This window comes from Thermophagus xiamenensis, from assembly GCF_900112795.1.
GTDB lineage: Bacteria > Bacteroidota > Bacteroidia > Bacteroidales > Marinilabiliaceae > Thermophagus > Thermophagus xiamenensis.
The window spans coordinates 115,344-173,014 of record NZ_FONA01000001.1; the positions used below are offsets into that span (position 1 = coordinate 115,344).

General features: G+C 37.1%; 46 protein-coding genes, 1 tRNA gene and 1 pseudogene (2 of these 48 cut by a window edge). 30 read left to right on the forward strand and 18 right to left on the reverse strand.

Annotation, left to right across the window (positions count from 1 at the left end; genetic code table 11):
- The 4 genes from argC to argR form a co-directional block, all read right to left on the reverse strand.
- A protein-coding gene (gene argC / locus BM130_RS00440) for an N-acetyl-gamma-glutamyl-phosphate reductase (protein WP_237706115.1) crosses the window boundary here: on the reverse strand, positions 1–31 show its beginning. 938 nt of this gene lie to the left of the window's left edge; only the first 31 of its 969 coding nucleotides appear in the window; it begins with the start codon at positions 29–31; its stop codon lies beyond the left edge, outside the window.
- Between the two features lie 56 nt (positions 32–87).
- Positions 88–1,305, reverse strand: coding sequence for an argininosuccinate synthase (locus BM130_RS00445; protein ID WP_010527250.1), 1,218 nt, complete (start codon positions 1,303–1,305; stop codon positions 88–90).
- Between the two features lie 303 nt (positions 1,306–1,608).
- Complete coding sequence (locus tag BM130_RS00450; protein ID WP_010527249.1) at positions 1,609–2,316, reverse strand: GNAT family N-acetyltransferase; 708 nt, start codon at positions 2,314–2,316, stop codon at positions 1,609–1,611.
- Between the two features lie 129 nt (positions 2,317–2,445).
- Complete coding sequence (gene argR, locus BM130_RS00455) at positions 2,446–2,925, reverse strand: arginine repressor (RefSeq protein WP_010527248.1); 480 nt, start codon at positions 2,923–2,925, stop codon at positions 2,446–2,448.
- Between the two features lie 496 nt (positions 2,926–3,421).
- Between argR and carB the strand changes: the two genes are divergently transcribed.
- Entirely contained in the window at positions 3,422–6,646 is a 3,225-nt protein-coding gene (gene carB / locus BM130_RS00465) for a carbamoyl-phosphate synthase (glutamine-hydrolyzing) large subunit (RefSeq protein WP_010527246.1), read from the forward strand.
- A gap of 1,173 nt (positions 6,647–7,819) precedes the next feature.
- Entirely contained in the window at positions 7,820–8,371 is a 552-nt protein-coding gene (locus BM130_RS00470) for a hypothetical protein (protein ID WP_010527245.1), read from the forward strand.
- A 358-nt stretch (positions 8,372–8,729) separates the two neighbouring features.
- Here the strand turns inward: BM130_RS00470 and BM130_RS15865 are convergent.
- Positions 8,730–8,844 (reverse strand): annotated as a pseudogene (locus BM130_RS15865) (transposase); the annotation flags it as partial.
- A 522-nt stretch (positions 8,845–9,366) separates the two neighbouring features.
- On the opposite strand from BM130_RS15865, the gene BM130_RS00475 reads away from it, so the two are divergent.
- From BM130_RS00475 to BM130_RS00555, 16 genes are all read left to right on the forward strand, one after another.
- Positions 9,367–10,326, forward strand: a complete 960-nt coding sequence (locus BM130_RS00475) for a hypothetical protein (RefSeq protein ID WP_010527244.1) — start codon at positions 9,367–9,369, stop codon at positions 10,324–10,326.
- 173 nt (positions 10,327–10,499) lie between these two features.
- Positions 10,500–11,222 carry a GNAT family N-acetyltransferase gene (locus BM130_RS00480; protein ID WP_010527243.1) on the forward strand — a complete coding sequence of 241 codons (723 nt, stop codon included), beginning with the start codon at positions 10,500–10,502 and terminating at the stop codon, positions 11,220–11,222.
- A gap of 184 nt (positions 11,223–11,406) precedes the next feature.
- Positions 11,407–11,991 carry a hypothetical protein gene (locus tag BM130_RS00485; RefSeq protein WP_010527242.1) on the forward strand — a complete coding sequence of 195 codons (585 nt, stop codon included), beginning with the start codon at positions 11,407–11,409 and terminating at the stop codon, positions 11,989–11,991.
- 160 nt (positions 11,992–12,151) lie between these two features.
- Complete coding sequence (locus BM130_RS00490) at positions 12,152–13,120, forward strand: 5'-nucleotidase (RefSeq protein WP_074964206.1); 969 nt, start codon at positions 12,152–12,154, stop codon at positions 13,118–13,120.
- 169 nt (positions 13,121–13,289) lie between these two features.
- Positions 13,290–13,871, forward strand: coding sequence for a hypothetical protein (locus BM130_RS00495; RefSeq protein ID WP_074964207.1), 582 nt, complete (start codon positions 13,290–13,292; stop codon positions 13,869–13,871).
- 125 nt (positions 13,872–13,996) lie between these two features.
- Positions 13,997–14,578 carry a hypothetical protein gene (locus BM130_RS00500; RefSeq protein WP_010526989.1) on the forward strand — a complete coding sequence of 194 codons (582 nt, stop codon included), beginning with the start codon at positions 13,997–13,999 and terminating at the stop codon, positions 14,576–14,578.
- A 577-nt stretch (positions 14,579–15,155) separates the two neighbouring features.
- The gene (locus BM130_RS00510; protein WP_175560413.1) at positions 15,156–15,365 is read left to right on the forward strand and encodes a hypothetical protein; all 210 of its coding nucleotides are present in this window, start codon (positions 15,156–15,158) and stop codon (positions 15,363–15,365) included.
- Positions 15,366–15,855: 490 nt separating this feature from the next.
- Positions 15,856–17,526, forward strand: coding sequence for a glycosyltransferase family protein (locus BM130_RS00515; RefSeq protein WP_010526986.1), 1,671 nt, complete (start codon positions 15,856–15,858; stop codon positions 17,524–17,526).
- A 15-nt stretch (positions 17,527–17,541) separates the two neighbouring features.
- Positions 17,542–18,951 (forward strand): bifunctional class I SAM-dependent methyltransferase/glycosyltransferase family 2 protein, encoded by a 1,410-nt coding sequence (locus BM130_RS00520; protein WP_010526985.1) that lies wholly within the window; start codon positions 17,542–17,544, stop codon positions 18,949–18,951.
- A 222-nt stretch (positions 18,952–19,173) separates the two neighbouring features.
- Entirely contained in the window at positions 19,174–19,656 is a 483-nt protein-coding gene (gene coaD / locus BM130_RS00525) for a pantetheine-phosphate adenylyltransferase (RefSeq protein WP_010526984.1), read from the forward strand.
- Between the two features lie 55 nt (positions 19,657–19,711).
- On the forward strand, positions 19,712–21,160 hold the full coding sequence (locus BM130_RS00530; RefSeq protein ID WP_010526983.1) for a TlpA family protein disulfide reductase: 1,449 nt from the start codon (positions 19,712–19,714) through the stop codon (positions 21,158–21,160).
- A gap of 259 nt (positions 21,161–21,419) precedes the next feature.
- The gene (locus BM130_RS00535) at positions 21,420–23,141 is read left to right on the forward strand and encodes a T9SS type B sorting domain-containing protein (RefSeq protein WP_074964210.1); all 1,722 of its coding nucleotides are present in this window, start codon (positions 21,420–21,422) and stop codon (positions 23,139–23,141) included.
- 103 nt (positions 23,142–23,244) lie between these two features.
- Positions 23,245–24,150: a PorP/SprF family type IX secretion system membrane protein gene (locus BM130_RS00540; RefSeq protein WP_010526981.1), complete on the forward strand. Its 906-nt coding sequence runs from the start codon at positions 23,245–23,247 to the stop codon at positions 24,148–24,150.
- 11 nt (positions 24,151–24,161) lie between these two features.
- Entirely contained in the window at positions 24,162–25,574 is a 1,413-nt protein-coding gene (locus tag BM130_RS00545; RefSeq protein WP_029626524.1) for a PKD domain-containing protein, read from the forward strand.
- A gap of 8 nt (positions 25,575–25,582) precedes the next feature.
- Complete coding sequence (locus BM130_RS00550; protein ID WP_029626523.1) at positions 25,583–26,560, forward strand: hypothetical protein; 978 nt, start codon at positions 25,583–25,585, stop codon at positions 26,558–26,560.
- 4 nt (positions 26,561–26,564) lie between these two features.
- Positions 26,565–29,759 carry a ligand-binding sensor domain-containing protein gene (locus tag BM130_RS00555; RefSeq protein ID WP_254771970.1) on the forward strand — a complete coding sequence of 1,065 codons (3,195 nt, stop codon included), beginning with the start codon at positions 26,565–26,567 and terminating at the stop codon, positions 29,757–29,759.
- A gap of 19 nt (positions 29,760–29,778) precedes the next feature.
- On the opposite strand, the gene BM130_RS00560 is transcribed toward BM130_RS00555, so the two are convergent.
- From BM130_RS00560 to rsfS, 5 genes are all read right to left on the reverse strand, one after another.
- A complete protein-coding gene (locus BM130_RS00560; protein WP_010526977.1) occupies positions 29,779–30,438 on the reverse strand; it encodes a phosphatidylserine decarboxylase family protein in 660 nt (219 codons plus the stop codon).
- Positions 30,439–30,469: 31 nt separating this feature from the next.
- A complete protein-coding gene (locus BM130_RS00565) occupies positions 30,470–31,276 on the reverse strand; it encodes a phosphatidate cytidylyltransferase (RefSeq protein WP_010526976.1) in 807 nt (268 codons plus the stop codon).
- 87 nt (positions 31,277–31,363) lie between these two features.
- Positions 31,364–32,008, reverse strand: a complete 645-nt coding sequence (locus BM130_RS00570; RefSeq protein WP_010526975.1) for a LutC/YkgG family protein — start codon at positions 32,006–32,008, stop codon at positions 31,364–31,366.
- Positions 31,980–34,142 carry an ATP-dependent zinc metalloprotease FtsH gene (gene ftsH, locus BM130_RS00575; protein ID WP_010526974.1) on the reverse strand — a complete coding sequence of 721 codons (2,163 nt, stop codon included), beginning with the start codon at positions 34,140–34,142 and terminating at the stop codon, positions 31,980–31,982. The genes BM130_RS00570 and ftsH overlap by 29 nt, the downstream gene beginning before the upstream one ends.
- A 28-nt stretch (positions 34,143–34,170) precedes the next feature.
- Entirely contained in the window at positions 34,171–34,551 is a 381-nt protein-coding gene (rsfS, locus tag BM130_RS00580; protein ID WP_010526973.1) for a ribosome silencing factor, read from the reverse strand.
- 521 nt (positions 34,552–35,072) lie between these two features.
- On the opposite strand from rsfS, the gene BM130_RS00585 reads away from it, so the two are divergent.
- Positions 35,073–35,813, forward strand: a complete 741-nt coding sequence (locus BM130_RS00585; RefSeq protein ID WP_010526972.1) for a biotin--[acetyl-CoA-carboxylase] ligase — start codon at positions 35,073–35,075, stop codon at positions 35,811–35,813.
- Between the two features lie 3 nt (positions 35,814–35,816).
- On the opposite strand, the gene BM130_RS00590 is transcribed toward BM130_RS00585, so the two are convergent.
- Positions 35,817–36,221: a hypothetical protein gene (locus BM130_RS00590; protein ID WP_010526971.1), complete on the reverse strand. Its 405-nt coding sequence runs from the start codon at positions 36,219–36,221 to the stop codon at positions 35,817–35,819.
- On the reverse strand, positions 36,218–36,856 hold the full coding sequence (gene pyrE / locus BM130_RS00595; protein WP_010526970.1) for an orotate phosphoribosyltransferase: 639 nt from the start codon (positions 36,854–36,856) through the stop codon (positions 36,218–36,220). The genes BM130_RS00590 and pyrE overlap by 4 nt, the downstream gene beginning before the upstream one ends.
- Positions 36,857–36,863: 7 nt before the next feature.
- Here pyrE and BM130_RS00600 point away from each other — a divergent pair, with 7 nt between their 5' ends.
- Together BM130_RS00600 and BM130_RS00605 are read left to right on the forward strand one after the other, a co-directional pair.
- On the forward strand, positions 36,864–37,499 hold the full coding sequence (locus tag BM130_RS00600) for an NUDIX hydrolase (protein WP_044138518.1): 636 nt from the start codon (positions 36,864–36,866) through the stop codon (positions 37,497–37,499).
- Between the two features lie 5 nt (positions 37,500–37,504).
- Positions 37,505–38,116 carry a hypothetical protein gene (locus tag BM130_RS00605; RefSeq protein ID WP_044138527.1) on the forward strand — a complete coding sequence of 204 codons (612 nt, stop codon included), beginning with the start codon at positions 37,505–37,507 and terminating at the stop codon, positions 38,114–38,116.
- 6 nt (positions 38,117–38,122) lie between these two features.
- Here the strand turns inward: BM130_RS00605 and BM130_RS00610 are convergent, their stop codons facing one another.
- Positions 38,123–39,226: an AI-2E family transporter gene (locus BM130_RS00610; protein WP_010526967.1), complete on the reverse strand. Its 1,104-nt coding sequence runs from the start codon at positions 39,224–39,226 to the stop codon at positions 38,123–38,125.
- Between the two features lie 463 nt (positions 39,227–39,689).
- Here BM130_RS00610 and BM130_RS00615 point away from each other — a divergent pair, with 463 nt between their 5' ends.
- Positions 39,690–40,472: an ADP-ribosylglycohydrolase family protein gene (locus tag BM130_RS00615; RefSeq protein WP_010526966.1), complete on the forward strand. Its 783-nt coding sequence runs from the start codon at positions 39,690–39,692 to the stop codon at positions 40,470–40,472.
- Positions 40,473–40,493: 21 nt separating this feature from the next.
- Here the strand turns inward: BM130_RS00615 and lon are convergent, their stop codons facing one another.
- From lon to BM130_RS00635, 4 genes are all read right to left on the reverse strand, one after another.
- Positions 40,494–42,923 (reverse strand): endopeptidase La, encoded by a 2,430-nt coding sequence (lon, locus tag BM130_RS00620; protein ID WP_010526965.1) that lies wholly within the window; start codon positions 42,921–42,923, stop codon positions 40,494–40,496.
- A gap of 805 nt (positions 42,924–43,728) precedes the next feature.
- Complete coding sequence (locus BM130_RS00625) at positions 43,729–43,992, reverse strand: type B 50S ribosomal protein L31 (RefSeq protein ID WP_010526964.1); 264 nt, start codon at positions 43,990–43,992, stop codon at positions 43,729–43,731.
- Between the two features lie 411 nt (positions 43,993–44,403).
- Positions 44,404–45,597, reverse strand: coding sequence for a hypothetical protein (locus tag BM130_RS00630; protein ID WP_010526963.1), 1,194 nt, complete (start codon positions 45,595–45,597; stop codon positions 44,404–44,406).
- 202 nt (positions 45,598–45,799) lie between these two features.
- Positions 45,800–46,489 (reverse strand): DNA alkylation repair protein, encoded by a 690-nt coding sequence (locus BM130_RS00635; protein ID WP_010526962.1) that lies wholly within the window; start codon positions 46,487–46,489, stop codon positions 45,800–45,802.
- A 113-nt stretch (positions 46,490–46,602) separates the two neighbouring features.
- Between BM130_RS00635 and BM130_RS00640 the strand changes: the two genes are divergently transcribed.
- From BM130_RS00640 to BM130_RS00675, 8 genes are all read left to right on the forward strand, one after another.
- A tRNA-His gene (locus tag BM130_RS00640) sits at positions 46,603–46,678 on the forward strand.
- Positions 46,679–46,820: 142 nt separating this feature from the next.
- A protein-coding gene (gene prfB, locus BM130_RS00645) for a peptide chain release factor 2 (protein ID WP_138956854.1) occupies positions 46,821–47,928 on the forward strand; the annotation gives its coding sequence in 2 pieces (ribosomal slippage) (positions 46,821–46,883 and positions 46,885–47,928; 1,107 coding nt in all).
- A gap of 27 nt (positions 47,929–47,955) precedes the next feature.
- On the forward strand, positions 47,956–49,353 hold the full coding sequence (fumC, locus tag BM130_RS00650; protein WP_010526960.1) for a class II fumarate hydratase: 1,398 nt from the start codon (positions 47,956–47,958) through the stop codon (positions 49,351–49,353).
- A 209-nt stretch (positions 49,354–49,562) separates the two neighbouring features.
- Complete coding sequence (locus tag BM130_RS00655; protein ID WP_010526959.1) at positions 49,563–50,174, forward strand: hypothetical protein; 612 nt, start codon at positions 49,563–49,565, stop codon at positions 50,172–50,174.
- Between the two features lie 441 nt (positions 50,175–50,615).
- Positions 50,616–54,350, forward strand: coding sequence for a methionine synthase (gene metH, locus BM130_RS00660; protein WP_074964213.1), 3,735 nt, complete (start codon positions 50,616–50,618; stop codon positions 54,348–54,350).
- Between the two features lie 100 nt (positions 54,351–54,450).
- Entirely contained in the window at positions 54,451–55,410 is a 960-nt protein-coding gene (gene metF / locus BM130_RS00665; RefSeq protein WP_010526957.1) for a methylenetetrahydrofolate reductase [NAD(P)H], read from the forward strand.
- A gap of 334 nt (positions 55,411–55,744) precedes the next feature.
- A complete protein-coding gene (locus BM130_RS00670) occupies positions 55,745–56,215 on the forward strand; it encodes a regulatory protein RecX (RefSeq protein WP_010526956.1) in 471 nt (156 codons plus the stop codon).
- Between the two features lie 8 nt (positions 56,216–56,223).
- The gene (locus BM130_RS00675; protein ID WP_010526955.1) at positions 56,224–57,606 is read left to right on the forward strand and encodes an LPP20 family lipoprotein; all 1,383 of its coding nucleotides are present in this window, start codon (positions 56,224–56,226) and stop codon (positions 57,604–57,606) included.
- On the opposite strand, the gene BM130_RS00680 is transcribed toward BM130_RS00675, so the two are convergent.
- Positions 57,603–57,671, reverse strand: partial view of a lysylphosphatidylglycerol synthase transmembrane domain-containing protein gene (locus tag BM130_RS00680; protein ID WP_254771971.1) — the 3' portion only. The gene runs 810 nt beyond the window's last position; only the last 69 of its 879 coding nucleotides appear in the window; its start codon lies beyond the right edge, outside the window; the stop codon is at positions 57,603–57,605. The two genes, BM130_RS00675 and BM130_RS00680, sit on opposite strands and share 4 nt — an antisense overlap.

The following is a 57,671-nucleotide window of genomic DNA, read 5'->3' on the forward strand; positions in this document are numbered from 1 at the left end:
CCCCTCCAATTATACCTACTTTAATCATCATTAAACCTTAAAAATTCGTTTTATAAAAACACCATCAGTTAAACATTATGCCAGAAATTATCCATTGTTATTACCAGTTTCCACATCAAAACCGTTTACCTTATTAAAAACCTTAAGGTAATTACTCATTAACTTGGTAAAACCTTTAACATCATTGCCATCCCACTCTTTATTCATTTCACCGTAATCGCCAAAACCACTATTCATCAGGTCATGTTGAGAACGGATACCAACAGTTTCGAATCGATAAGGATGAAGTTTAAGAATAACGTCACCTGAAACATTTGCCTGTGAATGTTCCAGGAAAACTTCAATATCCCTCATAACAGGTTCAAGATACTGTGCTTCGTGCAAGAGCATCCCATACCAGTTGGCCAGTTGTTCTTTCCAGTACATTTGCCATTTGGTCAACGTATGTTTTTCCAGCAAATGGTGGGCTTTAATAATCATCAGAGGGGCGGCAGCTTCAAAACCTACACGACCTTTAATTCCAATAATAGTATCCCCCACATGAATATCTCTCCCAATGGCATAATCGGCACCAATGGCCTCTACCTTTCTAATGGCATCAACAGGATTTGGGAATACCTGTCCGTTAACAGCCTTAAGTTCACCTTTTTCAAAGGTAAGGACAAGTTCTTCGGAACCCTCTTTTTTTAGTTGTTTAGGATAGGCCTCTTCAGGTAATGCCTGGTCGGTAGTAAGAGTTTCCTTTCCACCTATGCTGGTACCCCATAACCCCTGATTAATGGAATAAGCTAACTTAGTCCAATCTTTTTGAATACCTCTTTTTTTGAGGTATTCAATTTCTTCCTCGCGAGATAATGTAAGGTCGCGAATCGGAGTTAATATCTCAATTTCAGGCGCCAAAATCTGAAATGTTAAATCAAACCGTATCTGGTCGTTACCGGCACCGGTACTCCCATGCGCAATATACTGAGCACCAATTTTTCTGGCATAATCAACAATGGCCATAGCCTGAAATATCCGCTCAGAAGAAACCGACAACGGATAGGTATTATTTTTAAGCACATTCCCATATATCATGTAGCGAATACAGTTACGATAATATAAATTCGTTACGTCGAGGGTCACATGTTCGGTAACGCCCAGTTGTTTGGCACCATTTTCAATTTCCTTAAGCTCATCTTCACCAAAACCTCCGGTATTGGCTATAGCTGAATAGACGTCAAGTCCCTTCTCTTCTTTTAGGTATTTGACACAAAATGATGTATCTAATCCACCACTAAAGGCTAGTACTACTTTTTTATTCATCCGTATAATATTTACTTAAATCATTGGTCGGATGGAACTCGCATGACATAGAGTTTTATACATTCTCGTTTGTGAAAATCTCTCATCGTCATGATCGTTTCATCCGTATAAATTTTACATACTTCATTGATATATTGCTTCTTGAAAGTAGTCATTAGTGGTTAGTCGATAGTCATTAGTTATTGAACACTAACCACTTGTTGACTAATGACTAATCACTTCTTCTGCCTTCTGCCTGTGCACTTCTGCCTAATAAATTGTGAGCAACCAACTTGGTTATTCTCGTTTCATCGGTATAAAAAATTAAGTGAACAAAGCGGCGAACAAGCTTTTCAACAAATTTCTCTTATTCTTATTATTCTTGTTTTTGCTGTTACCATTTGCTTTTAGGAACACAAATTGCTTAAATCGCAACCATCGTCCATAAACGTTCAATCGCTTAGGGGGCAAGGGTTCGGGTTTATTATCTTTAGCCGGGTCGAAAAGCATCCCGGTGCAAAGGCAGTGCTTTCGATTGGTTCGCATCAATATATCGTAATTAACGCAACTCTGACACCCTTTCCAGAACTCCTCATCGTCAGTTAATTCCGAAAAGGTAACAGGTTTATACCCCAACTCGGAATTAATTTTCATAACGGCCAAACCGGTGGTAAGACCAAATATCTTAGCATTGGGATATCTTTTTCTGGAGAGTTCGAAAGCCATTCGTTTAATACGTTTGGCGAGCCCTTGACCCCGGAATTTCTCTGCTACAATAAGTCCCGAGTTAGCGACAAACTTCTCATGTCCCCATGATTCGATATAACAAAATCCGGCAAATTCGTCACCACTAAGGGCAATAATAGCCTTGCCTTCTTTTATTTTGTTTCGGATGTAATCAGGATTTCTTCTGGCAATTCCTGTTCCGCGCACTTTAGCGGCTTGTTCTATAGTAGACAGAATAATATCTACATATGGCAAATGCTCATCCGACGCTATTTGTATCTTTATATTATTATTTTCTTTAATCATTAACAGAAAATTAAGTTTTGGATTTCAAAACAACAACCTAATGGTTCTTGTCTTAAGAAATCATTCAGCAAACCTTCACAAAGAAAAACAACAAACACCAACATAGGCATATGGAATTAGCCTATATCATCACAACAACTTTTTTTTAATTCCAGGCATAAATGCCGATAATGCATTCAGAACATCAGGTCGAGAAACGCCTTCTTTACAAATCAACAGAATTGTATCATCACCGGCAATAGTTCCAATAATTTCGAAAGGCGCCTGGCTGTCAATAATCGAGGCAATGCTATTGGCAAAGCCGGGACGCGTTTTCATAACAGCCATGTTGCCCGAAAATTCTATAGATTCCAGACCATTAACGGGGAATACATCTTCATTACTTTGGTCTCCACCCGAATCCTCATCTTCTGGCAATACATATGCGTATCCTCCCTCTACATCAGGTCGTTTGGCCACTTTAAGAGCCTTTAAATCACGGGAAAGCGTAGCCTGAGTAGTTGAAAACCCCTCTGCTTCAAGCAAGTTTAGCAACTCTTCCTGACTACCTACTTTATGTTTTGAGATCAATTGCCTGATTAGATTTAATCTCTGGGTTTTTATTCTCATATCATTTATGAACAATAAGCATTCTTCTTAAAAATTTCTCTCATTCTAAATATTTTTATGGAATACCAACATTGCATTAATCCTCAGAAAACAGCAACAGCAAACATCCAACCGCACCACAAGAATAAATATTCAAAACTACTGCAAATTTATTCATATTTTATAAATATCCAAAACAACACCTCATTTTTTGTATTTTTTATCAAAAAACAAAAAACTATAAAAAGCACTCCGTTCAAAACACAAGGGATTTCAAAGAACAACAATTCCTTTTCCCACAATTAATATTTATGCAATTTTATACATTTCTTATATGGATATTAATGAAGAATAATATACCTTTGTATCCCCAAAAGGGCAGAAACACCATTCTTTCCGAAATACAAACAAATCAATGAAACGAGTATGACTCAGAAGGTTTGTCACAACAAAACAGACATAAACATTAAGTCATGCGAGTTCCATCAGACCAATAACATAGAAAAATTTTATACTGATGAAAAAGGAAATAAAAAAAGCGGTTATTCTGGGTTCGGGAGCTTTAAAAATAGGAGAAGCAGGCGAGTTTGACTATTCCGGTTCACAAGCATTAAAAGCCCTCAAAGAAGAAGGGATTGAAACCATCCTTATCAACCCCAATATTGCAACCGTACAAACATCAGAAAAAATAGCCAACAAAATATATTTCCTTCCTGTCACACCTTATTTTGTGGAACAGGTTATCAAAAAAGAAAAGCCTGATGGTATCCTGTTGGCCTTTGGCGGTCAGACCGCCCTCAACTGCGGCATCCAACTCTACCAACAAGGAATTCTTGAAAAATACAACGTAGAAGTTTTGGGAACCCCCATCCAGGCAATTATCGACACAGAAGACAGGGAAATATTTGCGGGAAAATTGGCAGAAATCAATGTCAAAACCCCCAAAAGCGTTGCAGTAACTTCGGTAGAAGATGCAGTGGCCGCCGCAAAAAAAATGGGATATCCCATCATCATTCGGGCGGCCTACACACTGGGTGGCATGGGTAGTGGTTTCTGTTCAAATGAAGAAGAATTGATCAAGAGGGCCAACAATGCACTTTCTTATTCCAATCAAATATTAGTAGAAGAATCGCTCAAGGGATGGAAAGAAGTGGAATACGAAGTGGTACGTGACAGTTATGACAATTGTATCACGGTATGTAATATGGAAAACTTTGATCCCCTGGGCATACATACCGGCGAAAGTATTGTGGTAGCTCCCTCTCAAACACTTACCAATTCAGAATATCACAAATTACGTGAGCTGGCCATTAAAATCATCCGACATATTGGCGTTGTGGGTGAATGTAATGTTCAATACGCATTAGATCCCAATTCAGAAGATTACAGAGTTATTGAGGTTAATGCCCGGTTATCACGTTCCAGTGCCCTTGCCTCTAAGGCAACAGGCTATCCATTGGCCTTTGTTGCTGCAAAACTGGGCTTAGGATATGGATTATTCGAACTTAAAAATTCTGTTACCAAGACTACCCCTGCCTTTTTTGAACCCGCACTTGATTATATAGTTTGTAAAATTCCACGCTGGGACTTAAACAAATTTACAGGCGTTTCCAAGCAAATTGGCTCCAGCATGAAAAGTGTTGGTGAAATTATGGCCATTGGTCGCACTTTTGAAGAGGCAGTACAAAAAGGACTTCGTATGGTTGGTCAAGGCATGCATGGTTTTGTTGCCAACCATCCGTTAAAAGATATTGACCTGGCCAAAGAACTTGCTGAACCAACCGATCAACGTATTTTTGCTATATCGGAAGCTCTTCAAAAAGGTTATTCCATTGATGAGATTCACGACCTAACGAAAATAGATAAATGGTTTTTAGACAAATTAAAGAACATCACTGACCTTAAAGAAGAATTATCGGGATATGATTCTATTGAATCGATACCCGATTCGCTACTTAAAAGAGCCAAGCAAGCAGGATTTTCGGACTTCCAGATAGCTCGCATAGTGCTTCAGCCCCAGGACAGCGAAATGGAAGAAAACCTTTTAAAGGTTAGAGAGTACAGAAAAAAGAGGAACATTCTTCCGGTAGTCAAACAAATTGACACTATGGCCGGCGAATTCCCTGCCCAAATCAACTATCTTTATTTGACTTATAATGGGGAATACCATGATATTACCTTCGAACAAGATGAAAAATCTGTAATAGTGTTAGGATCGGGGGCTTACCGAATTGGGTCGAGTGTAGAATTTGACTGGTGTAGTGTGAACGCCATTGACACCATTAATCAGCAAAACTACCGGTCGGTAATGATCAACTATAACCCCGAAACGGTAAGTACCGATTATGACGTTTGTCACCGTCTCTTCTTTGACGAGTTAACCCTTGAACGGGTATTAGATATCTGCGAGCTTGAGAACCCCAAAGGGGTCATCGTATCGGTAGGAGGGCAAATCCCCAACAACCTGGCTATGCGTTTGTTCCGAAACAACGTTCCCATTTTAGGTACTTCACCCAAAGATATCGACCGGGCTGAAAACCGAAAAAAGTTCTCTTCCCTCCTCGACAGCTTAAATATAGACCAGCCCAGATGGAGCGAACTTACCACCATCGAAGACATTTACAAATTCATTGATAAAGTGGGTTATCCCGTATTGGTTCGGCCCTCTTATGTTCTATCCGGTGCAGCCATGAATGTGGTTTCGAACGAAGAAGAACTGGAGCACTTCCTGGAACTGGCAGCCAAAGTATCGAAACAATATCCGGTAGTGGTATCGGAATTTATTGAACAAGCCAAAGAAATTGAAATTGATGCGGTGGCACAAAACGGAGAAATGATTGCCTATGCAATATCAGAGCATATTGAATTTGCCGGGGTTCATTCTGGCGATGCCACTATTGTTTTCCCACCGCAAAAACTCTATATCGAGACTATTCGTCGTGTTAAACGAATAGCCCGCCAAATAGCCGGTGCACTGAATATTTCAGGACCTTTCAACATGCAGTTACTGGCCAAGGATAATGACATAAAAGTAATAGAATGTAACTTAAGAGCTTCGCGCAGTTTTCCATTTGTTTCAAAAGTCCTAAAAATAAACCTAATTGACATGGCCACCAAAGTGATGCTGGGATTACCTGTTGAGCGACCTGCCAGAAGCTTGTTTGAACTGGATTACGTAGGGATAAAAGCTCCACAGTTTTCATTCGCCCGTTTGATTAATGCCGACCCTGTTCTAGGCGTCGATATGGCTTCGACCGGTGAAGTTGGATGCATTGGCGACAATTATTATGATGCCGTACTTGAAGCTATGCTTGCCGTTGGATACAAAATCCCAGAAAAAAACATTCTCATTTCATCCGGACCATTAAGAAGCAAAGTAGAATTATTACAAAGTGCACGGCTTCTGATGGAAAAAGGATTTAATATCTATGCTACTGCCGGCACCCATAAATTTTTCAAAGAAAACGGCATAAAATCAACACTGCTACACTGGCCCGACCAACCGGATATGAAACCCAACACCATGGATTATATCCGCGAAAAGAAGATTGATCTGGTTATTAACATTCCTAAAAACCTTACTAAGGGTGAACTTAAAAACGGTTACCGAATACGGCGTGGTGCGGTTGATTTTAACATCCCGTTAATTACCAATGCACGACTGGCCAGTGCCTTTATCTACGCGTTTTGTAAAAAGGACATCAAAGATATTCCCATCAAAAGCTGGGATGAATACAAATAGCAGAAAGAAGACTTGTTTATTGTTGAGGGTCCCTCAATCCATGCCTGAAACAGATGGTTTCTGATTTAGTGGGCTTAAACAAAATTATACGATGAAAGACAAAGGCAGAAGAAGTGGTTAGTCATTAGTCAACAGTCTTTAGTGACTAGTGTTGATTAACTAATAACTAATGACTAACCACTAATTACTAACTACTAACGACTAATCACTAATTACTAATCACTAATTACTAATCACTAACTTTAAGTTCCATTCGGACAATGAGTTAAATAAATTATAATTAATACTCCCTAATATTCTCGATAATTTCGGAGTTGAAAGTCTGCATAAAGGTCGGAAGCCCTCTCACAAAGGTCGGAACGCTTCGCACAAAGGTCGGAACACTTCGCATAAAGGTCGGAAACCCTCGCACAAAGGTCGGAACACTTCGCATAAAGGTCAGAACACTTCGCACAAAGGTCGGAAACCCTCGCACAAAGGTCGGAGACCCTCGCACAAAGGTCGGAACACTTCGCACAAAGGTCGGAGACCCTCGCACAAAGGTCGGAACGCTTCGCATAAAGGTCGGAAACCTTCTCACAAAGGTCGGATACCTTCTCATAAAGGTCGGAGAATATTAATAATCATCAAAAGGTTGCCAATATCCAGGACAACGAAACTGAATCAACTATTGGCGGAAATCTAAAGTTGACATATACCACTTTTCCTGAGGGCGGGGCTGGATATAAATGGATATAAGTGGAAATAAACAGAAATATGTTGTGGGTGGGACTCGCCGTCTCCTCTGCGTCATTACGTCTCTGCGTTTGGGAACCGGGACAAAACCATAACCTAAAATCTGTAACCGGGCAGGACGACGTTTGCCACTCTTCTCCCTGTTTACAGAAAGTTTCAGGTTGTCCCGAAGATAGATGTAAACCCTCTTCCATAAGAGACTTACACTCTCCGAAAAAAAATACTCCCCCACTCTATGCCTCCTTGAAAAAATTTGTATTTTTAATCTTTTCTAAAACTTCGAGTGTGGGTGCGCTGCTGCTCATGTAGGGCACACACAAGCGGTCATAGTGCATAGCCTGCCGCAGGCGCAACACAAGCTACGCACCATACCGCGTAACCGTTGGCATTCATGCAAAGTACATAACAGAAAAAATTTAATCTATAAATAACCTATTAATGAAGAGAACAGCATTATTATTTGTCATTTTTATTAGTTTAATAGCAAAAGGACAAGAAACTAGTAATGAATTAACAAGCGTATTTAGAATTAACGCACTAAACCCGGGACTTGAATTGGAAACGCCTATTTCAATGAAATCAACATTATCAATAAACTCTGGAATTGGAATACATGGAAGCAATAAAAACCTGAATATCACAACAACCGGAGTTACTTATTTCATTTCTCCATTTGTTGATTTAGCTTACAAGAAGATATATAACAGAAAGAATAGAGACTTAAAAGGAAAAACACTTGATTATAATTCAGGAAATTTTTGGAGTCTAAGGCTATTAACAAGCTTTAAAGAGTTTAAATCAAAGAACATATACAGATATGACGATATTAGTTTTGAGTTTGGTCCAACTTGGGGAATTCAAAGAGCATATAATAAAATGCACCTTCTCTTTGATGTCGGTCCAGCATATTACTTTGACACTAAAGGGAACAGTGGATTCTTTCCGTTTATGATTCAACTAAATATTGGTTTCAATGTAAAGAATTGGTAATACATTGCAACAAAGCCAAAAAACACGAAATGCCAACAATAACTATTGGTGACATAGAGAAATCAACTCAGACATTGGATGAAATAAATAATAAACTAAAAGAAAATTACGCCAGCCAATATATAGGACTATGAGCACTCACCACGCCCCTACCGATTACCCCAGATTAAACTACATCCCGGCAGACTACAACTGAATATTATGGCCTTACAGTCGTTTTTTATGTTTTCGGGAAAGAATGCGCCTACTTGCATTGTGCTGTTTTTAACCTTTGGGGCTTCAAAAAAGAGTGCTTGTTGTAACTCAAAAGTTAAAGATTAGCTCCTTTTTGGCTTAGAACCCACCTTTCAGGCGATACAATACCGGACCGGCGGCGTACGTAACCATCCGGCATGACATGCAAACAGAATCGACGCAGAAACTCTTCTCCTTTGAGTGGTACCGTTTTTTTGTACCCTATCCCGGTAGTCTTTTCTCAAAATGAAAAACAAACAAGGCAATGCGCCGGATGTAATTGTCTTGCGTACTTCCGCTCTGACCACGAAGCTCCATCTTATGCTCCGGCTTTAAATTCAGGAACAAGTACCATGGCCGGCTCAACAATCGTTAAGCCTGTCTTTCATCTCATAACTGTATTATTTTAAGGTGAATAATTCAGATACTACCATTTGTAACTAAAATAATTTATGCTATTTTTGGTATGGGCTGTCGCGTAGGGATTTAGTTCAACAAGCGGTCATAGTGCATAGCTTGCCGCAGGTGCAATACAAGCTACGCACCATACCGCGTAAACGTTTTAGGTCATGTTCGAGTACCACAACAGAAATTTACACACACGTAAGCAAACGAACTCTTGCAAATATAAAAAGCCCTTTAGACCAAATTACAGAACATAAACAACTCAACAACTGACAATTAAACAAATATAGACAAAATAGATATAAACACAATTTGCATTTATACATACGTTGTGCGTTATTGAGAAACCAAGATAGATGAGTAAAACTAAATTCAATAAATCCGTATTCTTTATTGATAATAAAGGAGCAAAAAGATTTCTTTTTAAGTGCATAAATTATGGTGATAATGATAACTTAAAGTTTATTTTCAACTTTCCAAACAAAGGAAAATCTATAATCTTTTCACCTGATGACAATTCTTATCCTGACAATATAGAAATTAGGTCATATGCGGAATTAAGTTATCATCAGGATGGTAGTTTATTGTGGAAGTTTCCAAAAAGAAAGGGAGGACAACCTCAAAATTACTACAATCCTCATGGAGTAGGTAGTAGAAGAACTGATTTAGATAACATTAAACTATGGGAACCAATAGTTCAAGGAAATATAATCCGTTATAAGGATTGTATAAATGAAGAAACCATTGAATCAGAAGAAATAGTTGATTGCAAAGAAATATTTGATGGCACTCCTTTTGAATATTACGTGTATTTAGGAAACTTAGCTTATGCGAATCCACCAAATAATAAGAATGGTGAATATATTCATAGAGTTAATGATGTTACCGAAAAGCTTGATATGATTTTGTGGTTTAGAAAATCCGAATTTAACGGATTGCATCATATGATTGGGGAAATACCTGTAGTGAATGATAATAATAGAGTAAAGATTATTGAACCAAATTTTCCATTGGACCATAGTGGAGCATTTGAAATAGATTTAGGTTTTTTGAACAATGCAGCATGGAATGCAGAGATTGTTAATGAACACATGAAGCTGAACATGAATGTTTTAGTCAATTCTCAACCTAATACCCTTGTTTGCAAAACATTATTAAAGTATAATCCATATTTAAATCAAATTAAAGAACTATTGGGATACAATAAGTGTGTAGCTATTTCGCCAATATATCAACATCAAAAATTGGACATTAGGCTAGGTGGCATTTTAAAAAAGGAAAATGATTCAGATACATTTATAATTTTAACCATTTAGACAAAACAATAACGTACAACACGCGGTCATAAAACATTGCTCGGATAGTGGTATATTTGAACGAAATAACATTTAATCAACGACTTATCGGGCCGATAAGTTTGTGCTTTGAAATGCGCAACGTCTCATACCGCCATCCGTTATGGGTTATAAATAAATGAAACTACCTACTTATGAAAGAGGATTATAAAATAAATTTAGAGCCTTCGGAATCTGACTTAAAAGAGATTGAAAACTGGCTGCTAGATGAGAGTAAAAAATATGACGACGGATTTTATTGTAACTGGAATATTATCGAAAGATCATATCATAAAAATGAAGTCATAAGTTTTGAATTAAATGAAAAGATTATTGGTTTTGTCGTATGGAGTCAAAGAGAGATTTATACTGAGATTGATATATTGGAAATACATCCAGAATTTAGGAGAAAAGGATTAGGAAAAATCTTCTACGATAAAATTGAGAAATCATTTAAAGAAAGAGGTTCTCTTGCAATTAAACTTTTCTGTGAACCAAAAGAATCTGAAAAGTTTTGGCGAAAAATGGGTTTTATTCAATTTCCAATAAGAGGTTATTCTGAATCAAAGCTCACTTTTTATAAACCATTAATTGATTCTTGTAAACCGACAGATAAATCTAATGACTTAAATAAAATTGAATTATGGGATGTTGAACCATATCAAGCAAATAAAAAAGAGCCACGTTGGATTTGGGAAATTAAAATGGAGAATAACAAACTTATATATCCGATAATACAACCATGTAATGTAAATTGGAATGTTCGTTGGACGAAAAATGGGAAAATTATAAAGGAGGCCAAAGTAAAATACTTTTCGAGAGAGAATCCCATTGAATTTAGTCCTTTTATGTATATTGAATATTTAAATGAAAAATAATTACAACCCATAACATTTTATAAATTCTATGGCGGCTTCTGTGCCATGCCAACTGCGGCTTTCCGCATTTTGGCTCTGTCTGTATTCGGACAGAGATTCAGCTCGAAAGCCGCCACATAACTTATAATTTTCCGTTAGCATTTATTGTAAAGACAGACTACCTTAAAACTAAAAAAGTTAGATAATGACAAATCAGGTAACAGAAAGAATTCAAATTATAGAAAGATTTAAATCTATTTATAACTGGAAAGGAAAAACGGAAGAAAAAAGGTTTAAAGCTCTTAAATACACCTCATTGCTTGATTATGGACTTATGATGGTTTTACTTGCTTTTTCAATTTTAGCTTCAGGGTTGACTTCATTTCATGTTAACTCGATTATAAGTGGTAATTGGGAAAAATCTGGACTTCTAGTATTGATGACAATGTCTCTATCAATTAGGGCACCATTTGGATTTATTGAATTAATACTAAAGAAACATTACAAAGAAATTAAAGATTTAAAAATTGACTTTGACGATAAACTTAATCATGACTTAGAATTCTTAATTTCAAAATTTAATAACCGAAATAAATATCTCTACATAACAGGACTTCCTGCAATATTGATTTTAATTGCAGCTTTATTGCAAGTATTTGACCTGAATCCATATTGGGACAATTTTGCATATTTTGTAGGTGGAGTAAGTGTTTATATTTTAATTCGTATCAATTACGATATTATTAGACTAAAAAGGAATTTAAGAAAAGTAAACCTTTTAAAAAGATAAAAAACAACAAAATACTAACACACGTAAAACATTGGGGCTTGGGTGGTTATTCATACATTCTGCCGCGCATCAAGTTCGGTGAAACTGGACAGGTAAGTAGCCCGCAATCCCCAACGATTTCGTACCGCAATCCGTTATAGCCAAAATAAATTAAGACAGCATGCCTATTGATTTTTCAGATATTTTAGTTATAGGAGTCTCAAGTAGAGCACTTTTCAACCTCGAAATTGAAAATAAGATTTTTGAAGAAGAAGGAATTGTCGGTTATCGAAAGTATCAACAAGAACATGAGGACAAAATTTTAGATCCAGGCACAGCATTCTATTTGGTTCAGAGTTTGTTGCATTTGAATAAGATTTCTAAAAAGAGAATTGTTGAAGTTGTAGTCATGTCTCGTAATAGTCCAGAGACTGGTGTAAGAATAATGAATTCACTAAGGAAACATAAACTAGATATCACAAGAATAGCTCTTAGTGGTGGTGAACCATTATCTCCATTCATAGATGCATTTGATATTGACTTATTTTTAAGTAAAGATGCAAAAGACGTACAAGCAGTGATTGATTCAAAAAGTTGTGCTGCAGCATATATTTATGAGCCGCCAACGGAATTTAAACCTTTAGATAATAGAGTTAAAATTGCTTTTGACGCAGATGCTGTACTTTTTTCTGATGAGTCAGAGGCTAGATACAAAAAAGAAGGAATGGCTGCCTTTCATCAATATGAGTCAGAACATGAAGACGAACCATTAGGAGAAGGTCCATTTGCCACATTATTAATCAAACTTTCTAAGATTCAAGAGGAACTAACTACAACAATAGAGCTTTCTCCATTGAGAATTGCAATTGTTACAGCAAGAAATGCACCTTCTCACATGAGAGTGATTAAGACATTACGAAAATGGGGAGTATATGTTGATGAAGCATATTTTTTAGGCGGACTTTCAAAAGATAAAATACTAAAAGCTTTTGGAGCACATATTTTCTTTGATGACCAAGATGTTCACCTGACAAAATCCTCAAAAGTTGTTCCTTCAGGGAAAGTCCCTTATGCATTTGATTCTCCATTAAAAGAAATAAAACCCAAAGAAATAAAACTAGACAAATCAATTAAAACAAATGACAAATAATCAAAATTCAGGCTATAACAATGTATAAAAATAATACCCGAGATAGTAGTAAATTCAAGGGTTGTAGCCCGCTTCAAAATTGTAGCGGTTTGATAAGTTTGAAGCCCGCAATCGCCTACTTTGCATATACTAAACGTTATAGGTAATTGCAAAATAAAAATAACAGTATATGAAAATACCGAATTGGTTAAAGGTAGTTTGGTGGATTATTCTAATCGGAATTACCACACGAACACTTCTTTTAAGAAACGAAGACATAATTTCAGGAAAATCTGTTCCATTTGATATTTTCGTATTTATAATTTGGGTTGCTTTAATGTTAGCTCCATTATTTCAAGAGATAAATATATTTGGTATTAAGCTTAAACAATCAATAGACGAGCTTAAAAGTCAGATTAACGAAGTTAAAAATGAGATTAGTAATAAAAACACTTTTAACCCGACAATAAATCTGACACCAACTGCTGATAATAAAATACAAGAATTAGAAGATAAGTATTCTAAAATACTTGACAACATACTCAAAAACAAAGGGATAACTTCTCAAACAGAACCTCAAAACACATTTAATGTTCCTGAATCTAATCAGTTTCTATTTGCGACTCGATTTCGAATAGAAACCGAGTTAAGACGAATTTGGGAATATTCAATAGGCAATAACCAAGAAAAAAGAAGAACCTCAGCAATTTCAATATTGAGAGATTTAACAGACAATCGGATTATAACAAAAGATGTTTACTATCCCACTTAGAGAAGTAATAGCAATTGCGAATTATGGAATCCACGGAGAAGACATATCTGAAAAACAAATAAAATTTGTCAAAGATATTGCACCTAAATTAATTGCAACTTTAAAAGAAATTGAATAAAACAGTTATGAAAGGACAAGAGATATGGAAAATATGGCCTCCCTATGAAATATTTTATATTGAAAGTCTTTTAACTAAGACTAAGACGGCAATATCAGATTATGAACTTTTAGATAAAGTCATAACTGACCAGAAATTATTTGAGCAAAACCCAGATATATTAATTGACTTAGCCGAAAACATCATCAATCAAGGTGCAGCCATTTCAAGATATCTATTTCCATCTCGTTATAAGGGACCAAAAAGTAAAATTCATAAACTGAGAGGTGAGAAACTAAGAGAATCTCTTCAAATCAAACAAGATAATGTTTTAAAACATCGATATGTCCGTGACTATGCTGAACACTTTGATGAAAAGTTAGATATATATTTATCCAAACCAATTGCAGGTAATTTTATACCATCTAGAGTGGTTTTTAATTCCAATGAATTAGACGAAGTGACTTTTGTTTTTAGAGCATATGTAATTAATGAGTTTAAGTTCATTTGTCTCGAAAAAGAAATTGTGATACTTCCAATTATTGAAGAAATTTATAGAATACATAACCTCTTAATTGACTTTAAAGATAATGGAGGAAGATTGAAATAAAAACTACCTACAATATATAGGAGTATGAGCGCTCAGCACGCCCCTACCGATTACTCCAGTTTGAATTACATCCCGGTAGAACTACAACCGATTATTATGGACTTACAGTGTAGACTCACCCTTTATGTAACCTTCCCCGTAAACCGGACAGCTTAAAATCAGACTGTAACCTTCCCCCTTTCCAGCCCAACCCCAAAACAGCCATATTACATTTTGTAAAACCAAAATTCCAAATGCATATTGCGGTAAGCGGATGGAGTCTGCCGGGGAAAGCCTGTTGCACCAAGGAGTTAAGATGTCGGCAAGAAACTCCGGGCCCTGCACCATTCCACCCTTCACCATTTCACCCTACACCAACCCACCCTTTTACCATCAACCCAGTAGATTGTTAGATGTAAGATACCCCTTGCGCCTTGCCCCATGCTCTTTGCCATCCTGAGCGCTAGTCCCCCTTCTGGCTTCTGACTTCTAGCCTCTGGCTTCTGCCCTCTGGCTTCTGTTAAAAAAAAAGAGCCACCGTTTCGTGAATACTCTTATGATCGGTCTTAAGGGGCTTATGAGCAACCTTAAGAGGTTTATGAGAGACCTTAAGGGGCTTATGATCAACCCTGAGAGGTTTATGAGAGACCCTGAGGGGTTTATGAGAAACCCTGAGGGGTTTATGAGAGACCCTGAGGGGTTTATGAGAAACCCTGAGAGGTTTATGAGAAACCCTGAGGGGTTTATGAGAAACCCTGAGAGGTTTATGAGAAACCCTGAGACCTTTTTGCAGACTTGTTTATCCTAAATTATCGTAACGGACTTTTTTGCCGGGGTTAAGGAGGCGGACCTGAGTTTCCGGCGGCAACCAGCGGGATGACGTTTCGTTGCTTCATCAGACACAGCTCCCGGGGCATCTTAGACAGATTCCTCTATCGGATACTTTCAAAGATTCTTAGCCAACGCCTAATTAATAAAAAAGAAGTTTTTATTTTTGACAAACCAATCACATTAAATGTGAGTGTCATGGCAAAAAAACATTCCAAAAAGTAAACAATTATCCCCTGTTTTCCATCTTTTAAAAACTTCAAAAAAGGGGAAAATGCCCGTAATCTTAAAGATAACAAATCAATTTAAGAGATAAACAATTACCTCTAAGCCAAGACTTAGTAGACACACAACAATACTTAAACTAATAATGGCCAACTATCAAAATAAAAGAATTATTATCCTAATTCCTACTTAAAATATTAATAAGTTTTTAATTTTGACAAACTATAACATTAATTGGGAGCACCATGGTCAAAAAAAACTCTCAAAAAAAAATTCCTGCCTCATGGTGGGAAAATAGTGAAAACTGGATTTCTTCCAAAGGTTCACTAATATTATTAATAGCAATACTTACTTATGCTTTTTTTAGTTTCTTCACTTTTAACCTTAGAATAAGCGAAGGGGGTGACGACAGCACCTACATCATTCGTGCTTTATCTTTCATAGAAGAAGGAAAATTTCCGGAATACCAAGGGCCCATTTATCCCATTTTTTTATCAGGCCTTATTTTCCTGTTTGGACTAAAGCTTGCGGTGCTAAAATTAAGTTCATGGATATTTCTAACCCTGGCAATAATTGTTTTATTTAGGGCTGCTTCAAAATACGTTTCACGAATTACGCTTTGGGGAGGGTTATTTGCGTTAATTGTAAACTACCACCTATTATATTTTGGCAGTCAGACCTATTCAGAAGCATTTTTCATGATGCTTCAAAGTATATTTATTTTATATATTTTCAAGCTCACAGATCAGTTAGGTAAAAATCCGATACCGTTTCAATCAACACTATTCCTAGCTGGTTTACTTCTCATATTATTTCTCACCCGAACCGTTGCCATTGCAGCTCTCCCGGCTTTAATACTGTTCTTATTAATAAAGAAACAGAACAAAACAGCTTTATTAGTCACGTTAAATTTTATAATATTGTTGTTTATATATATCGGACTAAAAGAACTCTTTTGGGGAAGCACCGGCAATAGCAGCGCTCAGCTGCAGTCACTATTAATGAAACATCCATACGATTCATCCCAGGGAAAGGAAACTTTTGGAGGCTTCATTCTGCGATTTATTCAAAACTCAAACATATATCTCTCAAAACACTTCGTTATTTTCACCGGTTTCAAAAACGCACTTTCTTTATCCAAACATTCATTAATTACAATTTTCCTGTATTTGTGGTTCTTTATTGGACTTAAACGTTTTTATCGTCAAAATTCCCATCTTTTATTTACAGGCATCTATTTAGCCTTTATGTTAGGTACCACTTTTGTTGCGCTTCAACCCTTATGGGATCAGGAACGATTAATCATTCCATTTTATCCACTTATGCTTTTGTTTTTAGCAGAAACTGTTGTTTCGTTTACACAAAACAGTCCATCCGCCACCAAACAAAAGCTACCTGCATTGCTACTGGCATTAATAGTATTATTATCTACCGCCCAAACCGTTAAACGAACCGATTTTCAGGCCATTTTCCGAAATCTCTCAGGCGATCGCTACTATGGATATACACCCGATTGGCAGAATTACTTAAAAATGGCCGAATACACCTCCCAAAAATTACCAGCCGATAGTTACGTAGCCTGTCGAAAGCCCAATATGGCACGGTTAATGGCAGAAGGGAAAAAATTTTACGGTATTTACCGCTTCGACTCGCAAAATGCAGATACATTAATTAACCAGTTATATCAACGTGGAGTAACCCATATTATAGTGGCTTCTTTACGAAAAAATCCCAGAATCAGAAACGGACAGGTAATTAATACCATCCACAGATATATGAAATATATTGAAGAAAAATATCCAAATACGTTTATTTTCCGTAAGCAAGTAGGGAAAGAAGAACCTGCATGGTTATTCGAAATAAACTATAATCACTGGCAACAGGCACATAAAGCGTCTAACGATACTTCCCGATAAAACCGGAACAAAACAATGGAACATATCCTCAACTATTTTAATCAAGCAGCAGAAACATGGTCCCGTTACCGCAGAAGAAAAGCCTATTACTGGGACAATATTACGCGTTATTGTAATTTTTTTATTCCCCGTGACCATAAGGTATTAGAAATAGGATGTGCAACGGGCGACCTGCTTGCCGGGCTGGAAGCTACAGATAAAACCGGCATTGATTTCAGCCCCGAAATGATTAAAAGGGCACGAGCAAAATGGAAAGACATTAGGTTTGAGGTCATGCCGGCCGAAGATATTAAACTGGAAGAAAAATATGATACGATAATAATGTCAAATCTGGTAGGAGTATTGCCTGATGTGCAAAAAGTTTTTTCGGAATTGCAAAAAGTTTCCCATTCACGCACCCGTATTATCGTCACCTATTATAATCGTTTATGGGAACCCTTTCTGAAATTAGCTGAATGGCTTCGTCTTAAACGCACGTCACCTTTACAGAACTGGCTCTCCACCAACGACCTAAAAAATTTGCTCTACCTTTCGGGATTTGAGACTTACCGGGTTAATAAAAATATGCTAATACCTTTTTATATTCCCGGAATTTCCTGGTTTTTTAATCGTATTTTATCCCGATTACCATTAATAAGGCATTTGAGTCTTAACAACTATATATTTGCCCGCCCGGCACCCAACCCTCATCAGGAAGACTCTCAGCTGTCGGTATCAGTAATAATTCCTGCCCGTAATGAATCTGGGAACATCGAAAATGCTATTAAGCGAATGCCTCGTTTCGGAAAACATTTGGAAATTATTTTTGTAGAGGGAAATTCTACCGATAATACCTGGGAGGTTATCAATCAGGTTAAAGAAAAGTATAGCGCAACCCATGACATCAAAGCTTTCCGACAACCGGGGAAAGGGAAGGGAGATGCAGTTCGGGAAGGCTTTAAACAAGCCTCAGGAGATATTCTAATGATCCTTGATGCTGATTTAACAGTACCACCCGAAGATTTACCACGATTTTACCACGCTTTGGCCAGCGGAAAAGGGGAATTAATAAACGGTGTCAGGTTGGTATATCCCATGGAAAAAAATGCCATGCGCCCATTAAATACGTTGGGCAATTATTTTTTCAGTATAGCTTTTTCATGGCTATTGGAACAACCGGTAAAAGACACGTTGTGCGGGACCAAAGTAATGTTTAAGTCGGACTACCTGCAACTGGCCAGGAATCGCCCATTTTTTGGAGAATTTGATCCCTTTGGTGATTTTGACCTTTTATTTGGCGCATACAAACTCAATCTTAAAATCATTGACCTTCCTGTAAGATATCGTGAGAGAACGTATGGCAATACCAATATCAGTCGTTTTTCCCACGGATTTATTCTGTTGAAAATGGCTATGTTTGCCGCCGCTAAAATAAAATTCTGGTAAGTAATCTCCTTCAAGATTTTATAGAAGACATGCAAAATATAAGACTATTAAATTGGTGCTTTGACTTATTTTTTTGATTTTTACAGCTGAATCAACCATTAATTTTTTCTAATCTCCTAAAAATCGGTCTGAAAAATATTAAACCATATCTGTATTGATAAATTGGGTAAGGTAAATACCTTTTTTTGATTATTTATTTACTTATATAAGAAAACGGCAGGCATGCAAAAAATAGCAATATTCCCGGGATCCTTTGATCCATTTACAGTAGGACACGAAAATATTGTTCGTCGAGGGTTAAACTTGTTTGACAAAATATTTATTGCCATAGGGTTTAATGCCAATAAAAAAGACTTTTTCCCCGTTTCTCAAAGAACGGAATGGATAAAAGCAGTTTTTCAGGATGAAAGTCGAATTGAGGTAGTATCCTATGAAGGATTGACTGTCGATTTTGCCAAAGAGTTGGGTTGTAATTTTATTCTTCGAGGAATTCGGACGGCCGCCGACTTTGAATATGAACGCGCCATTGCTCAAGTCAACAAAGCCATGTCGGGGATAGATACAGTTTTTCTGCTCACTTCCCCGGAACATACTCCGGTCAACTCGTCTATTGTTCGCGACATCCTCAAACATGGCGGAGATGCGTCTCGATTTATTCCTGACAAAATTAAGATACAGGTAGCAAGGGTGAGTCGCCAACATTAATTAAATTGGATCTTGCCGATTTTTTTTATTAAAAGTTTTTCTGTACATAATTCACATGAAGCGTAGCAAAGTTATTCCCATAATTGTTTTGGTTTGTATCTATACTTCCGTATTATATGGACAAAACCAAACAGTGCGCATTTATGGCAGCGCACCGGAATATAAAAACTACGCATTGGTATTCGAGCATTTTCAAAACTTCATCAATCAAGAGCAAAGCGAACTTTTTACTTTAGAAATCAATGAACAAGGAACCTTTGATTATACTTTCCCATTGAACGTCACCACTTATGCTTTTGCAGACATTGGACAGTTCAGAGCTTATATCTATTTAGTTCCCGGGAAAGAATACCACATAAAATTACCTCCGTTTCGACCACTTTCCCAGGCACAAAAACTAAATCCATTTTTCCAGCCTGAACCAATTGTAATAGGTATTCTAAATGAAAGTTCTGAAGGGCTCAATGCTCGAATTCGCGATTTTGACCATGTTTTAGGCAACAAACTAAGAAATTACGCGGTTAAACTTATTACCACTAAGAATAAGAACTTAGCCAAAGCCATTATAGACTCTCTGGAAACAGAATTCCCTAATGGGTCAGAATTCTTTCGGATGCATAAACATTTTAGTTATACAAGCCTGGCTTTACTGGCAAGTCGTAACAAAGAACAGGATGTTGTTCAGAAATATTTTTCCCAATTCCCGGTATTCTATAATTTGCCTGCCTACTGGATTTCATTTAAAGAAGTTTTCGCAGGTTATTGTCATACGTTTTTCAACAAATATCACTTTCAGACAACCATCACATATGGTAGTATTGTGGATTCTATACAATCCAGCCCATTTTTTCAGAGACCAGACCTTGCAGAAATGTTGGCTCTTTGGATAATTTACGAAAGCTATCATGAAAATTTATTAGCCCCCAAAACTGCGCTTCAATTATTTCAACAAGCGGCGAACAAAACCAATATCGAACCCATTAAAGACATTGCAAGCACTTTATATAATCGAATGAAAATATTGATGGTTGGTGAGTCTGCTCCCAATTTCAAACTACCTGACTTTTCGGGAACGGAAAAATCCCTTAATGATTTTAAAGGAAAGTTCGTGTATCTTAATTTCATTCATACAGACAATTATGCTTGTCGAAAAGACATGAAACTTTTGAAAAAAATTCACGATAAATTTTATCGCGATCTTGAGATAGTTTCCATTGTTATTGATGAAAATTATGAAAAGGCATCACAATTTTTAAATGAGAATAAAAATAATTTTAATTGGAACTTTTTATATATTGCCATGCAAGGTGAAATCATAAACAATTACAACGTTCAGGCAGTTCCATTATACTATCTCATTAATCCTGACGGTAAATTTGTATTGGTTCCGGCACCAGCTCCCGAAGAAAACTTCCAAGAAGTCTTTATAAGTGAATACAACAAATGGCGTCGACTGCAATTACGCAAACCATCCTCTAGCCAAAAAACTTTATTCGGAAAGTAGCCAACTTTAGGTTTAAATTAAGTAAAACGCCCAGTTGAATTATAAGTACTTTACCATACAAATAGTAATTTAGGTCAGAAAAAAACCAAGAATCGTGTAAAAATCAAAAGCTTTCGTGTATTTTTTCTACAACTTCAACGTTAATTTACTATTTTCAAATTGGATAAAATTATCAACCAAATACAACCGGTCTTGTTAAATCTATAAATTAATGTCCTGACCGGCATCATGCCTGCTATTTGTAAGTGCTTAAACGATAATGAAGAACCAAATATCCATTAGGGTTACTTTAGTTTTGCTTATTGGGATTCTGTTCAATGCTCATTCCCAGAATCCTGATGCAGAATTTGTCACGCAAGACATCAATGTTTGCGAGTCGGGACAAATAACCATTGAATTAAAAATCCGGTTTCATGGAGATGCCTACTTTGGTTTTAAAATAAAAGATCCCAATGGATTAGTATTTACTAATAGTCACCCGATTTACGATGAAGACCTCATCGACAGCGTTTTCACCGAAGTATATCATTTATTTTTTGATGTTCCCGACGGTGAAACAAAAAGAACAGGCACATTTGAAATTTTGGAAGTTTTTGATAGTTCAAATGGAGGCACATGGAAGTCGCTATCGGGTAAAGAAATAGTGTTTACCAACTGGGGGGTTCCCAAACCTTTCGCCGGTGCTGATATTGATTCATGTGGTCTAAAAGTCCAGTTAAATGCTGTTCCGGATACCATTTCCGACACCTATTATTGGTCTATACCGTCTGAAGGGTCGCTCTTAGACGTTAACGATCCTAAAACCATCTTTACCGCAACTAATGCAGACAGCTATGTTTTAATATTCAATCAGGAAAATGGAGTTTGTAAGGCAACAGACGAAGTCAATGTTTTGCTGAAAGGCTCACCTGCCGCTTCTCTTTCCACCTCTTCTGAAGTTTGTGGAACAAGTGAACAAACAGCTATCCTCAACCTTAGTTTTCAGGGCGATAACGGACCATGGGACTATTCCATTACCGATGGAACATCGCCTGTAATTCAGAACAGTAGTTCCTCTATTACCACCAACGAAACTATTCCGGTACAGGGTGAAACCACATTTTCATTTTTGTGGTTACGCGATAATAACGGCTGTTATGCTTCGCCAGAAGATATTAGCGACTCTGCCATCGTCAGGGATATTCAACCTTCACCTAATGCTGGAAATGACACGGCTGTTTGTGGAATTAAAAGCATTGTTCTTAACCACCCACTATCAGCTAAAGCACAAGAAGGGGAATGGACATCTGACTCAGGAATTTTTATTCCGGGCGACACACCCAATACAACTATTTTTGAAGCCCAAGATTGGGGCGAACATATTATCTACTGGAATGAATCAAACAAAGGATGTTCTGCCAGTGATCATCGTATTATAAGATTTGATGAAATGCCCATTGCCAAAATTAAAAATGGCAATTCTGACACGCTTTTCCATACAAACCAAACAACGCTTTATGCCCAACCCCCTTTAGAATATCCTGAAAAAAGCAACTGGACAGGACAATGGAGCATTTCTTCAGGGAACGCAGAAATTGTCAATCCCTTGGATACAACAACTATTATTAATATCAAAGAGGGCCCGGTAACCCTGGAATGGAGCGTAAACAACGGGGTCTGCCCCTTACAAACCCAACAGTTCATCATCTATCTTGAAAACTTATCTTATTACACCGGTATTTCTCCCAACATGGACGGGAAAAATGACTATTTCAACATAAAAGGTGCAGAGGACATACCGGAAAATGAACTAATTGTTTTTGATCAAAATGGGAAAGTAGTATATAGAATAAAAGAGTTTCAAAAGGCTCCTAATGAGACACGGGGATGGGACGGAACAGGCATGGACGGTACCCCATTGGAAAGTGGCATTTACTATTTTATTTTCAAAGGGAAAGACATTGAATCTATCCAGGATTATTTGATAATCAAAAGGCATTAAATTAGAGTAGCAAAAATCAGCTGATTTCCTCAATCTTAATCCTTACAATAACATAGGCTTTTAAAAAACAAAACCATTGTTGAAAACTATCAAAACCAATATAATGAGAATCCTTTCCATTTTTATTTTTGTTCTCATAATATTTCCTTCTTATGGTCAAAAGGCAATGACCATAAATCAATACATGCACAATCGATTCGCGATAAACAGTGCGTTTGCGGGTTCCCGGGAAGTTCTTTCGCTATTCGGTTCTTTTCGAAAACAATGGGCAGGATTACCTCAATCTCCTCAAGCACAATATTTCACCGGTCATATGCCCCTTCGGAAATCAGGTATGGCAGTAGGTTTACAAATCTTCAACGAAACATTTGCCATAAAAAGAAATTTTGGTGCTTCGCTCTCTTATACATATCGATTTCATATTAATCCACAAACCTGGATGGCCTTCAGTTTGTCAGGCGGTTTTACCAGTTACTCAATAAATTGGAATGAAGTAACGCTTGAAGACGCGCAAGATGAACTCTTTTACACCCAGGAAGCATCTTCGGGCCCTCAGGCAGGATTTGGATGGAGCTTTTATAATAATAAATTATTTGGTGGTGCTTCAATTCCGGAATTCTTCACTCAGGATTTTGAAAAACTTGATGGACCTAAATTTGTTCCCAAAAGGATGGATATATTATTGACAGGAGGTTATCTGTTGGATCTTTCATCGAATTGGCGCTTTCAACCCTCATTCCTGATGAAAATTAATCAAACAACAGGAAACTGGACCGACATTTCGGGATCTATCATTTATAATAATCGAATCTGGGGAGGAGTTACTTACCGTACGATAGAAGAAATGGTTTTTCATGTAGGATGGCAGATATTGCCACAACTAAGAATGGCTTATTCCTATGGATATTCATTAACTGATATAGGAAATTTCAGTAATGGAAGTTACGAAATTTCCCTTCAATATGATTTTGGTTATATTATAAACACCCTAAATCCCAAATTCTTTTAAATATGCCACCCATGACCTGCAAGGAAATAATTAGTCTTTTTCTTTTTTGGGGAATCCTGACGCTAAATCCTCTCGCCGGCCAGGATATAAAAATTCAAAAATTACCAATTAGCAGCCCTGAGACGGATGAATTTGCACCTGTTGTCCACGATTCAACCCTATATTTTGTATCTAACCGACGAGCTAGTTTGTTGGTAACCTATTTTAATCAAAATCATGAAATACTTTACGGCATCTTTAATGCACCGTTGCGTCATGATAACACAACCGGACGAGCCAATCCGGTTTCAGGAACAAAATTATTATCTCTGGATGCAGGACCAATAACTTTCTCTAATAAGGGGACAATGATAATTGCAGCTCAACCCTCAGAGCAATTAAGGTTTTATCGCAAAAAAAGGCACAGGACAGCACCATTAGTTCTCTACAATATTGAAAAAGTAGGTGTCGACTGGCAGAAAGTAGAAAAATTACAAATTGAAATATCAGGCGATATTTCATTGGGACATCCCGCTTTATCACCTGACGGAAAACAATTGTACTTCGTTGCAGAGATGGAAGACGGATATGGTGCTACAGACATTTATGTTTCTCAAAAAGTTAATAATAGATGGAGTCAACCACAAAATATTGGTCCCAAAGTTAATACCCCTGGCAGAGAGTTATTCCCATTTATTCATCCATCCGGAAAGCTTTATTTTACATCTGACGGTCACAAAGGCATCGGTAACTTTGATATTTACTACATCGATTTGTCAAACCCTAACAGCGATCCGGTTCTACTTCCCGCACCCATCAATACCTCTTTCAATGATTTTTCATGTTATATAAAACAAGATAATAACCATGGATTTTTCGCCTCCGACAGAGATGGGAGTGATGACATCTACGCCTTTTCAATACCCCCGTTTACATGTTCCGAATTACAGAAAATAGAAGAAGACCAATTTTGTTTTACATTTTTCGAAAATGGCCCATTCAAATCAGATACACTTCCTTATATTTATCGTTGGGATTTTGGAGATGGGCACGAAGCAGAAGGTTTGGAAGTAGACCACTGTTTTCCAGGTCCAGGACAATATCATATACAACTCAATGTGATTGATACATTGTTAAACGAAGAACTTTTCTCTGTAGCTTCGTATAATTTATCACTGGAACCCAAAAAACAGATATGGTTTCAGGCACCAGACACCATAGAAATTGGGCAAACCTTAAACCTGAAAGCCTCAATTCAGGCTTTTAACCCAACCCATGAAAATACATTTTTTAGATGGGATTTTGGAACAGGAGATATATCAATCGGGGCGAAAATATCGTACAAATATCAAAAACCTGGCAGATATAAAATTATTTGTTCCACCCAAATAGAAAACAAAACAGTTTGTTTTTACCAAGAAATAGAAGTGATTGATCCTCAATGATGAGAAATATGAAACCAACATTAACCGTTATTTGCCTTTTATTAAACTTAATTTTTAACAGTAATCGTCTTTCAGCTCAACCTGTTCCGGCTATAGATGAAAATATTCCTTACTTGGTAACCTTCGGTGGCGACGGTGACACCGCATGGGGTGATGACGATTTTTGCCAAATCATTTTTTTCTCTTTGCCGGAAACCTATGAACATCCCTTTTTTATCCGTGTATTTGACCCCGATATTTCAGAAGATATCGATGAACCAAAAGGCGAATGGGATACTATTACGCGTTTTTCCATATATGGCGGGCAAGGAGCATGTTCAGAAGAAGATGCCCGACGTTCCAACCTAAAAGGCAATTACAATAGCGGTAATTTACTGGCCACCAAAACCTTTAATGCAAATCCAAGATATAACAATAATTGGTATACTTTTGGTCCTTTTAACCCTACCGAAGGAGAATTACTTCGCGACTATGGTGGATACATTTTTAAACTAATAATAGAAGGTCTTTCAGGAGATGACGGAAACCTCTATAAATTATTTTTAACAACCGAAAGAGATGAAAACCGACCTGTAGAAGGCGCTTTTGCTTTCTATTTTAAATATAAATTCCGCCTCTACAATGATGTTAATGAAGTATCGCATATCTACCCATATATCACGTCTGACGTAATAGCAATAAAACAAAGTAATTTTGATTGGGATAATGATGGTTTTATTCGCATCATATCTCCAGCAAAAAACGGAGAATTACTTAAAACATCGGGCGATGATCAATGGACCGAAAGTCGGCATACCATTACCAAAGAAGAACATAACAGCTCCCTGGATATTCAATTAATTAAAAGAAAGTCTCCTATGGTAAAAGACAATAATGTGGTTATTTTTCTGGAAAACCAATATGGAGAATTGATGCCATTCTACAGCATTCCTATCGGAGGCATTCCTAAATATAAATATAGTATTGGCATCAAACCAAAGAAATAAAATTATGCGTATGGGAACCCGACCAAATAAATTGACTTTACTGATTGTTGTTCTGTTTTATATTCATTCTTACTTTCTCAAGGCGCAATCCTTCAGGTTTCAAACCTTTGATTCCAGTGTTGGGTTACCACAAAATTTTGTCTATGCTTTGGAACAAGACCAGAATGGCTATATTTGGATGGGAACAGGCGAGGGATTGGTAAAATATAATGGATTAGAATTTAAAAATTATAATCAAACAGATTCATTAGCCGACGATTTTATAACTTCACTTCATATATCTTATAAAGGGACTTTATGGATAGGCCACAACAACGGAGATATCACTCTTTATCAAAACAACCGTTTTATCCCTATTAGAATTTCTGAGACACAAAGTCCAGTTACGGCCATCAAAACACTTAATAAGGAAACCATACTTTTCGCTTGCCAAAACGAAGGATTGATTCAACTTAATACAAACACCCTTGAATATAAACTACTAAACAATGAACTATTAAAACAGAAACTCATATATTCTCTTGGAGTTCGAAATAAAATCCTTTTGGTTGGTACTTCAGAAGGCTTATATCGTATCACCCTATCACAAAAAAATACCGTTGTTTCCACCACTAAGATATCAGAAATACCTTCTACTAAAATAAATTGTATCAACCCAAGAAAAGGAATAATTGATGACTACTGGATAGGGACAGAAGATTCCGGTTTTTATTTATACTCGGAAAGAGGCGACGAAACACGTCACATTGTAGACAATTCGTTTTGTCTGAAATTTGACATTCAGTGGGAAAACATAAAAGATATTGAAGAAGAGCCTAATGGAAACCTTCTATTAGCAACATGGGGAAATGGAGTCATCAAATTATTTTTCGATCCGGATGCACAAAAATATGTTGATTCTTACAATTTTTCCATTGAAAACGGATTAAATAATAATTATACACGCGCTATACTGTGCGACCGAGAATCCAATTATTGGATAGCCACATATGGCGGTGGAACCACCCTGTTAACCAACCAGTATTATGTATTCTACCATCTTGAGACTATAGGTTTCGAAAAAAACAAATCGTTTTCTCTCTTTCGTCACGACAGCACCTTGTGGTTGGGATTGGATAAAGGATTAATAAAAACAGATCCATATTGTTTAACCAATTTTGAGTATTATGATGCTGAATTAGGAATTCCCTACGATGAAATTACAGGATTGTATCAAACAGATGAAGGGACGGTTTTCGCAGCAAGTGGAAACAAAGGGTTATTCTACCGAAATAAAAACGAATTAAAGTTCCGCAGATGGGTTTACTCAAATAACCAACTTTGTTTAAAAATACGAGACATTAAAGGTCATGGTGATAATGTTTACCTGGCTACTTACGGTGGTTTATTTATTATTAATACTAAAACAAGGCAGATCGAACACCTCACTACCGAAAGAGGGCTACCGCACAATAGTATAAATTTTGTTTACATCGATAACCATAATAACCTTTGGATAGGACCCAAAAATAGTGGTATATGCCAAATTAAAGATGCCCGAATCGAAATGCATAAAATTTCCGATTCGCCAGTTGATGTTTATGGCATGACCCAAACATCTGACGGTTCCATTTGGTTGGCAACCAGAGGTCAGGGAGTCATTCATTATGCCAATGATTCGATTCACCACTTTACCGTTAATAACGGATTAGCCAAAAATTTTTGTTACAGTATTTCTTCCGATAAAAATGACCGGATATGGGTGGCTCACCATCCCGGATTAAGTATGATTAATAGTAATACCGGGCAAGTTGAAATTTACGGTCACAACCAAGGTGTTGGATATGACTTTTATCAAATTTGGAAAGACAGTGATGAAACATTATGGTTTGTGGGCGACCAAGGTGCTATTCATTATTTCCCTAATAAACACAAAAAAAACTTAATACCTCCTGCGCTTAACTTTACTCAAATTTCTATATCTGGGAAAAATTATAATCCCGGTACCCCCATAAATTTGCCTTACCCTTATAGAAAAAACTACCAATTAAGATTTAAATTTATCGGCATCAGTTTCAAAAACCAAGATCAGGTAACATATCAATACCAATTGTTACGGAGCACTGATGAAGAAACATCCGATTGGATCGACTTGGGGAAAACCAACTTCAGGGAATATGATTTCCTCCCAAACGGTAATTATACACTTAAAGTAAGAGCTTGTAATGCCGATGGCGTAGTTTCGGATCCTATATCTTTAAGCTTCTCCATAGCTGCACCATTTTGGAAAAAACCTTGGTTTTATTTGGCCTTTATTGCACTATTGACCTATACCGTTTATTTAATTATAATTTCACGCGAAAAAAAATTAAAACGTCAAAAGGAACAACTACAGAGAGCTGTTGACATCCAAACCATTCGGCTTAGAGAACAAAAAGCATTAATCGAAAAGAAAAATCGAGATATCACTGATAGCATCAATTATGCAAAAACCATTCAATCATCTATTTTACCCCCAATTAGTGTTCTAAAATCATATTATCCAGAATCTTTCGTATTTTTTCAACCCCGCGACATAGTAAGTGGAGATTTTTATTGGTTCCATAAAGCCAAAAACCACTTTATTTTAACCTGTGCAGATTGTACCGGACATGGTGTACCTGGGGCATTCATGTCAATGATTGGAAGCACATTGTTAAATGATATTGTAAAGCGAGAAAATGTTAATTCACCGGCAGCCCTGTTAGAACGTTTGGATTTAGAAATAAAAGTTTTGTTACAAAACAGTAAAAACAAAGAAAATACTCATGATGGGATGGATATTTCTGTAATTGATATTGAAATGACTACCAATAAAGTAAGGGTTGCCTCAGCAAAACGTCCGGTTTATTTATATCTCAATAATGAATTGGTTATTTATAAAGGCAATCGTCGAAGTATTGGTGATTCATTAGTCGATGGTGATACCCCATTTGTAAACATGGAATATCAATGCCATCCCAACGATATTATTTATTTATTTTCGGATGGTTTCTCCGACCAGTTTGGAGGCCCTAAAGAAAAGAAATTTATGAAAGTTGGTATACAAAAGATGTTAAAAGAAATTCATCACCTTCCAATGGATGAACAATACAAAGCCGTACAAAAATACTTTCATGAATGGAAGGGTGACCTGGAACAAGTTGATGATGTTATATTCATGGGAATAAAACTACAATAAAATCAACACAAAATATAAATTAATCAATCCATCCGATAATAGTCTGTTTTCCTTTTACCTTTTGTCCGGGTTTAACATCAATTCGGCTGTCAAGAGGAAGAAAAATATCAACGCGTGAACCAAATTTAATAAAACCTAATTGTTGCCCCTGCGTCACTGATTCCCCTTCTTTGGCATAACAAACAATCCTACGGGCAAGAGCACCAGCCACCTGACGAACCACAATGTTTTTTTGCTCCTTTGTTTCTATTGCAATGGTTGTACGCTCATTTTCGAAAGAGGCTTTGGGGAGATAAGCTGCTTTAAAACGTCCGGAATGATGTTTCACGTAACGTATTATTCCCGATATGGGAAACCAGTTAATATGAACATTAAAAACTGACATAAATACAGACACCTGTATACATTTATCCTTCAAAAATTCATTTTCTTCAGTTTCCTCAATCACAACTATTTTCCCGTCGGCAGGTGATATAATTGCTTTGTCTTGCAAATAAATGCTACGTTTGGGGCTACGAAAAAAAGCAGCAAAAAACACAAACAGAAGGGATGATAACAGAATCGTCCATTTCAATACTGAAACAGGAGAATCCATAAAAAAATAAATAGCTGCATTACTTCCAATCAATATCAAAAAAATAACGGTTAATATTACAAAACCTTCTTTGTGAATAGTCATAGATAATTAAGTTTAAAAAAGACGTGCAAAATTAACAAAATAAAAGGTAGCAACTTACCGCCGGGGCAGAGAAAAAGACTCCATCAAACCGATCGAGCACGCCCCCATGACCGGGAAATACTTTCCCTGAATCCTTTACATTAACACTACGTTTCAACATGGATTCTATCAAATCACCATAGGTCCCCAATACTCCCACCAAACCTCCAACAACAATCCAATCTTTAAGACTCAAAATACCCAAATAGTAAAAACTCGCAATACTCACTAAAATTGTAATTAAAAATCCGCCCACTGCGCCTTCCCAACTTTTTGCCGGTGAAACACTTGGAAACAATTTGTGTCGACCCCAGAGCGACCCCGTAATGTATGCGCCGGAATCATTGGCCCATACCAAAAGAAAAAAACCTATCAACATATTAGGGTTATATTTCCCCCCAAAAAACGCCAAATGATGCAAAAAAGCAAAAGGCAAGGCCACATATAGAGGTGTAACTAACGTTGTGGCTATGTTAAGAAGCGAATTTTTATTATTCAAATATAACTCAGAAAGGAAGGCCCCACCGACAAGTGGTACAATAATTACCATCCATTGTGACGGCATATCAGCATAAAAAAAACCAAAACTTCCCAAATATAAACTCAACCCAATAGTTATTGCCCAGAATAATCTCACGTTTACATCAACCGCTCTTAACATTCGAATAAATTCATACGTGCCAAGCAAAATAACAATCGCAAATATGGTCATGTATGCCAGCGGATTCCATAATAGTCCGATAACTATTGCCAAAACAAAAAGAAATCCTGTAATGGTACGTTGCAAAAAATTACTCATAAAAAAAATATTATCATCACCAAAACCCCTATTCTAAAATGGCCTGTTAAAATTATCCATGCTTACCAATAGTCACTTTGGATGGCTTTAATAAATTATAGTTATTAACTCACGTGGACCATGAGCTCCCATAACGAGCGTCTTTTCGATATCAGCTGTACGACTGGGCCCGGATATCAGTGAAATTTGGGAAGGTCGACCTCCATATTTGTTTTCAATCTTTTCGAGACCATCCTTAATGGAATCCACAAGAAGGTCTTTACCAGCTATAACCACATGTATAGGGGGAAATATGTTAATCTTGCGACCCGAAGCGGCACTGGAAACCAGAATACTACCCGTTAAGGCAATCAAAGCTTCACAACTTGTCAAGCCCACACTTATATCCTCATCTTCTTCGCCAGGAACACACTCCGATACCGGGAGATCCAACTCCAGGCACTTTTTCTTCAACTCCTCATCGGCAACCCAAAACTGCTTCCACCCTCTTTCCTGCTTAAGTTTTCCCAGCCTCGTCCAGGCAGCGACCTCATTATTCTCAATAAAAACCTGGCCCCCCAGACTTTCAAGTTCTTGTTTAAAATAAGCAGGAGGATCCGAAATGGTGTCAAAAACATTGCCTTCCGGAACAGTTTCCGACCATCGGTCTTCCCATGCCCGCTTACCTGCTTTACGCAAGTTTGAAAGTATGATTTCTCTTGAATTATTTTGGTTGGTTTGATGCTCCTTCATTTGGCTGGTCTGAATCGCGTTTTTTTTCTTCGGCTAAATTCTTTGGCTCTGAATTGTTTTCTTTCTCACCACCTTCCTGGTTTTGATCATTCCCATTTGGATTGGAAGAAATAAAATGTTGTGTTCCACCTTTTCTTTTTCCCAAAATCCTTTCCAGGTCCTCACTGAAAATCACTTCTTTTTCAAGCAATAATTCAGCTAGCCGGGCATGTTTTTCTTTATTTTCCATTAATATTCTTTTTGCCCTGGCATATTGTTCTTCAATAATCGCAGCAGCTTCCCGATCAATAAGCTCAGCCGTCTTTTCACTGTATGGCCTGTGAAAAGAATATTCACTTTGCCCTGAAGAATCAAAGAAACTGATGTTCCCAAGCTTGGGACTCATCCCAAAATAACTAACCATTGCATAAGCCTGACGCGTCACCTTTTCAAGGTCATTAAGAGCACCAGTAGAAATTTTATTAAAAATAAGTTCCTCGGCAGCCCTACCTCCCAGAGCGGAACACATTTCGTCCAGAATCTGTTCTGTAGTTGTTAATTGCCTTTCCTCAGGAAGATACCAAGCAGCCCCCAGTGCTTTTCCTCGTGGAACAATGGTCACTTTCACCAATGGATGTGCGTGTTCCAACAACCAACTAATAACCGCATGCCCGGCTTCATGATATGCAATCCTTCTCTTTTCATCCCTACTGATAATTTTATTTTTCTTTTCAAGTCCACCTACAATTCGGTCGACCGCATCAATAAAATCTTCTTTTTCTACCAGCTTCTTATTTCGACGGGCAGCAATTAAAGCAGCTTCATTACAAACATTAGCAATATCGGCACCTGAAAATCCCGGAGTTTGTTTGGCTAAAAATTCGGGACTTACATCTTCTTTAAGTCTGAGTGGCCGTAAATGAACTTTAAAGATATCTATTCTCTCGTTCAAGTCGGGCAGTTCGACATGTATTTGACGGTCAAAACGTCCAGCACGCATTAAGGCCCGGTCGAGAATATCAGCACGGTTCGTAGCAGCAAGAATAATAACACCACTATTAGATGCGAAACCATCCATTTCGGTAAGAAGCTGGTTAAGGGTGTTTTCGCGTTCATCATTACTGCTGAAACCTGCATTTTTACCACGAGCACGCCCAATAGCGTCTATCTCGTCAATAAATATGATACAAGGCGCTTTCTCTTTAGCCTTGCGGAACAAATCTCTTACACGAGAGGCACCCACCCCTACAAACATTTCTACGAAATCAGAACCCGACATGCTAAAAAACGGCACATTAGCTTCACCTGCAACAGCTTTTGCCAATAATGTTTTTCCGGTACCGGGAGGGCCAATCAACAAAGCACCTTTAGGAATTTTCCCGCCTAATTCGGTAAATTTCTCAGGTTTTTTGAGGAATTCAACAATTTCTTCCACTTCTTGCTTTGCCTCCTCAAGACCGGCAACATCATCAAAATTTACTTTGATATTCGACTCTCGGTCAAACATCTTGGCTTTTGATTTACCAACACTAAAAATATTACTGGCTCCTCCTCCGCCGGCTTGTGAGCTCATCCTGCGAAACATAAAAATCCAAATAATAACCAGCAATAAAAGGGGCCAAACCATCCCGATAAAATCCCGGAAGAAATTAACTCTCTCTTCATATTCTACCGGAATCTTAATATCATTTTTGTTTTCAGCATCTTTACGAGCTTCCTCAAAACGGTCAATGGTAGGAATCTTAACCGCAAAATGAGGTCCTATTTTGGTTGGTGTATATCCATTCCTGAACAATTCACTGTGCTCGTCCAGGGCAGCTTCATTAAGTGTAACTTCTGCCACACCTTCATTGGTCACAACCACTATTTTTTTAATGTCCCCACTGGGCAAAAGTTGGTCCTCGAACAGGCTATAAGACAAACTTTGTGGACCCTGGCCCAAATTAAAAGTACTTACTACGATGAGGGCAATCAGGATTAATCCGTAAATCCAATACACATTAAATTTGGGCATTTTAGGTCCTTGCGACTTATCGCCGCTGTCAGAACCTCTCCCCTGATTCCTCAATGGTTGTTTGGAATCTCTCTGATATTTTTGGGATTGCTCTTGGTCTTGAAATTGACCTTTGTATTTTTCTGTATTATTTTTTGTCATATAAAAAAAACACTAATAAGTAATCTGTTTAAAATAAATTTTCTATATCAGCTCTGTCGGCATCAGCCCACAAATCTTCCAAATTATAATAATGCCTTGTAGCACTTTGAAATACATGCACCACTACATCCAAATAATCCAACAATATCCATTCTGCGTTTTCCCTCCCTTCAACATGAAGGGGCTTTTCACCGGCATTTTTTCTAACCACTTCTTCTACTGATTCGGCAACAGCATCAACATGAATATTGCTATCCCCTTCACAAATTACGAAATACTCAGCAATACTGTTTTCAATACATCTGAGATCAAGAATGGTAATATTCTTCCCTTTTTTTTCTTGTATTCCTTCAATTACTGCTTTTACCAATTTATCGGTTAAAATAACTTCACTCTTATTTCCTGTCATTAACAAATTTGTTTTTTCCAACTTTAATATCTGGCCAATTGTATACAATTTATATGATAGTAATCTTTCTAGTTAGAGGTTTAACTTACATTCTACCCTCTTTAATTGTTCAACTAAAACTCAAATAAATTTTAGGTTCAATCTGAAAAGTCACAATTAATCCTCTTGGCTCCATAGTTCTACATTGTTTCATCAACCATAAAATTTATTTTATTCCCTGATGGAATTCACCTGGCTTAAGTTTATATATTTTACTTATTGTTAGGCAACCTTCTTAGTCATGCTCCTTTTATTGCTGTTTTCTGGTACAATTTAATTGATTTTTCTGGCACCAATTTCTTAACATGCAGATTTAAAATTATCAATTTTATTAAATTACTCATCCCTATGCCACAAACTGGAAAAAACAATGCCAAACTTAATTTGCCTTCAAAGATAATACTTTAATAGAACATATATGCCTATTTTTGTCATCAGCCATCTCAGCGGATGACAAAATGACTTAATAAATAACCAGAATTATGGAGCCAATTCCGGAAATAATCCAATTAAAAAGTATCCCATCGACCAATTCCTATTTAAAAGAGCTTTTAAAACAACGAAATCTTGCCGAATGTTCTGTAGTTATCACTCATAATCAAACCAGAGGTAGAGGCCAAATCGGTAATTCATGGGAATCAGAGCCAGGGAAAAATCTTACCTTTTCGATTGTATTCTATCCCGATATTATTCCAGCATCTCACCAATTCATCTTTTCAAAAACCATATCTGTAGCACTGGCTGTTGCCCTTGAGGAGTTTATCACACCCATAGACATTAAATGGCCTAATGACCTCTATTATCAACATCAAAAACTGGGAGGAATTCTGATTGAGAATTCCCTTGAAGGCAACAGCATTAGTCAGTCGGTCGTGGGAATCGGAATAAATGTTAATCAAACGTCATTTTCTGCTATTGTCCCCAATGGTATCTCAATGAAAATGATTTCTGGGAAAGAATGGAACCTGCAAACCATTTTTCAAAAACTTCATGAATCATTAATTAAATTTTATCAAGAATTAATCGAAGGCAATACCACAACCATAGAAGAACAATACCTGTCACATCTCTATCGAAAATCAGGTTATTTCAAATATCGTGACAAAAATGGAGAGTTTTTGGCAACCATTTCGACCATAGAACCTTCCGGACATCTATGTTTAAAACGACCGGATCAAACCATTTCGAAATATGCTTTTAAAGAAGTAGAATTTATTCTTTAGAAATTAGTAGGTATGCGAAGCAATAGCTTCTGCAAGAAGGCCAACAAATTTCTTTAAGGGACCACTAGCCACCATCTTTAGCATGGGATTTAGATCGGCATCTAATGTTACCTTAATTTTTGTGGTCGATGAATCTATTTCCTTCAATTGAACCCATAGAAAAAAATTAAACGGGACAGAACCATCGGCCGTATACTTTACCATTTTATCAGCATCTTTGTTAACAATTTTTAATCCAAACTGTCCTAAACCTACAACTTCGAATCGACAACTATCTCCAAAACTTTGCCAATTACTTATCTTATCTTCTGGAAGAAGATGGTCAAAATTATCGAAATTGGAAAGCACCTGATAGATCGCAGAGGCAGGCTGATTAACATCTTTTATTTCGCTTTCAAATCGTGTCATAATGATGGTTTCCAATTTTCAGGATCTTCTTTCCATTTCGCCAAGGCACTCAAATCATCACCAGAGATATATCCCCCTTCAACAGCTGTTTTAATAAGGGTTTGATAATTACTCAATGTTTCAAATTCTACGTTTGCTTTCGAAAAATTATCTTCAGCAACTTTAAATCCATAAGTAAAGATAGCCATCATCCCCAGTACTTCACCACCGTTATTTCTCAAAGCTTCAACAGCTTTAAGACTACTACCGCCGGTAGAAATAAGATCTTCTATAACTACTACTTTTTGTCCGGGTTTTAAATCACCCTCAATTAAATTTTCCAGACCATGTCCTTTAGGGCTCGACCGGACATAAACAAAGGGTTTCCCCAACAAATCAGCTACCATAGCGCCCTGAGCTATAGCCCCGGTAGCCACACCAGCTATTACGTCTACCTCAGGCCAACGTTCCATAATACGCCTGGCAAATTGTATTTTTATAAAATTCCGAATATTTGGATAAGAAAGAGTTTGCCTGTTATCGCAATAAATAGGGGATACCCATCCCGAAGCCCAGGTAAATGGGTTTGCAGGTTGCAGTTTTATTGCTTTTATTTGCAATAATTGGCCAGCAATTATTTCTTCTAACTTTTTCATGACGCAAATGTACAAGATATTTTTTAAAGAAAGAGTCCTCTTGTTAACAAACCAAATTGATTCAGTCTTAACACCCGATTTCTCAGCTATCCATAAACTGGGAAGCGAGGGAGAATTAAAAAAATTTATCCAGGACTTTCTATCTCATGAATCTCACAAAGAGGCATATATTTATCACCACAATGAAGTAGAACTATTCCGGCGATTAAAAAAACACTTTAAATACATACCTGCTGCAGGCGGATTAGTATGGGATCGGAATAAAAAAAAGTTTTTAGGACTTCATCGAAGGGGGTGCAACGATTTGCCCAAAGGAAAATTGGAAAAAGGCGAAACCTTTGAGACTGCAGCAATCAGAGAAGTGAGCGAAGAATGTAATATTGGCCATCTTCAAATTCTTAGACCTTTAAAATCGACTTTTCATATTTACCATTTAAATAACCTTCCTATTTTAAAAGAAACCAAATGGTTCGAAATGATCTATCATGGCGAAAAAGCCCCATCCCCACAAAAAGAAGAAGACATAAACCAAGTTAAATGGATTGGCCCCGAAAACATCGAGTCATTTCTGGAAAACACTTACCCTTCTATTAAAGATCTCATTAAAATATCTTTTGATAACTTTGCTAAGTTCAAAATATAATGCAAATGACCGATCACGAACAAGCTTTCATTCGTTGGAAAGAAGATACCAGACGTGAAGCTTTAGAAAAAGAATTAACCCGACTAAAAAAAGAAATTACCCTAAAAAAACATTTACAAAGAAAAATCATAACTCTATTAATAATTGTTTCCACACTTCTAATATTTTCTTTGGCATATATATTTTTTCACCAGTTGTTTTCGAATCCTATCTCAAGAGAGGTTTCCAACGAAATCATTTCTGCGAAAGAATCACAGCTTCAAAGAGAAATCGCATCAGATTCGGTAGCAAAAATCAAACAGCTTATCATACTACCCTCCACCACTGACACACTACGATTTAAATTACCTGACGATGGCATAATATTTAGTGTTCAGGTAGGCGCTTACATTAATACAGACATGTCGAAGTTTAAGCAAAATATGATTTCTCTGCGTCAAATTGATTATGGTGGCATTAACCAGTTCACCCTTGGAATTTTTACTACTTATGAAGAAGCGTTGGAATTTCGGGATATTGTAAGAAAATTAGGATTCAAAGAAGCATATATTACCGCAATACAAAACGGACAAAGAATTAATATTCGAGAAGCGCTTCAACAAAGAGGCATTCAATAAACTTACTTACATCCTATCGGTTAGTTTTTTCACAACCTCATTATTGTTAAAAAACTCTCTGGCAATAACCCGAATTATAGTATACACAGGGATAGCAAAAAACATCCCTAATACTCCAGCCAAGTAACCGCCCCCAAGAATTACAATAAAAATTTCCAAGGGATGTGCTTTAACACTGCTTGAAAAAATAAGTGGCTGAAACAACATATTGTCCATTAACTGAACAAATACATAAACCAAAAGCATCCCCCCCAAAAACGACAAATAAGAATAAGGCAAAGGTAATTGTAGATATACCAGGGTACCCACACTTATACCAAAAACTGCACCAAAAAGTGGTCCCAAATAAGGGATAATATTCATTAATCCACTAATTATTCCAATAATAGCTGCATGGTTGAAACCTATTCCCAACACTGAAAAACCGATTGTCACTATAGTTCCTACCAAAGTGGTTTGAATAAGAATCCCAAGAAAATACCTTCTTAAAAGATATCTGATTGATAACAACGCATGCCGGATACCCGATTCATATTTTTGAGGTACAAATAGCAAGATTCCACCTATAAGTAAGCCCTCCTCTTTCAAAAAAAAGAATGTAATAAAAGATATTGAAAAGGCAGCAATGAATACACTTCCAAAAAAACCGGCCAGCGATGTAAAAAATATTCGTACCTTGTCAAAATTCAAAAGTGTAAGAAAAGCTTCTTCAAATTGCCGTTCCAAACTACTTACAATTGTTTGACCAAACTCTGAATGACGCAAAGGTGCAAATATATCAGAAAGCAGTTTCCCAACCTTTTCTAAAGCCATCGGGACATCTATCCTTGAAAAAAACTGAACTTCCGACGCTATTAACGGGACTGTAAAGCGAAAGAATAAAATAATTACAATCCATAGCGTTAATACTGTTAATAAAGCAGAAATGGTTTTACCTATCTGAAATTTCCCTATACGAATACGACAGAAAAGATCAAATATTGGGCGAGTTACTAATGATAAAACAGCAGAAACGACAACAAAAATTACAATTGACCGAAAATACCATAACAAAAAAACACCACTAAAAATGGCTACAATAAGAAACAAATATTTTAAAAATTGCTTCATTTATTCTACTCAAAAAAATTTCACATAAAACAATTTAAGACTAATTCTTTATCGCTATTTAGAACAAATGAACTTATTTTTTTGTAACAGATACATATAAACTCATCAGTTACATAATTATTGCATGAAAATTTCGCCAATTTTACAAACTTAAATAAGGCAGATACCTCTACATAAAGTTAATTATAAAATGTTCCCATTTAAATAGCAATCAATACTCCAAAATCAAACTTTTCATTCATCTTACAAGCATAAAATTATTCAATTGTTCTATATGTTTTAGCAATCTCATAACATTCAAATATACGAATTTACACCGACAAGAACCATTTAAACCCCTTGTAAAAACAATTTTTCAGGACTCACAATAATTTTTACAAAAAAAATTTGTTTTTAGCTCAAAACTTATCATATTAGCTGTACTATTATTTTTATAACCCAAACTTAAAAACCTAAACAAACTATGAAAGGAGCCATCATTGGAGACATCATAGGTTCTGCCTTTATAACAACCAATACTTCAAATACTGACTTTCAACTATTTCAATCAACATCGGCTTATACCGATGACACGATATTAACCCTTGCTACCGCCGATGCAATCCTAAACCATAAAGACTATGAAAAGACACTTAAAGAATGGGTTCGGTTATTTCCCAAAGCGGGATACCGCCCCCAATTCCTCAGTTGGGCTTTATCTGATAATACAAAACCTTACCTCAGCAAAGGTGATGGAGCAGCCAGAAGAATCAGCCCAATCGGCTTTGCTGCTAAAAGTATTGATGAAGCCCTCACTGAGGCTGAAAAAAGCACTATAGTAACTCATAACATTCCCGAACGTATCCAGGCAGCCAAAGCCGTTGCTGCCGCCATATACATCTGCAGAGAGTCAGGCACTAAAAAAGAAATCAAAACTTTCATTGGACAAGCTTTTGATTATGACTTCTCTCTTACTGTCAACGACTGGAAAAAGATAAAGCTCACACCCCAAAACAATATTTCTCCAGTACTACCAGCCTTTGCAGCTTTTATGGAAGCCACCGATTATGAAGAAGCTATCCGTTTAGCCATATCAATCGGAGGCCCCAGCAACACAATCGCCTCAATCACAGGTGCCTTGGCAGAAGCGTATTTTAGACACATACCCAAATCAATTGTACGTAAGGCCCTTTCACGCACCAATACAAAAATGCAGGCTATTATATCGGCTTTTGACGAAAAATATTTTTCTCATTCAATAAAATAAAAACTATAATTCAAATCTTATCTATTTTTCCTCTAAAGCCATATTTAATACTTCCTTTATTTCATCCACATAATGAAAGGTTAATCCATCAATATATATTGGCTTAATTTCTTCAATATCTTTTTTGTTTTCTTGCGGAAGTATTATTTCTCGGATTCCTGCCCGTTTGGCAGCCAGTATTTTCTCTTTTATGCCTCCCACTGGCAACACCTTACCCCTTAGAGTAATTTCGCCCGTCATAGCAATCCGTGCTTTTACTTTTTTACCAGTAAAAGAAGACGCCAATGAAGTAACAATTGTAATACCTGCCGATGGTCCATCCTTTGGAATCGCACCTTCCGGTATATGAACATGAACATTCTGTTCATCAAAAGCTTTCTCATCAATATTCAAATACCGCGCATGTGATTTTAAATATTCCAAAGCCAGCATGGCAGACTCTTTCATCACATCACCCAGATTACCGGTAAGAGATAACTGCCCCTTACCCTTACTTAATCCGCTTTCAACAAAAAGAATCTCACCACCAGCAGCCGTCCATGCTAATCCAGTAACAACACCTGTAAACTTATTATCTTGCCAGGTTTCTTTAGAATACTTTTCAATACCCAAAAATTCTCTTAAATCGGAAACGGCTATAGTCTTTTTTACCTCTTTATCAGTAGCCAGTTTTAGTGCAATTTTTCTGAACAGCCGCGCCAATGTCTTGTTCAGCTCTCTTACCCCTGATTCTTTAGTGTAATGCTCAATAATATAAGCCAACGTGCGCCTCGAAACAGAAATTCTACCCTTGGGAATTCCATGATTTTCCATCTGCTGAGGTATCAAATGCCGCTTGGCTATCTCTATTTTCTCTTCCAACACATAGCCACTAACATCAATCAACTCCATACGATCGAGCAAGGGCTGTGAAATGGTATTCAATGTATTAGCCGTAGCAATAAAAATAACCTTTGAAAGGTCAAAGTCTACTTCCAGAAAATTATCGTGAAAAGCATTATTCTGTTCTGGGTCCAAAACTTCGAGTAAAGCAGATGCTGGATCACCATGGAAACTATTGCTTATTTTGTCAATCTCATCCAGGATAAATACCGGATTGGCTGATCCAGCCTTTCGCAGCCCCTGGATAATTCTGCCCGGCATGGCTCCGATATAGGTCTTACGATGACCTCGTATTTCAGCCTCATCGTGCAAACCACCCAATGACATTCTGACATACTTACGACCTAAAGCCTCAGCAACCGACTTCCCCAAAGAAGTTTTACCTACTCCGGGAGGCCCATACAAACAAATAATGGGAGATTTCAGATCCCCTTTTAATTTTAATACGGCCAAATGCTCCATGATGCGCTCTTTCACTTTTTCAAGGCCGTAATGATCTCTGTCTAATATCCGCTGAGCACGTTTAAGATCAAAATTATCTTCAGTATATTCATTCCATGGCAGCTCCAATAAAGTTTGCAGATAATTGTACTGTATTGAATATTCGCCTGAAGCAGGATTCAGTCGATGTAGTTTTTCAAGTTCTTTTTTAAATAGTTCAGCAATTTCATTTGACCATTTTTTTTCGGAAGCTTGTTTTTCCAGCTCTTTTATCTCTTGTTCTAAAGGACTTGAGCCCAGCTCATCCTGAATGGTTTTCATTTGCTGCTGCAAAAGATATTCCCGTTGCTGTTGATCGATGTCTCGCTTAACTTTCGACTGAATGTCATTTTTTATTTCTAAAAGCTGCACCTCACGAACTAAAAATTCGACCAAACGCATTCCCCTGTCTTTAAGATCATGAATTTCAAGCAACCGCTGCTTCTCTTTTACGGGAATATCGGTATTGGACGAAATATAATTAATTAAAAAGGCCGGACTTTCAATATTGCGGATAGCAAAAGAAGCTTCGGGCGGAACATTGGGATTTTGTTTTATCAAAGTAAGAGACAAATCTTTTAGAGAAGAAACAACCGCCTCATATTCCCTTGTGCTGTCCCCTTGAGGTTCAGTATCCTCAAGTAAATGAATACGCCCCACAAAATAAGGATCATCGCCCAACATTTCTTCCAACTCAAACCGTTTCTTGCCCTGGATTATTACCGTTGTAGAATTATCCGGCATTTGCAGTATCTTTATTATACGAGCTACAGTTCCCGTTTTATACAAATCTTTTACTCCGGGGTCATCAACTTTATAATCTATTTGGGTAAGTGCACCGAAATAACCTTTCGTCTCATCAACATCTTTAATAAGGCGATGGGACTTTTCCCTACCTATTGCAATCGGAATAATTACTCCTGGGAACAATATGGTATTTCGTAAAGGTAATATGGGCAATTCCGTTGGAATTGGAGAATCATCAGTATCTTGTTCCATATCTTCTCCTATGATAGGGATAAATTCCGGTCCCCCTTCAGCATAATCACTCATCCCAACGACATCAATACTAATTTTAAAATCATCCATAAGTTTTATCTCCGTAACTCAATTAGTCTTTTTTAAAGTGTCAATATGACAGGAAACCGCATGTCATCCAAGTTCTCAGTTAATTTTTTTCTTAAACAATGCTTCCGGCCAAAACTTGTGAAACAAGTGGTTTTAATCCCTGAACTTTTGACAACAACAAAAATGGCAATAATTTCTGTTCTGATTTTAATCCGCAAACTAGGCCGAAATCCGCTTATTTCTTTATTAATTGCTTGAAGTAGCAATATACATACCAAAGAAAAGGTATTATATTTTCAGCATCTCCTCAAAAACAGAAAAAGATTTCCAGTAATCAAAATTTTTCAAATAAATTTTTCTGTATAACTGATTGAACATGATAAGATTCGCCGACCTAATAACTTATATAAATCTGTTTTGGTCTTGCTTATTCATCCGTATAAAATTTACTTATTTAATTGAACTATTGGTGCTTAAAATTAGTCATTAGTGGTTAGTCGTTAGTGATTAGTCGTTAGTGACTAGTCGTTAGTCACTAGTCCATTAACACTAATGACTATTCACTAATGACTATTGACATCTTCTGTCTTCTGCCTGTGCACTTCTGCCTCAGAGTTTTATACATGCTCTTTTGTGGCAAAAGCCGCCATGCTCGTTTCATTCGTATACATTTAATATAAGTTATTGGTCGAATGGAACTCGCATGACTTAAAGATTATTCATGTTCTTGTCCTGACAAACCTTCTTATTCATGCTCGTTTCAACTGTTTAAAACAAAAAACCCCGGAATATCCGGGGCACAAATATATTTTTTAAACGTTTATCGTTATTTTTTCTTGGCTTCAAAATGCTTTTTATACCTGTTACGGAACTTATCAACCCGCCCGGCTGTATCGACAAGCTTCATTTTTCCTGTATAGAACGGATGGGAAGTACTTGATATTTCCAATTTTACCAACGGATACTCAGTACCGTCGATTTCAATGGTTTCACGAGTATTTACCGTTGAACGGGTGATAAATGTATCGCCATTGGACATATCTTTAAACGCTACCAAGCGATAATTGTCTGGATGAATTCCCTTTTTCATGGTTTAAAATATTTTTCTATCCTCAAATTCAGTACGTATCTCATTTCGGTGAATTGAAAAATTACATCCACCCTAATCGGACGGCAAAATTAATCAATCAATCAACAATCACCAAAACTTTTTAATAAAAGATTTTCCTCCACTTCACATTTTTGCAATAATCATTAAAATCCAAAATACCATCACCTTTTGCCCACTAATCCGAATGTTTTTTAAAATAAAAAAATGAGCTCTGTCCCATCGATAAAAAGAAAAACCTCGAAATCACCTAAATTAACAACAGAATCATTTTTATGCGGGTTTACACAAATCTCATAATTTGCTCAAATTTCATCCTTTAAATTTTGAACCGATGTTTATAGAACGACCAATAGACAAAGGTGATTTTTTTGTTCGAAACAAAATATCGCATCATGACAAGAGTTTTTCTTTTGTATCCACTGGGATAGCAGAGGCTCTTTGTTTTTCCTTTCTTTTAGTCTCATCAAACAGATAACGATAAGTTATATGTTTCTTAAAAAATTCAGCTCCCACGGATTCATGCAGTGCTCGCATTTTCGGATTGAAATCCCCAACCCATGAAAGCTCCATCTCTTTTATCCAAGGTTTTTTATCAACTACTTTTCTCAAATGCCAAAAAATACCCGATTCTATACCATTTCTTTGCCAACGCGGCCGAATACCCATAATAACTACTCTCGTCCGAGTCATAACTTTTCTCCATTTCAAATAAATAAATCTCAACTTATTAATGAAATTCATTTTACCATTGAAATGTTTCAGTATTTGATTTACATCCGGAAACTGCACAAAAAAACCAATAGGTGTATCTTCATAATAGGCAAACCATATCAATTCCTCATCCATAAAGGCCTTGGTCTCATTTAAAGCTTTCCGCAATGTATCGGCCTTCATTGGTGTGAAATTCTCATGAAATTGCCAGGCATCATTGTAGATTTCAATAAAATCCTGAATAAACTTTTCGCTATCTTTCCATGTAAAATGACGAAAATGATACCCGGGTTTTTTCCCAATCCATCCCGCAATTTTCCAAAACCTTTCCGGGAAAGGTTTTTTAAGGTCCAACAGATTGGTTACCTGTTCGAAATAATTCTCAAATCCATACGCTTCAAAAAAATCTTTGTAGTAGAGCGGATTGTACTGCATCCCAAAGGAAGGAGGAGCAAAGCCTTCAACTAACAAACCCCAAAAATTGTCATTTTCACCAAAATTTATCGGACCATCCATCGCTTCCATGCCTCTCTTTGACAGCCATTCTTTAGCTGCATCAAAAAGCTTAAATGCCGCTTTCTCATCATTGATACACTCAAAAAATCCCATTCCACCGGTAGGTTGCTGAAATCCATAAGCCTTTTTTTCATTTATAAATGCAGCAATCCTTCCTATGGGAGTATGTTCATCATTTAACAAAAGAAAACGAGTCGCTTCACCGTGCTGAAAAAAATCATTGACGGCGGGATCAAAAACTTCTTCAATCATTATATCCAAAGGACGGATATACGAATCATCATTTTTATAAATGATTTTTACTACATCAAGAAATTGTCGTTTTTCTTTATCTGTTTTTACCTCTATTATATGCATACTTTATATTCTTATTAAGTCAAAAACTTTACTTTATTAACAATGCCACCAAAGTTAATTATTTTGTATAATCTACCTAAACTGAAATAAAAATCTACCTTTTCGGACCGATGACATCTTTCCTTCAATCAATGAATCTAATGCCCTTCTTGCCATATCCATCGTTCTCTGGTTGCAACAAATCTAAATGGCCATATTTATTCTACAATAAGCCAAAAGCATCCAACTCAGCTCTTACCTCTTTGGCAACTATTCTCTCATTCTCAATTCCATTATTGAGCCATTCATCAATAGTTTTTTTGACCAAATCCAAATAATCATCACAAAATCGCCCGGCCATTTTCATTGCAAAACTCACGGCTCTAAACATAACCTTTTCTTTAATCAATTCTCGAAAAACAGGAAGAATTGCCTCCAATTGTTTAAACCCTGACGAGCCGTTAAATCTTAACCTCCACCCTATGGCCATAACAGAAGCATAGCACTGAAATAGGTTTTCCTTACGAGTCCAATCAATCAGAACAGTTTCAGATAGGGTAGCCTTGGCAAGTAGATTTCTTCCCATTTGCTCTGCCAGTTCAATTGTATTCAGCATCCTTCCCCATTCCTCCAACTCCTGCAAATCCAAGGTTTCTACATCCGCCACCATCGTGGCAATAATCATGGTTTCTCTAATTCCCCTGTACCACAACCTTTGAGCCAGGTCATTACTGGGTTCGACGGACTCTGCCAGCTTTCTTAGATGAATAATGGAAACACCAAAATTTAGTTTATAATTTACTCCTGACTTACTCATCAACTCAGAGGTCTCACCATTCTTCAAATGACGAATCTTCCTTAAAAGATCATCAATTTGAAGTTCTATTTTTTCATTTTGCGGAAAAAACTTCATTTACAATAACTTTAAAATTTATCTTTAAGCTGCACTGCAATAATAGTCGCATTTTTTGAAAAACATTTGCAAAACTAATGGAAAAATTTTTTACCTTTGCAGCCACATAAAACGGTGATTGTAGCTCAGCTGGTTAGAGCGCCAGATTGTGGCTCTGGAGGTCGCCGGTTCGAATCCGGTCTTTCACCCATAAAAGCGAACTGTTTAATACTGGTTCGCTTTTTTTGTTTCAAATCCACAATTAAAGAATTTTGTCTTTAATCTGATATTTTACGGTATTATCGCAAATTAAATTGTTACCTTTGTACAATAACCAATAAGACATAATGCTATGGTGACAGCTGAAATGATAAAAGAACTTACCGGACGCGAGATCGCGTTAAGGAGGTATCTTTGACATTGACCGGAAAAAAATAGAAATAGAAGAGGAAGAGTTAAGAACCCAGGCACCTGACTTTTGGGATGATCCCAAAACAGCGGAGCAAAAAATGAAAAAAATCAAAGAACTTAAAAGCTGGGTTTCTGCTTACGAAGAGATTAAAAATGCTATTGAAGAAACCTCAGTTCTTTTAGAATTTCTCAAAGAAGGCGAAGCTGACGAGTCTGATGTGATGAAACAATACGAAACAGCAGTCAAACTGGTCGAGAACTTGGAACTGAGGAATATGCTCCGCAAAGAAGAAGACAAATTAGGAGCTATCCTAAAAATTAATGCAGGGGCTGGGGGGACTGAGAGCCAAGACTGGGCAGAAATGTTAATGCGCATGTACATCAGATGGGGTGAGCGTCATGGCTATAAAATAACAGAAACCAACTTTCTGGAAGGCGACGAAGCCGGAATTAAAACCGTAACGCTTCAATTTGAAGGGGATTATGCCTATGGCTATCTCAAAAGTGAAAATGGTGTTCATCGCCTTGTCAGATTATCCCCTTTTAATGCGGCCAATAAACGCATGACTTCTTTCACCTCAGTTTTTGTGATTCCCCTGATCGATGACACTATTGAAGTGGAAATTAACCCTGCTGATATTACATGGGAGACTTTCCGTTCGAGCGGAGCAGGCGGGCAAAATGTAAACAAAGTCGAAACCGGTGTAAGGTTAAGACATGCCCCTACCGGTATTGTCATTGAAAATACCGAATCACGCTCACAGGGCGGTAATAAAGAAAATGCTTTACGGATCCTTAAATCTCAACTTTATGAAATAGAACTCCGTAAAAAACAGGAAGAACAAAATAAAATTGAAGCCCAGAAAAAAAAGATAGAATGGGGTTCACAAATCCGATCATATGTTCTTCAACCTTACAAAATGGTCAAAGACCTTCGAACCAATTATGAAACATCCAATGTACAGGCTGTTCTTGATGGCGAAATTGACGAGTTTATCAAGGCTTACCTGATGCAATTTGGAGGAGAAGATATTTTCAAAAAAGATTAATCGTATCAACCACTAAAAAAAATAAAAATGGAATACCGCATCGAAAAAGACACCATGGGTGAAGTAAAAGTTCCGGCCGATAAATATTGGGCCGCACAAACCCAGCGTTCAGTAATGAATTTCCCCATTGGGCCAGCTGCTTCTATGCCTATACAAGTTATCAGAGCTTTCGGGTATCTAAAAAAAGCTGCTGCTTTCGCTAACGAAGAGCATGGCGTTCTCCCCACTGAAAAAAGGGATTTAATTGCCAAAGTATGTGATGAAATTATCGAAGGCAAACTGGATGATCAATTCCCACTTGTAGTTTGGCAAACCGGCAGTGGAACTCAGTCAAACATGAACTGTAACGAAGTAATTGCCAACAGAGCTCATGTTTTGAATGGCGGAAAACTTGGTGAAGGTGAAAGGCCGATTCATCCAAATGATGATGTTAATAAATCACAATCATCCAATGATACCTTCCCTACGGCAATGCATATTGCTGCCTACAAAATGTTGGTAGAAAAAACGATTCCCGGAATCGAAAAACTACGTGATACGCTTCAGGCTAAAGCCGAAGAAATGAAAGAGGTGGTTAAAATAGGCAGAACCCATATGATGGACGCTACACCTCTTACCTTGGGCCAAGAATTTTCAGGTTATGCATCACAGTTAAGTCATGGACTTAAAGCCTTAAAAGCTACTTTAGACCATCTGTCGGAATTGGCACTGGGCGGAACCGCTGTAGGAACCGGACTAAACACACCTAAAGGATTCGACATTACTGTAGCCAGTTACATTGCTAAATTTACCGGATTACCCTTTAAAACCGCAGAAAATAAATTTGAAGCGTTGGCGGCTCACGATGCCATCGTTGAAAGTCATGGTGCGCTCAAACAAATTGCCGTTAGCTTAATGAAAATTGCCAATGATATCCGTCTTATGGCTTCCGGACCTCGATCCGGAATCGGTGAAATTTTAATCCCCGAAAATGAACCCGGCTCTTCCATTATGCCCGGAAAAGTTAATCCTACCCAGGCCGAAGCCATGACAATGGTGTGCGCTCAAGTTATGGGGAATGATACCACCATCTCTTTTGCCGGTTCAAACGGACATCTTGAATTAAATGTATTTAAACCGGTAATGATATACAATTTTCTACAAAGTGCTGAACTTTTAGGAGATGCCTGTGTCGCTTTCAATGATAAATGTGTGATTGGCATCAAACCCAATCACAAACGGATTAAAATGCACCTTGACAACTCTCTGATGTTGGTTACGGCTCTCAATCCCCACATCGGTTATTACAAGGCCGCAGAAATCGCCAAAAAAGCTCATAAAGAAGGAACAACTTTGAAAGAAGCGGCTTTACAGCTAGGGTACCTTTCTGAAGAGGAGTTTGATAAATGGGTTGACCCATCAAAAATGATTGGATCTCTTGATTAGTTTTTGTTTTGAATAAAATAATTAAAGGCTGTCCAATTAAAGGGATAGCCTTTATTTTTCTTATTAAATGCTCATAATCCCAATTGGTTTTTTATTTTTGTGTAAACAATTTTGCAGCTTAATCACAATATTTATAAACACTTTGTCGTTACAACCACTGTATATACACAAACTAAAAGTCAATAGCTTTAAAACGGACATATCTGATTATGAAAAAAATACAATACCATATTATCTTTCTTGTCATTTTTTCAATTGTTGGAATAAATTGGGCTTTGGCACAAAACAATAATGAAGAGGCATCCCTAGACCAAGGAAATATTGAGGGCCAGTTTGATTATACAATTAATAAATCAAGTAAATACCAAGAATATCGGGTAGTTAAAACAGCATGGCTTTATAAATTAAAAAGTAACGTATTGGACTCGATCAGTGCTCTTCAAAACGAAATAGCTCAACTAGGCATTAAGATTGATTCGCTCAATCAACATATTTCTTCTGTAACCCAAGATCTTATAAATACTCAGGACGAATTGGACCAAACTATCCGTTCCAAAAACAGTATTCCTTTTCTGGGAATGGAAATACAAAAAGGAAAATATAATGCAATCATGTGGAGTTTGGTTATTATTCTCCTTTTGGCAGGTGCTTTCCTTTTTCTACTGTTCAAAAGAAGTAATTATGTTACAAAGCAAATGCAGGAAAAATATGCCGATTTGGAAAAAGAGTTTGAAGCACACCGCCAGCGCGTCCTCGAAAAAGAAAAAAGAATAGCCCGTCAACACCTAAATGAAATAAATAAACTTAGAGGCAGACAATAAAAATTTAATCCTAACATAAGTTCTTCAAGGTTTTTAATTTTTACACTTCTGATAGCTTCAACCACAGCGATCTCAATTGCTTTGCTCTTATAAATCATAACGCATATACCTTTTTGAATACTCCCTCACGATGTTTGTTCTTTTGACCGCACAAACCTTCTTGGCCAACTAATGACGTTACCACATATTTCGTTAACTTTGCCATCTAACTGCTTAAATTAAAATTGTTTTAATAGCATTCCCGTTTTGTCAACAAAAAACATCATACAGTCAATATTTATTTGACAATCAAAATTTAAGGGATATTATTAGAACATTATTATTTAGTTTTTTGTCAATTGTTGTTTTTGGGGAAAATTAAACAAGATTGAACCAATGGTTTATTTTTCTCGTTTCGTACAATAATAGTGTTGACACCCTTACAAACTATATTTGAAAATTATGAATAAAACAGAGTCATTAAAGAGACTAGTACGAGAAAGGGTCTTGCTGCTCGATGGTGCTATGGGTAGCCTTATTCAGCAATATAAACTTACAGAAGAAGATTTCAGAGGGGAAAAATTTAAAAATCATTCCATTCCACTGAAAGGAAACAACGATCTGTTAACTTTAACACGTCCTGATATTATTACCCATATACATAAGCAATATCTTGAAGCCGGAGCAGATATTATCGAAACCAATACCTTCAACTCTAATCGTATCTCTCAGTCTGATTACAAATTAGAGGATACTGTTTATGAACTCAACAAACAATCGGCTTCTTTAGCTTCAAAAATTGTTCAACAATATTCCACTGCCGACAAACCGCGGTTTGTAGCCGGTTCACTTGGGCCCACTAACAAAACCGCCTCATTAAGCCCCGATGTTAACAATCCAGGATATAGAGCCGTTTCTTTTGATGATTTGGTAGAAGTTTATGCTGAACAAGCGTCTGGTCTACTCGATGGTGGTGTTGACATCTTGTTACTTGAAACTATTTTTGACACATTAAATGCCAAAGCAGCACTCTTCGGAATTACAAGAGAGCTACAAAAAAGAAATTTAGACGATTTTCCTGTAATGGTTTCGGTTACTGTGGCAGATGCAAGCGGCAGGACACTTTCAGGACAAACTTTAGAAGCTTTCCTAATTTCTGTTTCTCATTTTCCTTTATTTTCAATTGGTCTTAATTGTTCTTTCGGAGCGGAAGATTTGCGTTCTTATGTTAAGCGATTAGGAGAAATATCCCCATTGTACATTAGTGCTTACCCCAATGCCGGCTTGCCCAATCAATTTGGAGAATATGACGAAACGCCGGATGAAATGGCCCCCAAAATTTTTGAATATCTAAAAAATGGACTGGTAAATATCATTGGAGGGTGTTGCGGTACTACACCTGAACATATTAAAAGATTTGGACAATACATAAACGATGCGAAACCGCATATTCCGCCTCAGATAGAACGAAAAACACGGTTAAGTGGATTGGACCCGCTTATCATTGACGAAAATACCAATTTTGTAAACATTGGTGAACGAACCAATGTGGCCGGGTCTAAAAAATTTGCAAGACTTATCCGCGAAGAAAAATATGAAGAAGCCCTGGCCATTGCTCATGACCAAGTACAAGGTGGAGCACAAATTATCGATGTCAACATGGACGACGCCATGCTCGATGCAAAGAAAGAAATGGTAACATTTCTAAACCTCATGACATCTGAACCCGATATTGCATCTCTGCCCATTATGGTAGACTCTTCTAAATGGGAAGTACTGGAAGCGGGGCTAAAATGCCTTCAGGGAAAAGCCATTGTCAATTCAATTAGTCTGAAAGAAGGTGAAGACATTTTTTTACAGCAAGCAAAAAAAATCAAACAATATGGTGCCGCAGTAGTCGTCATGGCCTTTGATGAAAAAGGTCAGGCAGATACATTTGAACGACGAATAGAAATATGTGAAAGAGCATACCGTCTCTTAACCCAAAAAATAAATTTCCCCCCTGAAGATATTATTTTCGACCCCAATATATTAGCCATTGGTACTGGCATTGAAGAACATAACAACTATGCTGTTGATTATATTAAGGCTACAAAATGGATCAAACAAAATCTGCCCTATGCGAAAGTCAGTGGTGGAGTAAGCAACCTATCATTCTCTTTTAGAGGGAACAATATCGTTCGTGAAGCCATCCACTCAGTATTCCTGTATCACGCCATCAATGCGGGAATGGACATGGGGATTGTTAACCCGGGAATGTTACAAATCTATGATCAAATACAACCTGAGTTATTAACCTTGGTTGAAGATGTGGTTCTTAACCGGCGACCCGATGCCACTGAGCGGTTAATCGATGCAGCTGAAAAACTTAAAAATACCGGAAAAGAAGAGAACCTGTCACAAAAAAATGCCTGGCGTGAAAAGCCTTTAGAAGAACGCCTCCATCATAGCCTCATCAAAGGCATTCCCGATTTTCTAGAAGAAGATTTGAAAGAAGCCCTGGAAAAATATGATTATGCCCTCGATATAATTGAAAAACCACTAATGGATGGAATGAACATCGTCGGGGAACTTTTCGGTTCCGGAAAAATGTTCTTGCCTCAAGTCGTTAAAACAGCCAGGGTTATGAAAAAAGCCGTAGCGTGGCTCCAACCTTACATAGAACAAGAAAAAAGGGATTCGAATAAAGGACCGTCAAAAAAAGCTAAAATTTTAATGGCTACGGTCAAAGGCGATGTCCATGACATAGGAAAAAACATTGTTGGCGTTATTTTAGCCTGCAACAACTATGATGTTATTGACCTGGGAGTAATGGTCCCGGCAGAGAAAATACTGAGCGAAGCCATTAAACAAGATGTGGATATCATTGGGTTAAGCGGCTTAATCACACCTTCACTGGAAGAAATGAGCAATGTGGCCAAGGAAATGGAGCAGAGAAAAATGAAACAGCCGCTCCTTATCGGCGGAGCAACAACGTCAAAAGTTCATACTGCAGTTAAAATAGACCCTTTTTATAATGGGCCCGTTATTTACGTCAAAGACGCATCGATGAGTGCCCAGGTCGTAGGTGCTTTACTCTCCGAAAAAGAGAGACAAAATTATATCCAATCAGTGGAAAAGGAATACGAAAATCTTCGGTTGGCCAATCAAAACAAAAAAATAAAAGAATACTTTTCGCTGGAAGAAGCACGCAGCAAAAAGTGGACAACCGACTGGAAACAAGCACCTATCAAAAAACCTAACCTTTTAGGCATTCATACTTTCAAGGATTATCCCATTAATGAAATAATCCCTTTTATCGACTGGACCTTTTTCTTCCAGGCCTGGCGATTAACCGGGAATTATCGTGGTATAGAAAATGTTACTGACAAAATCTCTGAACAAAAATGGCTCGAAAATTTTACTTCTGACATCTCGCGGGAAAAAGCGCAAGAAGCTATAAAACTCTGGCGTGATGCACAAAACATGCTGCAACGCATTCACAATGAAAAAATGTTGAAAGCCAATGGTGTAATCGGACTATTCCCGGCAAACAGTATAGGGGATGACATTGAAGTTTATAAAGATGAATCCCGGCAAGAAGTCATTGCAACTTTTCATTTTATGAGAGAACAACAAAAAAAGAAAGGAAAGGAAACTTATTATTCCCTGGCTGACTTTGTTGCGCCCAAATCGTCAGGAGTAAAGGACTATATTGGCGGGTTTGCTGTTACTGCCGGTGAAGGAATTGAATTCTGGATAAAACATTTCGAGGAGCAACAAGATGATTACAATGCCATCTTATTGAAATCACTTGCCGACAGGTTGGCCGAAGCGTTTGCCGAATTAATGCATTTCCGGGTAAGAAAAGAATTTTGGGGTTATAATCCCGATGAAAAGTTCAACTACGACGATTTGATTCGCGAACGTTACAGAGGTATCAGACCTGCATTGGGTTATCCCGCATGCCCCGACCATAGTGAAAAGAAAACACTGTTCGAATTAATGGACGTCGAAAAAAATGCCGGCATTTACCTCACCGAACATTTTAGCATGTATCCTAACGCCTCTGTTAGTGGCCTTTACCTTGCCCACCCTGAATCGTTTTACTTTGGAGTGGGAAAGATAAAAAGCGACCAGGTTGAAGATTTGGCTAAACGTAAAGGTTTTAAACCCGAAGATGTAGTAAAATGGATTCCAACCAATTTGGCGGATTAAACGAACACAACAACATAGGGTTGTTACAAAAGAGAATGTATAAAAATTTCAAAACCTGAAGTACACAGGCAAAAGGTAGAAAAACTTTATTCCAAAACTAATGACAACAGTTGCAGAATTAATACGAAACACCAATAAACCTTCATTCTCGTTCGAACTGTTACCCCCGCTAAAAGGGAACAGCATTCAGAGGGTATTCAATACTATTGACCGATTAAAGGAATTTAGTCCTCTTTATATTAACATCACTACGCACCGGGATGAAATTGTCTACAAAAAAAATGATAAAGGGATAATCGAACGAAGAGTTTACCGAAAAAGACCGGGCACCGTAGCTGTTGCAGCTTCCATTCAAAACAAATATCAAATTCCGGTTGTACCTCATATGATATGCCGTGGCTTTTCCAAAAGTGAAACAGAATATGCTTTAATTGACTTGAATTTTCTCGGCATTCATGATTTGCTTTTGCTTCGTGGTGATAATTCCTCGCGGCATGAGTTTGTTAATGACGAAAAAAAAGAAGAAAATGCCTATGCTATTGACCTCATCCATCAGGTAAACGACCTTAATAGTGGTCGTTTTCTCGATGGAACGCTTATGGAACCTTTTGCAACACCTTTTAGCTATGGCGTTGCCGGATACCCTGAAAAACATGCAGATGCCCCAAACCTTGAAGCAGACATCTATTGGTTAAAGCAAAAAGTGGAAGCAGGCGCTGAATATGTTATTACGCAAATGTTCTTCGACAACGAAAAATTCTTTTCCTTTGTAAAAAAATGTCGCGAAGCCGGAATTACGGTTCCTATTGTTCCTGGTATTAAACCCATTAATTTAAAAAATCAACTCAATATTTTACCCAAAGTTTTTCATACCGAAATCCCGGAACCCCTTGCTCATGAACTTCGTAAATGTAAAAACAACGAAGAAACAACTATTGTAGGTACACAATGGGCCATCATGCAATGCAAAGAACTACTTCAAAATGGGTTTCATTTAATACATTTTTATACAATGATGGCTACACAAAGCGTATATAACATTGCAAAAGAAATTTATTAGATGAGCTAAATTTATTCTCAAAAGAAACTGCAACTCATATTAATTCCAGAAAAATTCAACGGCTTTTTCTATACCTTAATACAATCCAAATAGCAAATTTATAATCAAGTTACAACCCTCTAAGGGTACTCCTGACAAAAATGATGTTTGTGTAATATCCCCACAAAATTTTTTAATCATTCCATTATATGAAATAAACTTCATTCTCAAATCCGAGGACAAATATTACTAAAACAATACAATTATTGTTCTTTTTTCCCCTTTCAAAGAATTGATAATCGGAAATAATTGGGAAAATAACTACTTTAGTGATTCTTTTAACAAACACCTTTTTATGGATTTCAAAACTGCACTCAACAAAGCATCATCGCTTTGCTCCCGACAAGAGCAATGTTGCTTTGATATCCGAAAAAAACTTCAAAAATGGAATGTCCTTCCTGATGACCAGGAAAAAATATTAGACCTTCTGGTTCAGGAAAAATTTATCGATGAATCCAGATTTGCAACATCTTACGTTCGAGATAAATTTCGTTTTAATAATTGGGGTAGAGAAAAAATCAGATGGCAGTTGAAACAAAAAGGAATTTCAAACGAAAACATTGACCATGCACTTGCGCAAATTGATGAGGATGAGTATAAAAAAACACTTTCCTCACTTTTGAAGAAAAAAAAGGAACAATTAAAAAACACAGAATTCAATAAAGTAAAAGCTGCGCTGATAAGAAATGCCGTTTCAAAAGGATTTGAAATGGATATAATATTTCCTATTGTGGAACAATTGTTGTTAAAAAATCAAAAAAACTAATTGATAATATGACCAAATTCTACTTCATCATTTTAACCTCCATGCTGGCTATTATCTCTATATCGGCAGAAGCCGGCAAACCCAAATGGGTTAAAAAACGCCCTTCCGAAACCCAATATTATATAGGAATAGGCATGGCCTATAAAACAGACGCTTCGGGATTGGATTATGCAAAAAAAGCACGTGCCGAAGCTTTACGAGAACTGGTCTCTGAAATTGAAGTAACTGTTTCATCCAACTCTCTGCTGCATCAGTTTGAAAACAACTACGATTTTAAAGAAACCTTTGAATCGAGAATTGCTACTTCGGCCGAAGAAAACCTTACCGGATATGAAGTACAAACATGGGAAAACAAAAAGGAATACTGGGTGATGATGCGCCTGAACAAAGAACAATACCATAGGCTCAAACAACTTGACCTGGAAATGGCGAAAAAAAAGGCCGCATCTTATCTGATAGAAGCTCGGCAACATGTTAACAATCTGGAAATAACTGCGGCTTTGACCGCTTATTTTAAAGCTATTGAAGCCTTGGAAAATCACCTCAAGGATGATTTGACTTATCGATCCATCGACGGTAACATAAATTTTGGCACCGATATTATGAATGATTTAAGGCAACTATTTTCTAAAATTTCCATCACCCCCCTTAACCCGGTTTACCAGGTTGCCTTCTCCAAAACAATGGAAAAACCTCTTATAGCACAAATTCAATTTTTTGCGCCAACAGGCCAAAAAGTCCCTGTGAAAAACTTCCCTGTTAAATTTCAATTCATACAAGGTCAAGGAGTTCTACAGGAAAAAGCGGTTTCAAATCCCGAAGGTTTTGTAGAGAGCTATATCCAAAAGCTAAACTCTTCCTTAAAAAAACAAAAGGTTACTGTCTGTTTCGACCAATCGGCCTTGTTACAGGAAGAAAATATTAATAGCCCTTTAGTCAGATTTTTCATCCCCAATACAATTACCCCCGAGGCTTCATTCGATATAGAACTACAAAAATCTACCGCATGGTTCGCTGCCACTGAAAAGGTTTTTGGTCAACATGAAATCAATCAACCCTTTGCCAATAATCTTAAAGCCGATTTAAATGATACATTTTTTAATTTTACACGAAGCCCCGAATCAGCATCTTATATCGTCGAAGCTTCCATTATCTTCAAAAAAGGTGAAGTAAAAAAGGGTTATGGCTATGAAGTTTATCTTGTTTATGCAGATCTCCATTTATCTATTACGGAAAGAAAATCAGGTATAGAAATTTTCAGCGAAACCATAACAGGGGTTAAGGGCATGCGACCAGGCAGTTACGACTATGCTTTAAAAGAAGCCTCAACCAGGCTCCTCCAAAAATTCAGAGCAGAAATTTATCCCAAGCTTGAGGTGCTTAACCTCTAACGCTTTAACAAAATCCTTCGGGGTTTAATGGCAAAAAGTACTCCCGGTATGGCTGTTATTACCGA

What these genes read in the sequence shown, in the direction of transcription:
- BM130_RS00670 (WP_010526956.1), top strand. Translation starts at nt 55,745, where the DNA reads ATGGATTTCAAAACTGCACTCAACAAAGCATCATCGCTTTGCTCCCGA.
- BM130_RS00625 (WP_010526964.1), bottom strand. Translation starts at nt 43,992, where the DNA reads ATGAAAAAGGGAATTCATCCAGACAATTATCGCTTGGTAGCGTTTAAA.
- BM130_RS00475 (WP_010527244.1), top strand. Translation starts at nt 9,367, where the DNA reads ATGAGTAAAACTAAATTCAATAAATCCGTATTCTTTATTGATAATAAA.
- BM130_RS00550 (WP_029626523.1), top strand. Translation starts at nt 25,583, where the DNA reads ATGAAACCAACATTAACCGTTATTTGCCTTTTATTAAACTTAATTTTT.
- BM130_RS00485 (WP_010527242.1), top strand. Translation starts at nt 11,407, where the DNA reads ATGACAAATCAGGTAACAGAAAGAATTCAAATTATAGAAAGATTTAAA.
- BM130_RS00560 (WP_010526977.1), bottom strand. Translation starts at nt 30,438, where the DNA reads ATGACTATTCACAAAGAAGGTTTTGTAATATTAACCGTTATTTTTTTG.
- BM130_RS00520 (WP_010526985.1), top strand. Translation starts at nt 17,542, where the DNA reads ATGGAACATATCCTCAACTATTTTAATCAAGCAGCAGAAACATGGTCC.
- BM130_RS00675 (WP_010526955.1), top strand. Translation starts at nt 56,224, where the DNA reads ATGACCAAATTCTACTTCATCATTTTAACCTCCATGCTGGCTATTATC.
- metH (WP_074964213.1), top strand. Translation starts at nt 50,616, where the DNA reads ATGAATAAAACAGAGTCATTAAAGAGACTAGTACGAGAAAGGGTCTTG.
- BM130_RS00480 (WP_010527243.1), top strand. Translation starts at nt 10,500, where the DNA reads ATGAAAGAGGATTATAAAATAAATTTAGAGCCTTCGGAATCTGACTTA.
- BM130_RS00510 (WP_175560413.1), top strand. Translation starts at nt 15,156, where the DNA reads ATGAGAGACCTTAAGGGGCTTATGATCAACCCTGAGAGGTTTATGAGA.
- carB (WP_010527246.1), top strand. Translation starts at nt 3,422, where the DNA reads ATGAAAAAGGAAATAAAAAAAGCGGTTATTCTGGGTTCGGGAGCTTTA.
- BM130_RS00530 (WP_010526983.1), top strand. Translation starts at nt 19,712, where the DNA reads ATGAAGCGTAGCAAAGTTATTCCCATAATTGTTTTGGTTTGTATCTAT.
- BM130_RS00535 (WP_074964210.1), top strand. Translation starts at nt 21,420, where the DNA reads ATGAAGAACCAAATATCCATTAGGGTTACTTTAGTTTTGCTTATTGGG.
- lon (WP_010526965.1), bottom strand. Translation starts at nt 42,923, where the DNA reads ATGGATGATTTTAAAATTAGTATTGATGTCGTTGGGATGAGTGATTAT.
- BM130_RS00490 (WP_074964206.1), top strand. Translation starts at nt 12,152, where the DNA reads ATGCCTATTGATTTTTCAGATATTTTAGTTATAGGAGTCTCAAGTAGA.
- BM130_RS00635 (WP_010526962.1), bottom strand. Translation starts at nt 46,489, where the DNA reads ATGAAGTTTTTTCCGCAAAATGAAAAAATAGAACTTCAAATTGATGAT.
- BM130_RS00515 (WP_010526986.1), top strand. Translation starts at nt 15,856, where the DNA reads ATGGTCAAAAAAAACTCTCAAAAAAAAATTCCTGCCTCATGGTGGGAA.
- BM130_RS00470 (WP_010527245.1), top strand. Translation starts at nt 7,820, where the DNA reads ATGAAGAGAACAGCATTATTATTTGTCATTTTTATTAGTTTAATAGCA.
- BM130_RS00630 (WP_010526963.1), bottom strand. Translation starts at nt 45,597, where the DNA reads ATGCATATAATAGAGGTAAAAACAGATAAAGAAAAACGACAATTTCTT.
- BM130_RS00600 (WP_044138518.1), top strand. Translation starts at nt 36,864, where the DNA reads ATGTACAAGATATTTTTTAAAGAAAGAGTCCTCTTGTTAACAAACCAA.
- BM130_RS00500 (WP_010526989.1), top strand. Translation starts at nt 13,997, where the DNA reads ATGAAAGGACAAGAGATATGGAAAATATGGCCTCCCTATGAAATATTT.
- BM130_RS00445 (WP_010527250.1), bottom strand. Translation starts at nt 1,305, where the DNA reads ATGAATAAAAAAGTAGTACTAGCCTTTAGTGGTGGATTAGATACATCA.
- pyrE (WP_010526970.1), bottom strand. Translation starts at nt 36,856, where the DNA reads ATGAAAAAGTTAGAAGAAATAATTGCTGGCCAATTATTGCAAATAAAA.
- BM130_RS00590 (WP_010526971.1), bottom strand. Translation starts at nt 36,221, where the DNA reads ATGACACGATTTGAAAGCGAAATAAAAGATGTTAATCAGCCTGCCTCT.
- BM130_RS00545 (WP_029626524.1), top strand. Translation starts at nt 24,162, where the DNA reads ATGACCTGCAAGGAAATAATTAGTCTTTTTCTTTTTTGGGGAATCCTG.
- BM130_RS00495 (WP_074964207.1), top strand. Translation starts at nt 13,290, where the DNA reads ATGAAAATACCGAATTGGTTAAAGGTAGTTTGGTGGATTATTCTAATC.
- argR (WP_010527248.1), bottom strand. Translation starts at nt 2,925, where the DNA reads ATGAGAATAAAAACCCAGAGATTAAATCTAATCAGGCAATTGATCTCA.
- BM130_RS00565 (WP_010526976.1), bottom strand. Translation starts at nt 31,276, where the DNA reads ATGAGTAATTTTTTGCAACGTACCATTACAGGATTTCTTTTTGTTTTG.
- BM130_RS00450 (WP_010527249.1), bottom strand. Translation starts at nt 2,316, where the DNA reads ATGATTAAAGAAAATAATAATATAAAGATACAAATAGCGTCGGATGAG.
- BM130_RS00610 (WP_010526967.1), bottom strand. Translation starts at nt 39,226, where the DNA reads ATGAAGCAATTTTTAAAATATTTGTTTCTTATTGTAGCCATTTTTAGT.
- ftsH (WP_010526974.1), bottom strand. Translation starts at nt 34,142, where the DNA reads ATGACAAAAAATAATACAGAAAAATACAAAGGTCAATTTCAAGACCAA.
- BM130_RS00605 (WP_044138527.1), top strand. Translation starts at nt 37,505, where the DNA reads ATGACCGATCACGAACAAGCTTTCATTCGTTGGAAAGAAGATACCAGA.
- BM130_RS00655 (WP_010526959.1), top strand. Translation starts at nt 49,563, where the DNA reads ATGAAAAAAATACAATACCATATTATCTTTCTTGTCATTTTTTCAATT.
- BM130_RS00555 (WP_254771970.1), top strand. Translation starts at nt 26,565, where the DNA reads ATGCGTATGGGAACCCGACCAAATAAATTGACTTTACTGATTGTTGTT.
- metF (WP_010526957.1), top strand. Translation starts at nt 54,451, where the DNA reads ATGACAACAGTTGCAGAATTAATACGAAACACCAATAAACCTTCATTC.
- BM130_RS00585 (WP_010526972.1), top strand. Translation starts at nt 35,073, where the DNA reads ATGGAGCCAATTCCGGAAATAATCCAATTAAAAAGTATCCCATCGACC.
- fumC (WP_010526960.1), top strand. Translation starts at nt 47,956, where the DNA reads ATGGAATACCGCATCGAAAAAGACACCATGGGTGAAGTAAAAGTTCCG.
- BM130_RS00570 (WP_010526975.1), bottom strand. Translation starts at nt 32,008, where the DNA reads ATGAAGGAGCATCAAACCAACCAAAATAATTCAAGAGAAATCATACTT.
- BM130_RS00615 (WP_010526966.1), top strand. Translation starts at nt 39,690, where the DNA reads ATGAAAGGAGCCATCATTGGAGACATCATAGGTTCTGCCTTTATAACA.
- coaD (WP_010526984.1), top strand. Translation starts at nt 19,174, where the DNA reads ATGCAAAAAATAGCAATATTCCCGGGATCCTTTGATCCATTTACAGTA.
- rsfS (WP_010526973.1), bottom strand. Translation starts at nt 34,551, where the DNA reads ATGACAGGAAATAAGAGTGAAGTTATTTTAACCGATAAATTGGTAAAA.
- BM130_RS00540 (WP_010526981.1), top strand. Translation starts at nt 23,245, where the DNA reads ATGAGAATCCTTTCCATTTTTATTTTTGTTCTCATAATATTTCCTTCT.